The organism is Nocardioides hungaricus, assembly GCF_054782915.1.
The window spans coordinates 1-57671 of sequence record NZ_BAAGRO010000049.1; the positions used below are offsets into that span (position 1 = coordinate 1).

Genomic DNA, 57671 nt, shown 5'->3' on the forward strand with positions numbered 1-57671 from the left:
GGTACTAATAGGCCGAGGGCTTGTCCCACAAACCCTCAACCAAAACAACAACACACCCCGCGTCCACAACAGGTGTTGACCAACAACCTGTTAACCAACACCTGTTGACCAACACCTGTTGACCAACCAAATACCTGGTCGAAGGGGCTTGCGTGAACACCCCGCAAGCCCACCGACCACCAGAGTTACGGCGGCCATAGCGAAAGGGAAACACCCGGACCCATCCCGAACCCGGAAGTTAAGCCTTTCAGCGCCGATGGTACTGCAACCGAGAGGATGTGGGAGAGCAGGACGCCGCCGAACAAACATTCCAGCAGGGTCACCCTCATCGAGGGTGGCCCTGCTGGGCATTTCGGGCCTATTTCCCTCCACAGCACCGCGTTCCGTCACGTCGATCCACAGACGTGGCCGGCGAGCGGGGTGAGTGTCGGACCTCGCGCGGAGTGTTGTGCGTGGAGGTGATGTGCGATGTCCGCACCGAAGACAGATGTGAAGACAGAGGCGACGAACGAGGTCCGCCTGGTCGGCCGGGTGTCCCAGGACCCCGACGAGCGCGTACTGCCGAGCGGTGACACCGTCTGGACGTTCCGGGTGGTGGTGCCGCGCGATCGTGGCTCCGGGAAGTCCCGCCAGACGGTCGACGCCATCGAGTGCGCCGCCTGGTCGAGTCGCGCGCGGAGGTCGGTGAGCGGCTGGTCGGCCGGCGACGTGGTCGAGGTGACCGGGGCACTGCACCGGCGCTTCTTCCGCGCCGGGGGCGCGGTCGCGTCCCGCGTCGAGGTCGAGATCGCCTCCGGCAAGGTCATTCGTCGCGCAGCGACCGGATGAGCACCCCGATGTTCGGCTTGGGCTGGAACGACGTCGCCTTCTCCGGTAGCAGCCGGTCCGCAGCGCAGGTCGCCAGCACCTGTCCGAACTCCGGCGCCGGCATGAGCACGGCGACGCCGTGACGCTTCGCGAGGTCCTGCAGCGCGTCATCGACCGCATGGTGGTACGCCGTGCGGGTCGGCCGGTGCTCGAGCGCCGGCACCAGGACGTCGTGGAGGACCTCCACCGCGACCCGGTCCGGCGGCAGGTCGAGTTGGATCGTGGCCCAGCCGGTGCCGTCGGTGACGACGAGCCGGTCGGGTGCCAGGGCCGCCACCGCCGGCTGCGCGGCGGCCTCGGCCCACCGGGCGCCGCCCCGGTGGGCCGCAGCCCTCATGCCGGCGAGATCGATGCCTCCCAGTACCCGGTGGATCGGTCCGAGGTAGAGGGGGGTGTCCTCCTGGTCGACCAGCATCGCGAGGCCGGCGTCGGTGGCCGGCCGCGGGTCCTCGCGCTGCATCCGGAGGTAGGCGGCGTACCGGTGGTGACCGTCGGCGATGAGCGCGGTCGTGGGCGCCAGTTCGTCGTCGACGAGCCGGATCTCCTCGGGATCGGTGACCGCCCAGAGCCGGTGCTGCTGGTCCCCGCGGTCGATGAATGCACGGAGCGGCGGACGCTCCTGGACGGCGTCGAGGAGGCTGCGCACCGCCGGAGACCCGCGGTGCACCAGCAGGATCGGCGCGGGGTTGACCTGCATCTCGGTCATTCGGACGGCAAGCTCGTCGGCCTGGGCAGGGCGGATCCCCTCGTGCGGCAGCACGGCCACGTCGTCGCGACCCGAGGCCCGCCGACCGATGTCCAGGGCGCCGGCGAGACCGCGGACGGTCATGCCGCCGGTCGTGTACTCGTGCAGGTAGAGCCCGGGCAGGTCGTCGTGGGTGACCTGGCCCTGGCGCTCCCAGCGCAGGAGCCGCTTGGTGACCTCCCGGTAGGGCCGGGTGAACGCGCGGACCGACGACGGCGCGCCGATCCGTCCCGGAGCCAGCGAGAGGCCGCGAAAGGGCAGGAGCCGCAGCGGTCGCGCCACCTGGGGCGGGGGGACCAGGGAGCCGGCTTCCATCGGAGCATCGTAGGGTGCGAGCACGTTCACACCGTCAGGAGGCACGCGTGCTCGGCTCGTCGGATCAGGCCCTGTGCCGCGGGTACGACCTCGCGATGCTGGACCTCGACGGAGTCGTCTACGTGGGCGGCGACGCCGTGCCGGGCGCGCCGGAGCACCTGGCGAAGGCGCGCGCCGCCGGGATGCGGCTGGCGTTCATCACCAACAACGCCTCCCGTCCACCGGACCGGGTCGCCGCACACCTGCGCGAGCTCGGGGTCGAGGCGGAGGCCGCCGACGTGGTGACCTCCGCGCAGGCCGCGGCGCGCCTGGTCGCGGAGCGGTTCGGGGCGGGTGCGCGCGTGGTGTGCCTGGGTGCCGACGGGCTGCGGGACGCGCTGGTGGCGGCCCGGCTGGTCCCGGTCGGCGCGGACGACGAGGCGGCGGCGATCTGCACGGGGTACGGGCCGGACGTGCGCTGGTCGGAGATCATGCGCGCGGCGGTGCGGATCCGCGACGGCCTGCCGTGGGTGGCGAGCAACACCGACGCGACCTTCCCGGCCGAGTTCGGCGTCGCGCCGGGCCACGGCGTCCAGGTGGAGATGCTGCGCCGGTTCACCGGCGTGGACCCGGTCGTGGCCGGCAAGCCGGCGCGGCCGCTGCTGGACGAGACCGTCCGACGAGTCGGTGGTCGGCGTCCGCTCATGGTCGGGGATCGGCTCGACACCGACATCGAGGGCGCGCACCGCGCCGGCCTGGACTCGCTGCTGGTCCTGACCGGGGTGACCGGCCTGGCGGAGCTGGTGGCGGCCCCGGAGGAGCTGCGGCCGACGTACCTCGCGCGCGACCTGGGCGGTCTCACGGAGGAGCACGGCGTGCCCGAGCGCGTGCCCGGCGGGTTCGCGCTAGGCGGCTGGCAGGCGCGCGCGACCGACGGCCGCCTGGACGTGGCCGGGGACGGAGCCCCGGACGACTGGTGGCGGGTCGTGGCCACCTGTGCGTGGGCGCACCTGGACGAGACCGGAGACCCGGTGCACCTGGCGGGCGTGCAGGAGCTCGCGCGATAGCCTCGGACCATGACCGAGGAGCCCGCATTCCCGACCCCGGCGGAGGACCCCGGCGAGCCCGAGACGGTGCCGCCGGAGCCGGAGCGCGTCCGGACGGGGGTGGCCGGCGTCGACGAGGCGATCATCGCCGTCGAAGAGCTGGAGGAGCGTCCGCTCGAGGAGCACGTGGGTGTCTTCGAGACCGTGCACGACCGGCTGCGCCGGGCGCTCGACGCAGGCGACGACCCGGCCTGACGTGCCCCCGCGACGCCTGCGCCTGGACGCCGAGCTGGTCCGCAGGGGACTGGCCCGGTCCCGCGAGCACGCCAGCGAGCTGATCGCGCAGCGGCGAGTGACCGTGTCCGGCGCCGTGGCCACCAAGCCCGCGACCGGCGTCACGACCGACCTGGCGATCGTGGTGGCGGCCGACCCGGACCGCCCGGAATACGTCTCCCGAGGAGGGCACAAGCTGGCCGGCGCGCTGGCGGCGTTCGAGCCGGAGGGGTTCGTGGTCGAGGGGCGGCGCTGCCTGGACGCGGGCGCGTCCACCGGCGGGTTCACCGACGTGCTGCTGCGCCACGGCGCGAGCAGGGTGGTGGCGGTCGACGTGGGGTACGGCCAGCTGGCCTGGAAGCTCCAGTCCGACGAGCGGGTGCTGGTCCGCGACCGGGTGAACGTCCGCGAGCTGACCACGGAGATCACCGGTGGGACTGTCGACGTGGTCGTGGGCGACCTGTCGTTCATCTCGCTCGAGCTGGTGCTGGACGCGCTGATCGGTGTCACCGCGCCGGACGGCGACCTGGCGCTGATGGTCAAGCCGCAGTTCGAGGTCGGCAGGGAGAGGGTGGGCAAGGGCGGCGTGGTCCGCGACCCGGGGCTACGTGCAGAGATGGTGGCCAAGGTGGCCGCCGCAGCGGCGCAGCGCGGCTGGGGCACGCGGATGGTGGCGACCAGCCCGCTGCCGGGGCCGTCCGGGAACGTGGAGTTCTTCCTGTGGTTGCGACGAGGCCCGGCGAGCCTCGACGAGGACGCCATCCGCACCGCGGTGCGCGCCGCCGCGCCACGGGGGGCCGCGGGTGAGAGGGTGGAGCCGTGACGAGCCCCGAGCCGACGGTGCCGACCCGTCGCGTGCTGCTGGTCGCCCACACCGGGCGCGACGACGCACGCGCGGTGGCGCGCGCCTTCGCCAAGGCGCTGACCGCGCACGGGCTGACGGTCCGGCTGCTGCACGGCGACGCGGCCGAGCTCGGGCTCGACGCGGCCGACGGCACCATCGAGGTCGTCGCCGACGATGTCGCAGAGCAGGTCAGCGAGGACTGCGAGCTGGTCGTGGTGGTCGGCGGCGACGGCACCATCCTGCGCGCGGCGGAGCTGACCCGCGGCTCCGGCACCCCGGTGCTCGGGGTGAATCTCGGGCATGTCGGGTTCCTGGCGGAGGCGGAGTACGAGGACCTGGAGTCGACGATCGAGTCGATCGTCGGCCGGCGCTACGCGATCGAGGACCGGCTCACGCTGGACGTGACCGTGCACCGCGACGGCGAGGTCGTCGCCCGCACCTGGGCGCTGAACGAGGCGAGCGTCGAGAAGGCGGCCCGCGAGCGGATGCTCGAGGTGGTCGTCGAGGTCGACGGGCGCCCGCTGTCGCGCTGGGGCTGCGACGGGGTCGTGTGCGCGACGCCGACCGGCTCGACGGCGTACAACTTCAGCGCCGGCGGCCCGATCGTGTGGCCCGGTGTCGAGGCGCTGCTGATGGTGCCGATCAGCGCGCACGCGCTGTTCGCCCGGCCGATGGTGGTGGCGCCGACCTCGGCGCTGGCGGTCGAGGTGCTGGCGCGGACCGACGGGTACGGCGTGCTGTGGGCCGACGGGCGGCGGGCGTTCGACCTCCCGCCCGGTGCGCGGATCGAGGTCCGCCGCGGGGCGACCCCGGTGCGGCTGGTGCGGCTGCACGAGGCGCCGTTCACGGACCGGCTGGTGGCCAAGTTCGGGCTGCCGGTCGAGGGCTGGCGCGGCTCGACCGAGCGCCGCCACAGGGGCGGCGATGCTTGAGGAGATCCGGATCGGCCAGCTCGGCGTGATCGACTCCTCGACGCTGGAGCTCGGTGCCGGGCTGACCGTGATCACCGGTGAGACCGGTGCCGGCAAGACCATGATCGTGACCGCGCTCGGGCTGCTGCTCGGCGGCCGTGCCGACAGCGGTGCCGTCCGCACCGGTGCTAAGACCGCTCGGGTCGAGGGCGTGGTGCGGGTCGGGGACCTGGCCGAGTTCGCGGCCGCGGTCGAGGACGCCGGGGGCGAGGTCGAGGACGACCGGGTCGTGCTGGCCCGCACCGTGTCGGCCGAGGGGCGCTCGCGGGCGTTCGTCGGGGGCGCGTCGGTGCCGGTGTCCTCGCTGGCCGGGGTGGCCGAGCCCCTGGTGGCGGTGCACGGCCAGTCCGATCAGCACCGGCTGCTCCGGGCGCGGGCGCAGCGCGAGGCGCTGGACCGGTTCGGAGGGGAGGCGCTGGCGGGGCTGCTGAGGACGTACGCCGACCGGTACCGCCGTCTCGAGGTGGTCGAGCGCGAGCTGGACGAGGTCGTGGCGACCGCGCGGGAGCGCGCGCAGGAGGCCGACCTGCTGCGATTCGGCATCGACGAGGTGGAGACGGTCGCCCCGGAGCCCGGGGAGGACGCCGCGCTGGCGGCCGAGGAGGCTCGGCTGGGATTCGCCGACACACTGCGCACGGCGGCCGAGCAGGCCCGCGAGGCGCTCTCCAGCGAGCAGGGGGATCCGGACGCCCTCGCGACCACCTCGGCCGCGCGGACGCTGCTCGACGGCGTCCGCGAGCACGACGCCGAGGCGGGGGAGCTGGCCGACCGGCTGGCCGAGATCACCTACCTGCTCTCCGACCTGGCGGCCGACGTGGCGTCGTACGCTGCGCGGATCGACACCGACCCGGCCCGGCTGGCCGCGGTGTCGGAGCGGCGGGCGGCGCTGACCGCGCTGACCCGCAAGTACGGCGAGACGATCGACGAGGTGCTGGCGTGGTCGGAGCGCTCCACGACCCGGCTGCTGGACCTCGACCACACCGACGAGCGGATCGGGGAGCTGCGCGCCGAGCAGGAGGTGCTGACCGCCGAGCGCGAGGTCGCGGCCGCGGCGCTGACGGCCGCGCGGACCGAGACGGCCGGGCGCCTGGGCGAGGAGGTCACCGGCGAGCTCGCGCTGCTCGCGATGCCGTACGCCCGGCTGAGGGTCGAGGTGCGCCCGAAGGGGCGGTTCACCGCGTCGGGGGCCGACGAGGTCGAGCTGATGCTGGCCGCCAACACCGGCTCCGAGCCGCGTCCGCTGGCCAGGGGAGCCTCGGGCGGCGAGCTGTCCCGCGTGATGCTGGCCCTCGAGGTCGCGCTCGCGGGGACCAGCCCGGTGCCGACGTTCGTCTTCGACGAGGTCGACGCGGGCGTCGGCGGTGCCGCCGCGGTCGAGGTCGGCCGGCGGCTCGCCCAGCTGGCGCGCAGCGCCCAGGTACTCGTCGTCACGCATCTGCCGCAGGTGGCGGCGTACGCCGACCGCCACGTCGTCGTCGAGAAGTCCTCCGACGGCACCGTCACGAGCTCTGGCCTCACCGTGCTCGACGACGAGCAGCGCGAGCGGGAGCTGTCCCGGATGATGGCGGGCCTCGCCGAGTCCGACACCGCGATCGCGCACGCCCGCGAGCTGCTCGACGTCGCGCAGGAGGCCCGGGCCGCCCGCTGACGCGCCCGGCGTCTCCCGGTCCGCGCCGTCTCGGTGCGTCGGGATCGGACGGAGCCATCCCGCTGACGTAGGATGGAGTTCCGTGAGTAGTGGGACGCCGACCAAGCACGTGTTCGTGACCGGAGGCGTCGCCTCCTCGCTCGGGAAGGGGCTGACGGCGTCCAGCCTCGGCAGCCTCCTCAAGGCGCGCGGTCTGCGGGTCACGATGCAGAAGCTCGACCCGTACCTCAACGTCGATCCCGGGACGATGAACCCGTTCCAGCACGGCGAGGTGTTCGTCACCGACGACGGCGCCGAGACCGACCTCGACATCGGCCACTACGAGCGGTTCCTCGACACCGACCTGAGCCAGATCGCCAACGTCACGACCGGGCAGGTCTACTCCAGCGTGATCGCCAAGGAGCGCCGCGGCGACTACCTCGGCGACACCGTGCAGGTCATCCCGCACATCACCAACGAGATCAAGGACCGCATCCTCGCGATGGGCGGCACCCGGCCGGACGGGCAGGGCGTCGACGTGGTGATCACCGAGGTCGGCGGCACCGTCGGCGACATCGAGTCCCTGCCGTTCCTCGAGGCGGCCCGGCAGGTGCGCCACGACATCGGCCGCGACAACTGCTTCTTCCTCCACGTCTCGCTGGTGCCCTACATCGGCCCGTCCGGCGAGCTGAAGACCAAGCCCACCCAGCACTCCGTGGCCGCGCTGCGCCAGGTCGGCATCCAGCCCGACGCGGTGGTCTGCCGCGCGGACCGCGAGCTGCCGGAGTCGATCAAGCGCAAGATCTCGCTGATGTGCGACGTCGACCAGGAGGCCGTGGTCACCGCGGCCGACGCGCCGTCGATCTACGACATCCCCAAGGTGCTGCACCGCGAGGGGCTCGACGCCTACGTCGTACGCCGCCTCGACCTGCCCTTCCGCGACGTCGACTGGACCGTCTGGGACGACCTGCTGCGCCGGGTGCACCACCCCAAGGAGGAGGTCACGGTCGCGCTCGTCGGCAAGTACGTCGACCTCCCCGACGCCTACCTCTCGGTCGCCGAGGCGCTGCGCGCCGGCGGCTTCGCCCACGAGGCCAAGGTGCAGCTGCGCTGGGTCGCCTCCGACGAGTGCCAGACGCCGGCCGGCGCCGCCAGGCACCTGCAGGACGTCGACGCGGTCTGCGTCCCGGGCGGCTTCGGCGTCCGCGGCATCGAGGGCAAGCTCGGCGCGCTCACCTACGCGCGCACCCACGGCATCCCGACGCTGGGCCTGTGCCTGGGCCTGCAGTGCATGGTGATCGAGTACTCCCGCACGGTGCTCGGCCTGGAGAAGGCCGGCTCGACCGAGTTCGACCCGGACACGCCCGAGCCGGTCATCGCCACCATGGCCGAGCAGCTGGCGTTCGTCGAGGGCGCCGGCGACCTGGGCGGCACCATGCGCCTGGGCCTCTACCCGGCCGCGCTCAAGGAGGGCTCCATCGCCCGCGCGGCGTACGGCGCCGCGCAGATCGACGAGCGCCACCGGCACCGCTACGAGGTCAACAACGCCTACCGCGAGCCGCTCGAGGCGGCCGGCCTGGTCTTCTCCGGCACCTCGCCGGACGACCGCCTGGTCGAGTTCGTCGAGCTCCCGCGCGACGTCCACCCCTACTACATCGCCACCCAGGCCCACCCCGAGCTGCGCTCGCGGCCGACCCGGCCGCACCCACTGTTCGCGGGCCTGGTCGGCGCGGCGATCGAGCGGCAGAAGGAGCTGCGGTTCCCGATCGACGAGTCCGGGCTGCGCCGCGAGCCCGAGGACGACTGATCCGGGTGCCGGAGCCCGCCGACGTCCCCGCACAGTGGCCGGTGGCAGAGAGCCGCCTGGAGTACGACGGCGGCTGGGTCGTGCGCCTGCGCACCGACGCCGTACGCCGCCCGGGGCATCCCGGGGAGGAGCCGTTCTCCCGGCTCGTGGTCGAGCACCCCGGCGCCGCGATCGTGCTGGCGGTCGACGACGAGGACCGGGTGCTGTGCCTGTGGCAGTACCGGCACGCCGTCGGCCAGCGCCTGGTGCAGCTCCCGGCCGGGCTGCTCGACGTCGAGGGGGAGGAGCCGCTCGCGGTCGCCCGCCGCGAGCTGGGCGAGGAGGGCGGCTACGAGGCCGCCGAGTGGACGCACCTGCTCTCGGCGTACTCCTCCGCGGGCATCCTCGGCGAGACCTCGCACTACTTCCTCGCGCGCGGGCTGACCGAGGTCGGCCGCGGCGACTTCGAGCCCGAGCACGAGGAGGCCGAGATGGAGATCGGCTGGGTGCCGCGCGCCGAGCTCCGCGAGGCCGTGCTGGCCGGGCGGGTCCGCGACGCGCACCTGGCCCTCGCGCTCCTGGCCGCGGAGGCTCGGGAGCGGGCATGAACGGCCTGCAGCGCGCGGTCCGCACCTACCTCGACCACCTCTCGGTCGAGCGCGGGCTCGCGGCGAACACGCTCACGTCGTACCGCCGGGACCTGCGGCGCTACCAGGAGTACCTTGCGGAGGCCGGGATCGAGGATCTCGACGCGATCAGCGAGGCGACGGTGTCGGCGTTCCTGGTGCGGCTGCGCGAGGGCGACGCGGAGCACCCGGCGCTGAGCTCGACCTCGGCGGCGCGCACGGTCGTGGCGGTGCGGGGGTTCCACAGGTTCGCGGTGGCCGACGGGCTCGCGACGGTCGACCCTGCCAGCGGCGTGAAGCCGCCGGCGCCGGCCAAGCGGCTGCCCAAGGCGCTGCCGCTCGCCGACGTGGAGGCGATCCTCGAGGCCGCCGGCGCGCCCGGCACCACGCTCGCGCTGCGCGACCGGGCGCTGCTGGAGGTGCTCTACGGCACCGGCGCCCGGATCTCCGAGGCGGTCGGCCTCGACGTCGACGACCTCGACCTGGTCGACGGCACGGTGCTGCTGCGCGGCAAGGGCGGCAAGGAGCGGATCGTGCCGGTCGGGTCCTACGCCCGCGACGCGGTCGACGCCTACCTGGTGCGGGGGCGGCCGGAGCTGGTGGCGGTCTCGACGGGCTCGACCAATGGCGGCGCGCTCTTCCTCAACGCCCGCGGCGGCCGCCTCTCGCGGCAGTCGGCGTGGGCCGTGCTGGTGCGCGCGGCGGAGCGGGCCGGCGTGACCCGGGACGTCTCGCCGCACACCCTGCGGCACTCGTTCGCCACCCACCTGCTCGACGGCGGCGCCGACGTGCGCGTCGTCCAGGAGCTGCTCGGCCACGCCTCGGTCACGACGACGCAGGTCTACACGCTGGTCACCGTCGACAACCTGCGCGAGGTGTTCGCCACCGCGCACCCCCGGGCTCGGGACTGAGGCCCGTGACCGACCTCCTCGACGAGATCACCGCGGCGGCGTCCGCCCGCGGCCTGGAGTTGTACGCGCACCAGGAGGAGGCGATCCTCGCCCTGCTGGCGGGCGAGAACGTCGTCCTCGCGACGCCGACGGGCTCCGGCAAGTCGCTGGTGGCCGAGGCCGCACACCGGGCCGCGCTCGCCGAGGACCGGGTGTCGTTCTACACGGCGCCGATCAAGGCCCTGGTGAGCGAGAAGTTCTTCGCGCTGGTCGCGGAGTTCGGCGCCGCCGACGTCGGCATGCTCACCGGCGACGCGTCGGTCAACCCGGACGCGCCGATCATCTGCTGCACCGCCGAGGTGCTCGCCAACATCGCACTGCGCGAGGGCGCCGCGGCGGACGTCGGGCTCGTGGTGATGGACGAGTTCCACTTCTACGCCGAGCCCGACCGGGGCTGGGCCTGGCAGGTGCCGCTGCTGGAGCTCACCGAGGCGCAGTTCCTGCTGATGTCGGCCACGCTGGGCGACGTCACCGACCTGGCCGCCGACATCACCCGGCGCAACGGTCGCGAGACGACGATCGTGGCGGACGCCGTACGCCCCGTGCCGTTGACGTTCTCGTGGGCGACGACGCCGCTGGCGGACACGCTCGAGGAGCTGGTGACGACCGGTCAGGGGCCGGTCTACGTCGTGCACTTCACGCAGAAGGACGCCGTCGAGCACGCGACCAACCTGCTCAAGGCGGGGTGGGTGCCCAAGCCCGACCTCGGCGAGCGCCTGGACCATGTCCGGTTCGGCGCGGGCTTCGGCAAGACGCTCAACAAGCTGCTGCGGCGCGGGATCGGCGTGCACCACGCCGGGATGCTGCCGCGCTACCGGCGGCTCGTGGAGCAGCTCGCGCAGGCCGGTCTGCTCGGCGTCATCTGCGGCACCGACACCCTCGGCGTCGGCATCAACGTGCCGATCCGGACCGTGCTGTTCACGGGGCTGGCCAAGTTCGACGGCAGCCGGCAGCGGATCCTGCGGTCGCGGGAGTTCCTCCAGATCGCCGGGCGCGCGGGCCGGGCCGGCTTCGACACCGCCGGGTACGTCGTGGTGCAGGCGCCCGAGCACGTCATCGAGAACGAGCGACTCAAGGCGAAGGCCGCCGCACGGCAGGCCGCGGGCCGCAAGAACAGCAAGGCGCAGCTGAGGAAGCCGCCCGAGGGCACGGTCGTCTGGAGCGAGCAGACCTTCGACAAGCTGGTCTCCGGCGAGCCCGAGCCGCTGGTGTCGCGGATGAGGGTCGACAACGCCATGCTGATCAACGTCCTGGCGCGCGAGGAGGACGCCTTCCCGGTGCTGCGGCGGCTGCTGACCGACAACCACGAGGATCCGCGCCAGCAGCGGCGGCTGGCCCGCCGGGCACTGCGTCTCGCCCGATCGCTCCTGCACTCCGGCGTACTCACCCGGCTGGCGGAGCCCGACTCCTTCGGGCGGCGGTACGTGCTGACGGTCGACCTGCCGGTGGACTTCGCGCTCAACCAGCCGCTCGCGCACTTCGCGCTGGCCGCGCTCGACGTGCTCGACCCGGAGGTCGAGGAGCACACCCTCGACGTCGTCTCGGTGATCGAGGCGGTGCTGGAGGGGCCGCGGCAGGTGCTGATGCAGCAGCAGTACGTCGCCCGCGGCGAGGCGGTCGCGGAGATGAAGGCCGACGGGGTCGAGTACGACGAGCGGATGGCGCTGCTGGAGGAGGTGACCTGGCCGCGTCCCCTGGCCGAGCTGCTGGAGGCGGCGTACGAGATCTATCGCCAGACCCACCCATGGCTTGCCGAGGACGCTCTCCAGCCGAAGTCGATCGTGCGCGAGATGTTCGAGCAGGGGATGAGCTTCACCGACTTCGTGTCGCGCTACCAGCTCGCGCGGTCGGAGGGGCTGGTGCTGCGCTACCTGACCGACGCCTACCGCACGCTGCGCCAGACCGTGCCCGAGCAGCACCGCACGCCGGAGCTGGAGGACCTGGTCGAGTGGCTGGGGGAGACCGTGCGGCAGACCGACTCCTCGCTCCTCGACGAGTGGGAGGCGCTGGCCGACCCGTCGCACGTCCGCCCGGACGCTCTGCGCAACTTCGGGGGTCACCACGAGCCGCCGCCGTCCCCGCGCCCGATCTCGAGGCAGTCGCGGGCGTTCGCGGTGATGATCCGCAACGCGATGTGGCGCCGGGTCGAGCTGGTCGCCCGCGACGACCTGGACGGCCTGATGGCGCTCGAGCGCGCGGCCGCGGACCGCACCGACCCGCCGGCGGAGGTGCCGATGACCCGGTCGGCGTGGGACCAGGCGATCGAGGAGTACTACGCCGAGCACGACCGGGTGCTGCTCGACGCCGACGCCCGCGGCCCTGCTCTCCTGGCCGTGGTCGAGTCGGGCCGGACCTGCCGGGTCAGCCAGACGATCCACGACCCCGAGGGCCACCACGACTGGGTGATCGAGGCCGAGGTCGACCTGGACGCCTCCGACGAGGCCGGCGAGCTGGTGCTGCGGACGACTGCGATGCGCTGTCTGGGCGGCTGATTCGCCGTCGAGACACCCGAACTGGCCCTCAGAACGGCGGTTTGAGGGCCAGTTCTGGTGTCTCGACGGTCTCGGCGGCAGCCGAGGACACAGTCAGCTCATGAGACAGAAGGCGTTGGGGCAGGAGTCCAGCCAGGGGAGGCCGCCGGCGAGGGAGGAGATCTGCTTGGCTCCGGTGGCGTCGTCGACCCAGAGCAGCGCCCAGACCGGCTTGCTGCGCTGCGCCTTCGCGGTGGAGGTGATCAGCGAGGGCCGCCAGGAGCCGGCGGTGTCGGCGGCGGGGCCGATCTCGGTGATGGTCATGCGCGGGACGCGCTTGGCGACGGCGGCGTACCCGGCCATCGAGGGCCGCTGGCTGCGGTGGCTGCCGGTCGAGGGCCAGTAGCTGTCGATGCCGGCGAGGTCCACGGCACGCGGCAGCAGCTTCTCCGGGGCGACGATGCCGCGGCGGGTGGCGGCGGCGAAGGAGTAGGCCCACACGACGTTGTCGACGCCGGCGGCCCAGGCGCGCCCCTGCATCCGGCGCCACAGCGCCTTGAACGTGGCGGGGGACGGGCGGCCCCACCAGAACCAGTCGCCGTTGACCTCGTGGAACGGGCGGAAGACCACGGCCACGCCGGCGGCCTGGAGCTCGGCGAGTACGGCGAGCTGCGCGTCGTAGTCCGCCCAGAAGGTCTCGGCCTCGGGGGTGTCGCGGAGCAGCGCGCCGACGTCGCGCCAGCTGCGGTCGTCGTACGGACCGCCGGTGCGCGGGTTGGGCGCGTGCCACGACGCGGTGAGCACGGCGCCGTCCTGCGCCAGCGCGATGAGGTCGGCGATCGCCCGGTCGTAGAAGGGGAACTCGTAGGTCCTGGTCTTGCCGAGCTCCCACAGGTCGAACCCGACCACGCCGACCCGCCGGCCGCCGAGCGCGGTCAGCGGGGCGAGGTACTGCTCGTTGGACATGTTGAGCTGCTGGCCGACGCCCATCAGGCCGGCCGAGCGCCACCGGTCCAGCCGGGCGGCCAGGCAGCGGGCGGCGGTGGTGGCCGCCGGGTCGACGAGCGCGACCCGCGGGGTGCAGGCCCCGGTGGTGTACACGCGGAGCGTGACCGGCGCGGACGCGATCTCGCCGCGGCCGTTCCAGGCCCCGGCGACCACCCGCAGCACCTGCGGGCCCGGCGCCGTCGTGTCGAGCGGTACGACGGCGCGGCCGGTCGTGCCGCCCGCGGCATCGGCGACCGGGGCCCATGAGCCGTCGCCGGCGCGGCGCTCGACGGTGAGCGGTCGGCCCGGCTGCGCGGTCGAGAGCTGGGCGACCAGCGCCGCCGGCTCGCCGACGGTGACGACCGGGGGAGCGAGGCGGGTGCTGAGCGTCGTACCGCCCTTCCGCGCGTCCGGCTCCGGGCGCGCCAGAGCAGGGGTCGCCACGGCCGAGATCAAGCCCCCCGTGAGCAACCCCGCCAGCAAGACCGTCACGGCCCCCCGTGGTCGCACGCCACCAGTCTAGGGTCGAGGGCATGACCGATGTCGCGACTTCCCACAATCCGCAGGCCAGCCGCTACGAGGCGCACCTCGACGGCGAGCTCGCCGGGTTCGCGGAGTACGAGCTCACCGACGCCCTCGTGGTCTTCACCCACACCGAGGTCGACGAGCGGTTCGAGGGGCGGGGCGTCGGGTCGGCGCTCGCCCGGTTCGCCCTCGACGACGTCCGCGCCGCCGGCACCCGCAAGGTGCTGCCGCTGTGCCCGTTCGTGAAGGGCTGGATCGGCAGGCACCCCGACTACGTCGACCTCGTGTACGGCGCCCCGGCCAGCACCGCCAGGGACTGACAGCTCCTCCACAGGCCAGCTCCTCCACAGGCCAGCTCCTCCACAGGACTGTGCACAGGAACGCGTTTCCTGTGTACCCCGAGGCTGCCCGACTGCACAGTCCATCAACAGATTCCCCTGGGGGGCTGGGGGTTTCCGGCTTCGGCTTGTTCGGTGTCGGAGGGCGGTCCTAGAGTCGCCGCAGTCGGCAACAAGTCGTCGTGTCGACATAGGGACAGCGACATAGGGTTAGGGAGCATCGGATGAGCGCAGGCGGCACCTTCGGAGGACCACCGGTCACCGGCAGCGCCGCCGGCGAGATGCCGCCGCTGGTGCGCCCGCCCGCCCCTGAAGCAACCCCTGAAACCCCTGAGGCAATCGGAGAGGACCACGTGGCTGACGCCCTGCCGTTCGAGCGGCCCGCGAGCAAGGCGGAGCTCGGCCCCACCGGCCGGCCGATGCCGGACCTGCCGGAGCCGAGGCCGCTGACCACCCACGGCAACGCGCGCGTGATCTCGATGTGCAACCAGAAGGGCGGGGTCGGCAAGACCACGACCACGATCAACCTGGGGGCGTCGCTGGCGGAGTACGGCCGCAAAGTGCTGCTCGTCGACTTCGACCCCCAGGGCTCGCTGTCGGTCGGCCTCGGGCTGAACCCGCACGAGATGGAGCTGACCGTCTACAACCTGCTGATGCAGCGCGACGTGGACCTCCACGAGGTGGTCGTGCCCAGCGGCGTGCCGGGCATGGACCTGCTCCCGTCCAACATCGACCTCTCCGCCGCCGAGGTGCAGCTGGTCCACGAGGTGGCCCGCGAGCAGACGCTGCAGCGGGTGCTCGGCCCCGCGATCGCGGAGTACGACGTCATCCTCATCGACTGCCAGCCCTCTCTCGGCCTGCTCACCGTCAACGCGCTCACCGCGTCCGACGGCGTGATCGTGCCGCTGGAGTGCGAGTACTTCGCGCTGCGCGGCGTGGCGCTGCTCAAGACCACCATCGACAAGGTGCGCGAGCGGCTCAACCCGCGCCTGGAGATCGACGGCGTCCTCGGCACCATGTACGACGGCCGCACGCTGCACAGCCGCGAGGTGATGGAGCGGCTCGTGCAGGCGTGGGGCGACCAGGTCTTCCACACGGTCATCCGCCGCACCGTGAAGTTCTCCGACTCGACCGTCGCAGGCGAGCCGATCACGACGTACGCCTCGTCGTCGCCCGGCGCGGACGCCTACCGGCAGCTGGCCAAGGAGGTGCTGGCTCGTTGTCTCGACGGGTGAGCCTTCCGACCGCCGACGACCTGTTCCGCCCGACCGCCCCGACCGCCGAGCCCGAGCAGGCGCCCGCGGAGGAGGAGCAGCCGAGCGGGCGGAAGAGGCCGAGCGGCCGGGTCCGGCACGACGAGAAGATGACGGTCTACGTCACCTCCGACGAGCTGCTCGACCTCGAGCACGCGCGGCTGGTGCTGCGCCGCTCGCACGGCCTGGCCGTGGACCGCGGCCGGCTGGTGCGCGAGGCGATCGCGATGGTGCTGGCCGACTTCGACGCCCATGGCGACGACAGCGCCCTGGTGCGACGATTGACCGAGGAATGACGGCTCAGCAGGCAGCCCCGGACACCGGGCCCCACGCCGGGCCCGACACGGCGCCCGCCTTCGAGGTCCGGCTCGACAACTTCGAGGGCCCCTTCGACCTGCTGCTGAGCCTGATCGCCAAGCACAAGCTGGACATCACCGAGGTCTCCCTCTCAAAGGTCACCGACGAGTTCATCGAGCACGTCAGGGCCGGCGGGTCCACCTGGGAGCTCGAGCAGACGACGTCGTTCCTGCTCGTCGCCTCGACCCTGCTCGACCTCAAGGCCGCCCGGCTGCTGCCGCAGGGCGACGTCGAGGACGAGGAGGACCTCGCCCTGCTGGAGGCGCGCGACCTGCTGTTCGCGCGGCTGCTGCAGTTCAAGGCGTTCAAGCAGGTCGCCGCGGTGCTCGAGCAGCGCCTCGCGTCCGAGGCGCGCCGGCACCCGCGGGCGGTCGGTCTGGAGGACCGGTTCGCCGGCCTGCTGCCGGAGGTGCTGATCGGCATCGGCCTGGAGCAGTTCGCCCAGCTCGCGGCCAGGGCGATGGAGCCCAAGCCGATCCTCGAGCTCTCGCTGCAGCACATCCACGCCGCCAAGGTGAGCGTGCGCGAGCAGGCCGCCCTGGTGGTCGACCGGCTGCGGCGGCAGGGCACGATGACCTTCCGCGCCCTGTGCGGCGACTCCCCGGACCGGCTCACCACGGTCGCCCGGTTCCTGTCGCTGCTGGAGCTGTTCCGCGAGGGTGCGGTGGCCTTCGACCAGGTGACGCCGCTGGGCGAGCTGACCATCCGGTGGACCGGCGGCGACGACGCGGACGTCGACGACCTGATCACCGACGAGTTCGACGGGGCACCGCCGGAGGCGGAGCCCGCCGCAGAGGAGGGGACCGATGACCGAGACGACTGACGAGACGCTCGCCGTACCCGTGGCGGAGCTGCGCCCCTCGCTGGAGGCGCTGCTCATGGTCGCCGACCAGCCGCTGGACGAGATGACGCTGGCGACGGCGACCGGCTACCCGACCGAGGAGGTCGTGCTCGCGCTCCGGGGCCTGGCCGTGGAGTACGCCGAGCAGGGCCGCGGCTTCGACCTGCGCAACGTCGGCGGCGGCTGGCGCTACTACACCCGCGACGAGTACGCCGCCGTCGTGGAGGGCTACGTCCTCGACGGCCAGCAGGCGCGGCTGACCCAGGCGGCGCTGGAGACCCTCGCGGTGGTCGCCTACAAGCAGCCGGTGTCCCGCGCCCGGGTCTCGGCGATCCGCGGTGTCAACGTCGACGGCGTGATGCGCACGCTGCTGACCCGCGGCCTGGTCGAGGACGCCGGCCAGGACCACGAGACCGGCGCCAACCTCTACCGCACGACCGGCTACTTCCTGGAGCGCATCGGGGTGCAGTCGATCGACGAGCTGCCCGAGCTGGCGCCGTACCTCCCCGACATGGACGACCTCGAGGACGAGCTCGCCGAGATGGTGGCCACGCCGCCGGTCGCCTCGGAGTCGGCGCCCGAGGAGCCGCACTCACCGCACTCGGGCGACGGCACCGAGCCCGACGGCGGGACCGAGCCGACGTGAGCGGCGATGTCGGGATCGAGACCGACGACGAGGGCCTGATCCGGCTGCAGAGGCTGCTAGCCCAGTCCGGCGTGGCGTCCCGGCGCCGGTGCGAGGAGCTGATGCTCGACGGGCTGGTCGAGGTCGACGGCGAGGTCGTCACCCGGCTCGGCACCAAGGTCGACCCGCGCACCGCGGTGGTCCGGGTCGACGGCAAGCGACTGCCGCCGGTCTCGGAGCAGGTCTACCTGGCCCTCAACAAGCCGCGCGGCGTCGTCTCCACGATGTCCGACCCGGAGGGTCGGCGGAGCCTCGGCGACCTGGTCGCGGACCGGCCCGAGCGGCTCTTCCACGTCGGCCGCCTCGACACCGACACCTCGGGGCTCATCCTGCTCACCAACGACGGCGACTTCGCCCAGCGGATGGCGCACCCGTCGTACGAGGTGGACAAGACCTATGTCGCCGAGGTGGCGGGCGAGGTCTACCGGCGGACCGTCAAGCAGCTGCTGGAGGGCGTCACTCTGGAGGACGGCCCGGTGACCGTGCGGAGGGTGCGCATCGTCGAGGCGTCGGCGGCGAAGTCGATCGTCGAGCTGGTCATCCACGAGGGCCGCAACCGGATCGTCCGCCGGCTGCTCGACCACGTCGGCCACCCGGTGCGCCGGCTCACTCGCACCGCGATCGGCCCCGTCGCCCTGGGCCGGCTCAAGCCCGGCGAGATGCGCGACCTCACCCTCGCCGAGCTCGGCTCGCTGCTGGACAGCGCGCAGCTGTGACGTGGTGGGCGTCCGCCGGCCGGCGGGGTGGCGGTGCAGGGATCCCCGGTCAGCCGGTGAAACCTGACGTTGTCGGCCGTTGCAACCCCTGACAACGTCAGGGATCCCCGGTCAGCCGGGGATCCCAACGGCCCCTCCGGCCCTGAGACGCCGCCCGGAGCCCGGCATGAGCCTCGCTAGCCTGTCCGCGTGGCAGTCAGGGCAGTGCGAGGAGCGACCCAGCTCGACGAGGACGTGCGGGACCACATGCTGGAGCGGGTGGCCGAGATGGTCGCCGACGTCATGGCGTCCAACGGGCTGGAGGTCGACGACTTCATCTCGGTGATCTTCACCGCGACGTCGGACCTGCACGCGGAGTTCCCGGCGTACGCCGCCCGGCGGCTCGGGTTCGACGACGTGCCGCTGATCTGCGCCCGCGAGCTCGAGATCGAGGGCTCGATGCCGCGGGTCGTCCGGATGATGGCGCACGTCGAGACCGACCTGCCGCGCGCCGACATCACCCACGTCTACCTGCACGGCGCCGCCGCCCTGCGCCGCGACCTCACCCGGGTTCGGGCGGTGCCGGATGACGCCTGACGCCGAGCCGATCCTGGCCGGCCCCGTCGAGGTCGTCGGCACCGGCCTGCTCGGCACGTCGATCGGGCTGGCCTGCCGCCGCGCCGGGATCGAGGTGCTGCTCAGCGACACCTCGCCCGAGCATGTGCGCACGGCGTCCGCCCTCGGCGCCGGCCGCCCGCGCGCGGAGGGCGACCGGCCGCAGCTGGTCGTCGTCGCCGTGCCCCCGGACCACCTCGGCGCCGAGATCGTCCGCGCGCTGGAGGAGACCGACGCCTTCGTCACCGACGTCGGCAGCGTGAAGACCGGCCCCCTGGCCGCCGTGACCGGCCGGCTCGGCACGCCGCGGTACGTCGGCGGCCACCCGATGGCGGGCAGCGAGCGGTCCGGGCCGCTGGCGGCGAACGCGGCGCTGTTCGACGGCCGCCCCTGGGCGATCGCGCCGCACGACGGCTCCGACCCGGCCGGCGTGGCGCTCGTCGAGGCGCTGGTGGCCGTCTGCGGCGGCGTCCCCGTGCTCCTCTCGCCGGAGGAGCACGACCGCGCGGTCGCCCGCACCTCCCACGTGCCCCACCTGCTCGCCTCCCTCGTCGCGGCCCGGCTCGTCGAGGCGCCGGCGGGCCACCTTGCCCTCACCGGGCAGGGCGTCCGCGACGTGACCCGGGTGGCCGCCGGCGACCCGGCGCTCTACGGCCAGATCGTCACCGCGAACGCCGAGGCGGTGCTCGGCCTGCTCGGCGAGGTCCGCGGCCAGCTCGACGTGCTCATCGACGCCGTGGGCAACGCCGACCGCGGGGGGCTCGAGGCGGTGCTGCGCGCGGGCGTGGCCGGCACGCAGGCGATCCCGGGCAAGCACGGCGGCCCGTCGCGGCCGACGTCCTCGGTGTTCGTGTCGGTGCCCGACGAGCCGGGCGTGCTGGCGCGGCTGTTCCAGACCGCCGGCGAGGCGGGCGTGAACATCGAGGATGTGCGCATCGACCACGACCTCGGCCGCCAGGTCGGCCTCGTGGAGCTCGTCGTCGAGGAGTCCCGTGCGGACCACCTCGACGCCTCGCTCGAATCCCGGGGATGGGTGACCCACCGGTAGGCTGACCCCCCGTGAGCAGCCCCCTCGTCGTCGCCGTCGACGGCACGTCCGGCTCCGGCAAGTCCAGCACCTCCCGGGGTGTCGCGGAGCGGCTCGGGCTGCGCTACCTCGACACCGGCGCGATGTTCCGCGCGATGACCTGGTGGCTGCTGCGGCAGGGCGTCGACGTGCACGACCCGGACGCCGTGGCCGCGCGCTGCGGCGAGCCCGAGATCGTCTCCGGCACCGACCCGTTCGCGCCCACGATCACCGTCGACGGCACGGACGTCGCCGTCGCGATCCGCCAGGACGACGTGACCGCCGCCGTCTCGCCGGTGAGCGCGGTCCCCGAGGTCCGCACCCGGCTGCTCGAGCTCCAGCGCGCGGTGATCGCCCGGGAGGCGGCAGCCGGCGGGATCGTCGTCGAGGGTCGCGACATCGGCTCGGTCGTCGTACCCGACGCCCCGGTGAAGGTCTACCTCAGCGCCGACTCCATGGCCCGCGCCGCGCGCCGGGCCGCCGAGCAGGGCGGGGGAGACGTCGCCGCCACCCAGGAGTCGCTGCTCGCCCGCGATCGGATCGACTCCGGCCGGGCCACCGCGCCGCTGACGATGGCCGATGACGCCGTCCACATCGACACCACCGGGCACACGCTCGAGGAGGTCATCGGCTTGGTCGTCGCGCTGGTCGAGGCCGCCGAGGCCCGGACGTGAGGCGCTCGGTCGTCCACCTCGATCCGCCGCGCAGCGACCGGGTCAGCGCGGCGCCGCGCTACCTGCTGTGCTCGCCGCTGCGGCCGCTCGCGCGGTTCGTCATCCGGCGCCGCTACACCGTGCGGGTCACCGACCCCGGCCACGTGCCCGCCTCGGGCCCGATCATCTACGCGTCCAACCACGTCGGGGTCGTCGACGGCCCGCTGCTGGCGATCTTCGCGCCGCGGCCGGCGCACGCGCTCACCAAGGTCGAGATGTTCACGGGGCTCCTGGGCTGGTTCCTGTGGCGCTCGGGCCAGATCCCGCTGGACCGCTTCCACACCGACCCGCGCGCGGTGAAGACCTGCCTGCGCGCGCTGCGCGATGGCCGCGCGATCGGCATCTACCCCGAGGGCAGCCGCGGGCCGGGCGACCTGGAGCGGTTCCACCGCGGCGCGGCCTACCTCGCGCTGGTCTCCGGCGCCCCGGTCATCCCGGTCACCATGCTCGGGTCCCGCGAGCCCGGCGGCGCCAGCGGGTCGCTGCCGAGGAGGGGGGCGGCCATCGACATGGTGTTCGGTGCGGCGTACCGGATCGAGCCGGTGCCGTGGCCGAGGACGCGGGAACAAGTCGAGAAGGCCTCGCTGTTGCTCCGGGAGCACATGTTGGTCCAGCTGGACCGGGCGCGCGCGTCGACCGGGAGAGACCTCCCGGGTCCGCTGCCGCCGACCGACGTAGATCCGGACCCCGCCACCGGGGTCACCGACCGAGGAGCACCATGACCGAGCTCGAGCCCGAGGCGCTCGGCCCCCTCCCTATCCTCGCCGTCGTCGGACGGCCCAACGTCGGCAAGTCCACGCTCGTGAACCGCATCCTCGGCCGCCGCGAGGCGGTCGTCGAGGACGTCCCGGGCGTGACCCGCGACCGCGTCTCGTACGACGCCGACTGGGCCGGCCGGGCCTTCACGGTCGTCGACACCGGCGGCTGGGACCCCGACGCCCGCGGCCTGGCCGAGCGGATCGCCGCCCAGGCCGAGATCGCGGTCGGGCTCGCCGACGCGGTGCTGTTCGTGGTCGACGCGACCGTGGGCATCACCGACGCCGACGAGGCGGTCGTGCGGATCCTGCGCAGGTCAGCCAAGCCGGTCGTGCTGGCGGCCAACAAGGTCGACGACCAGCGCGCGGAGGCCGAGACCTACGGCCTGTGGAACCTCGGCCTCGGCGAGCCGTTCCCCGTCTCCGCCCTGCACGGTCGGGGCTCGGGCGACCTGCTCGACGCCGTACTGGCCGCGCTGCCCGAGCCCCCGCCCGAGCGGGAGGCCGAGGTCGGCGGCCCGCGCCGGATCGCGATCGTCGGCAAGCCGAACGTCGGCAAGTCCTCGCTGCTCAACAAGCTGGCCGGTGAGGACCGCGTGGTCGTGGACGACGTCGCCGGTACGACGGTCGACCCGGTCGACGAGCTGATCGAGCTCGGCGGCCGGGCCTGGCGGTTCATCGACACCGCGGGCATCCGCAAGCGGGTGCGGGAGGCGTCCGGGCACGAGTACTACGCCTCGCTGCGCACCTCGACCGCGATCGACCGGGCCGAGGTGGCCGTGCTGGTCGTCGACGCGGAGCAGTCGATCTCCGAGCAGGACGTGCGGATCATCCAGACCGTCCGCGACGCCGGCCGCGCGCTGGTGATCGCGTTCAACAAGTGGGACCTCGTCGACGAGGAGCGCCGCTACTACCTCGAGCGCGAGATCGAGCGCGAGCTGGTGCAGGTGCAGTGGGCGCCGCGGATCAACATCACCGCACGCACCGGCTGGCACGTCGACCGGCTGGTGCCGGCGCTCGACCGGGCGATCGAGGGCTGGGAGACCCGGGTCCCGACCGGCGCCCTCAACGGCTTCCTCGGCCGATTGGTCGCCGAGCACCCGCACCCGGTGCGGGGCGGCAAGCAGCCGAAGGTCCTCTTCGGCACCCAGGCGACCACCGCTCCGCCGACGTTCATCCTGTTCACCAGCGGCAGGCTGGACGCGTCGTACGAGCGCTTCATCGAGCGCCGGCTGCGCGAGGAGTTCGGGTTCGCCGGCACGCCGATCGTGCTGCAGCAGCGGCCGCGGGAGAAGCGCAGGCGGTGACATCCGGGTTGCGATCGGGCGACGCGAGTCCCCCCTCGTCCTGGCCGCGACCGCGCTCGTGAACCGCTGGGTCGTGTGCCTGAGCACGCGCCATGGCGCGTGCTCAGGCACACGACCCGATTCCAGCGGGAGCGCCCGGCTGCGGTAGTGTTCACGCGGCCCCGACAAGGGGCCGTTCGGGCTGTGGCGCAGCTTGGTAGCGCACTTGACTGGGGGTCAAGGGGTCGCAGGTTCAAATCCTGTCAGCCCGACCGATCGAACCGCCCGGGACGCGTTGCGTGCGACCGGGCGGGTCGTCGTACCTGACAGATGTCGTGTTCCCTCGGTCGACCCCGACAGTTGCGGCGGGTGCGTCGGCAAACGAGATGTTGCGGCCGAGCTAGTGTGCGCGGCATGGAGACGCGCGTCGCCCTGGTCACCGGCAGCACCTCGGGGATCGGCGAGGCGATCGCGCGGAGGCTCGCGAGCGACGGCTGGCATGTGGTGGTCCACTCCGGAGCCAGCGCCGAGGCGGGGGAGCGGCTGGCCGCCGAGCTCGGCGGCTCCTACGTCCAGGCGGATCTCGCCGACGCGGACGCCGCCGGGGCGACGGTCGCCGCGGCCCTCGCAGAGATCGGGCGGCTCGACGTGCTGGTCAACAACGCCGGGATCAGCCGGCCGATCCCGCACGGCGACCTCGCGGCCGCGACCCCCCAGGTCTGGCGCGACATCCTCGAGGTGAACCTGATCGGCCCGTGGGCGCTGACGACCGCCGCGGCGCCGTACCTGCGCGCGAGCCGTGGTTGCGTGGTCAACGTGACCAGCCATGCGGGCGTGCGGCCCAAGGGCGCGTCGGTGCCGTACGCCGCCAGCAAGGCCGCCCTCAACCACGTCACCCGGCTGCTGGCCGTCGCGCTCGGCCCCGAGGTGCGGGTGAACGCGGTCGCGCCGGGGCTGGTCGACACGCCGATGACCGCCGACTGGACCGAGGCGCAGGAGCTGTGGCGCGAGCGGGCGCCGATGCGGCGGGCCGCGACCCCCGACGACGTCGCCGGACTGGTGGCGGACCTGGTCGCGAGCGACTACCTCACCGGCGAGGTGGTCCTCCTGGACGGCGGCCTCAACCTGCTCTGACATCTTCTGTGACGACTTTCACGGAGGGCGCTGACAGGGGCGCTCCCCGAGGGCTACCTTGCTCCGAGAACACGTTCTATTTATCGAGCACTTCCGAGCCCAGGAGCATCCATGAAGACTCGCGCCGCCATCTTGTGGGAGCCGCACACCGAGTGGAGTGTGGAGGACATCGAGCTCGACCCGCCGCGGAAGGGCGAGCTGCTGGTCAAGCTGGCGGCGTCCGGCCTGTGCCACTCCGACGAGCACATGGTCACCGGCGACATGGTGCTCGACCCGGAGCTCGCCGAGGCGTTCGGCCTCAAGCAGTTCCCGGTCGTCGGCGGCCACGAGGGCGCGGGCGTGGTGCAGGAGGTCGGCCCCGACACGGTCGGCTTCGAGGTCGGCGATCACGTGGTCTTCAGCTTCATCCCGTCCTGCGGCCGGTGCCCTTCCTGCTCGACCGGCCACCAGCACCTGTGCGACCTCGGCGCGTTCCTGCTCTCGGGCATGCAGCTCAGCGACTTCTCCTACCGCCACCACGCCAAGGACGGCCGCGACCTCGGCATCATGGTCGGGCTCGGCACGTTCTCGCCGTACACGGTCGTCAACGTCGACTCCGCGGTGAAGATCCGCAAGGACGTCCCGCTCGAGCGCGCCGCCCTCGTCGGCTGCGGCGTCACCACCGGGTGGGGCTCGGCGACGTACGCCGCCGGCGTGCAGTCCGGCGAGACCGTGGCCGTCGTCGGGGTCGGCGGCATCGGCATGAGCGCCGTGCAGGGCGCGGCGATGGCCGGCGCCCGGCACGTCGTCGCGATCGACCCGGTCGACTGGAAGCGCGAGAAGGCGCTCACCCTCGGCGCGACCCACGCCGCGCCGTCGATGGCGGACGCGCAGCCGCTGATCGGCGAGATCACCGCGGGCGCGATGGCGGACAAGGCGATCCTCGCGGTCGGCCTCGCCACCGGTGACCTGATCGCACCGATGATGAGCCTGGTCAAGAAGGCCGGCCGCGGCGTCGTCACCGCCGTCGCGAACATGATGGCCAGCGACGTGCAGCTCAACCTCTTCGAGATGGCGATGATGCGCAAGGAGCTCGTCGGCTGCATCTTCGGCAACGCCAACCCGCGCTACGACATCCCCCGCCTGCTCGACCTCTACATGGACGGCCGGCTCAAGCTCGACGAGATGGTGACCGCGACGTACACCCTCGACGACGTCAACCAGGGCTACCAGGACATGCGCGACGGCAAGAACATCCGGGGCGTCATCGTCTACGACTGACCCGCTGGGGAGGCTCAGGCGACGTCGGCGTCCATGGCGGCGACGTACTCGCGCTTGATCTCGCGCCAGGCCTCGTCGGTCATCGTGCGCCGCCAGTACGGCGAGCAGGACATGTCGGCGCGGGCGAGGCCCCGGTCGGCGAGCAGGTGCCGGCGGATCGCGCGGATCTCGTCCGCCTCGCCGTGCACGAACGCGTGCACCCGACCGGCGGGGAACTCCAGGTCCGCGACCGCGGTCGCGAGGAGGTCGGCGTCTCCGGGGCCGCCGGAGCGGTGCAGCCAGACCAGGTCGAGCTCGCCGGGGCAGGGGAGCGGCACCTCGTGCTCGGGGCCGTCGCAGAGCAGCCGGACGACCGCGCGGGATCCGGCCGGAACCGCCTCGAGCGACGCGGCGATGGCGGGTAGCGCCGACTCGTCCCCGACGAGCAGGTGCCAGTCGGCGTCGGGATCGGGCCGGTAGCCGCTGCCCGGGCCCTCGAGGACCAGCCCGTCGCCGGGCCGCGCGGCCGCAGCCCATGGTCCGCCGACGCCGTGGTCGCCGTGCACGACGAAGTCGAGGGCGAGGAGGCCGTCTCGCCAGCTGCGCACCGTGTAGCGCCGCCGCGCCGGCCACAGCTCGCGGTCGTGCTCCTCGCGCACGTCCGCGGGCACGAAGGCGCCGGCGTACGGCGCCCCGGCCGGCGGGATCGCGACGTTGACGTAGGCGTCGGTGTCCGCCGGGACGTCGAAGCCGTCGAGCCCGGGTCCGCCGAGGACCACTCGGATCAGCGCGGGCGTGAGCCACTCGGTCGACTCGACCCGTCCGTACCATGCCGTCATGGAAGTAAGGCTACCCTTACCCCGGTGACCCCGGGAGTGCTCGTCCGCCGCACCCTGCTGCGCCAGCGCCGCCGGCTGGCCGGCGCGGTGGCGCTGCTCCTCGTCTGGCAGCTCTGCGAGGCCGCGGTGCCGGTCCTGATCGGCATCGTGATCGACCGTGCCGTGGCGACCGGCGATGGAGCGCAGATGCTGCTGTGGGGCGCCGTGCTGTGCGTGCACTTCGCGGTGCTGAGCACCGGCTACCGGCTCGGCTCCCGGGTCGCGTTCCGGGCGCTCCAGGAGGAGAGCCACGCGCTGCGCACCGAGGTGTCCGCGGCCGTGCTCTCGCCCCGCGGAGCCCGGACCGGCCGGCTGCCCGGCGACGTGCTCTCGATCGCGACCGGCGACGCGGAGGCGGTCGCGACCGTGCTGTGGCAGCTCGCCCTGACCGTCGTGGGGCTGGTGGGGCTGGTCGCGACCGCCGTCGTGCTCGCGGTGATCGACCCGGTCGTCGCGGTCGTGGTGCTGGTCGGGGTCCCGGTCGTGCTCGTCGCCACCCGGGTGCTCGCGCCCCGGCTCGCCCACCGCGCGCACGCCCGCCAGGAGGCGGTCGGCCGGGCGACCGGGCTGGCCACCGACCTGATGCGCGGGCTGCGGCCGCTCAAGGGCATCGGCGCCGAGCGGGTGGCGCACCGGCGCTATCGGGCGGAGAGCCGCGACGCGATGCGCGCCAGCGTCGCGGCGGCCCGGTGGGAGGGGCTCCTCTACGGCACCACCGACGGGCTCAGCCTGGCCTTCCTCGCCGCCGTCGCGCTCCTGGCCGGCCAGCGCGCGCTCTCCGGCGAGCTCTCCATCGGCGAGCTGGTCGCGGTCGTCGGCCTCGCCCAGTTCGTGGCCGAGCCGATGGGGATGGTCGCCTACCTCGTCGCCGCGCTGGCCCGGTCCCGCGCGTCGGCCCGGCGGATCGTCGAGGTGCTCGCGGCCCCGCCGCTGGTGCACGTCGGCGACCGGTCCGCGGTGGCCCCGGGCGGGCTGGCGCTCGCGGCCGTGCGCCACGGCTCCCTGCACGACGTCACGCTGGACGTCCGACCGGGCCAGCTCGTCGCCGTCGTCGCGGAGGACCCCGCCGACGCGGCGGCGCTCGTGGATCTCCTGCGCGGCGAGGAGCGGCCGGAGTCGGGCGAGGTGCTGCTGGGCGGCGTACCTCTCACGGAGCTGCGGATCGAGGAGTCGCGCCGCCTGCTGGTGCTCGCCGAGCACCACGTGGACCTCTTCGAGGGCACGCTGCGCTCGAACGTCGACCCCGCCGAGCTGCTGAGCGACGACCGGGTCGCCGCGGTCCTCGCGGCCGCGGCGGCCGACGACCTGCCGGACGAGCCGGTGACCGTGGACGGCGGCACGCTCTCGGGCGGCCAGCGACAGCGCCTCGGCCTGGCCCGGGCGCTCGCGGCCGACCCGCCGGTGCTCGTGCTGCACGACCCGACGACGGCGGTCGACGCGGTGACCGAGCAGCGGATCGCGGCCGGCTCCGGCGGCGTACGCCGCCCGGACGGCGCCACCCTGGTCATCACGAGCAGCCCGGCCCTGCTGGCCGGCGCCGACCGGATCGTCCACCTTGCCGGGGGGCGCGTGGTCGCGACCGGGCGGCACGACGAGCTCGCCGCGGGCGAGGCCTACCGGACGGCGGTGCTGCGATGACGCTGCTCCCCGTCTCGACGCCGCGCGCGGCCGCGGGGCTCGCCTGGCGGCTGGTGCGCGAGCACCCCTGGCCGCTGCTGCTGTGCGCGGCCATGTTCGTGGTCGCCGGGCTGGCCGGGCTGGTCGGCCCGTGGCAGCTCGGCCGGATCGTCGACGTCGTCGACCGCGGCGGCGAGGGCGGCGAGATCGTCGCGGCCGGGCTCTGGATCCTCGGTGCCGCCGTGGTCGGCGGCCTCGCGACCGCGCTGTCGATCTCGCTGATGGCGCGCACCGCCGAGCCGGCGCTGGCCGAGCTGCGGGAGACCGTCGTCGACCGGGCGCTGGACCTCGAGGCCCGCGAGCTCGAGGCGGCCGGCTCGGGCGACCTGCTCTCGCGGGTCGGCGACGACGTGCGGCTGGTCACGGACTCGTTCACCGAGGTCGTGCCGATCCTGGTGAACTCCGTCGTCGCCGTGGTGTTCACCGCCGGCGGCCTGTTCGCGATCGACTGGCGGCTCGGGCTCGCCGGGCTCGGCGCGGTGCCGTCCTACGTGCTCGGCCTGCGCTGGTACCTCCCGCGCTCCGGCCCCTACTACCGCGCCGAGCGCGAGGCGAACGGCGCCCGCGCGGAGGCGCTGCTCACCGGCGTCCACGCCAGTCGGACGCTGCGCGCCCACGGCATCGCCGACCGGCACCAGGAGCTGACGACGGCCGCCTCGTGGCGATCCGCGCAGATCTCGATCGACGTCTACCGGCTGCTGACGCGCTTCTACGCCCGCAACAACCGGGCCGAGCTGGTCGGCCTGCTGCTGATCCTGGGCACCGGCTGGGTGCTCGCGCGCGGCGGCGGCGTCACGGTCGGCGCGGTCACGGCGGCGGCACTGCTCTTCCACCGGCTCTTCAACCCGATCGGCGCACTGATCGGCCTCTTCGACCAGGCGCAGTCGGTCGGCGCCTCGCTGGTCCGGCTCGCCGGACTGGCGCTGCTGCCGCCGCCCGCACCCGTCGCCGACCCGGCCGCGCCCGCCGACGGGCACCTCGTGGTGCGCGGGCTCCACCACGAGTACGTCGCCGGACGGCCCGCCGTGGACGAGGTCTCGATCGACGTGCCGGCCGGGCACCGGGTCGCGGTCGTCGGCGCCTCGGGTGCCGGCAAGACCACGCTGGGCGCGGCCGTCGCCGGGCGGCTGGTGCCGACCCGCGGCGACGTCTCGCTGGGCGGCGTACCGCTGGGGCGGGTGGACGCCGACGGCCGGCCTCCGGTGGCGATCGTGAGCCAGGAGGTGCACGTCTTCGCGGGCACGGTCCGCGACAACCTCACCCTGGCCGCGGCCGACGCCACCGACGAGCGGCTCGCCGAGGCGCTGCGGGAGGTGGGCGCGTGGGCGGCGGTCCGGGCACTGCCCGACGGCCTCGACACCGCGGTCGGCGACGGGGCGGTGGCGCTGAGTCCGGCGCTCGCCCAGCAGCTCGCACTCGCGCGGGTGCTGCTCGCGGATCCGGTGGCCGTCGTGCTCGACGAGGCGACCGCCGAGGCCGGCTCGGCCGGCGCGCGCGACCTCGAGCGGGCGGCCCTCGCCGCAACGGCGGGCCGCACCTCCCTGACGATCGCGCACCGGCTCACCCAGGCGGTCACCGCCGACGAGGTCGTGGTGATGGACGCGGGCCGCGTCGTCGAGCGCGGCACCCACGACGAGCTCGTGGCCGCTGGCGGGAGCTACGCCACGCTCTGGGCGGCGTGGTCGGGCGGGCGGCCGACCTAGGCCGCAGGACGTCATCCGGACGGTGCGTCCCCTGCCACCACTCGGATGACGTCCTGCGATATCGGCGGCGTCGTACGGTGCAGCCATGGCGGGCTGCGAGATCGTGCCGGGCGAGCGGCCCGGCACGTTCGTGCTGCGGCTGGACGGCATGAGCCAGTCGCACGTCGACCTGCGCCACCCCGCACACCTCGAGTTCGAGTACGTGCGCCGGATCGCCGACGTCCTGGACGCCTGCGCGCCCGGCGGCGCCCCCGTCCGGGTCGTGCACGTCGGCGGCGCGGCGATGACGCTGCCGCGGTACGTCGCCGCCACCCGGCCGCGCTCGGCCCAGATCGTCCTCGAGCCCGCCATCGAGGTGACCGAGCGGGTCCGCGAGGAGCTCCCGCTGCCGCCCCGCAGCGGCATCAAGGTGCGTCCGGTCGACGGCCGCCGCGGAGTCGCCGAGCTGCGCGACGGGTACGCCGAGGTGGTGGTCGTCGACGCCTTCGCGGACGGCCGGGTGCCCGGTGAGCTCGTCACCGACGGGTTCTTCGGGGACCTCGCCCGTGTCCTCGACCCCGCCGGGCTGCTGGTGCTGAACGTGGCCGACCGGGCGCCGTTCGGCTGGACCCGCCGGGTCGTCGCCGGCCTGCGCTCGGTGTACCCGGAGCTGATGCTCACCGCGGAGCCCGCCACGCTGCGGGCCCGCCGGCTCGGCAACCTGGTGCTGGTGGCCTCGCACGGCCCGGTCCCGCTCGCGGCGCTCCGGATCAGGTCGGCGAGCTCGGCGGCGCCGTACCGCGTGCTCGACGCGGGCGGCGTCTCCGACTCGTTCGGCGGCGGCACGCCGTTCACGGCCGCAGACCACGAGCCCTCGCCGGCGCCGGGATAGCGGAGCATTCATCCATCCGACGCTATCCGTCCATAAATTCTGGACGGTCGATTCATCCCTGCTCGATGGGCTGGCGCCCGCTCCCACACCTCCGATTCCGTCGGTGCGCCAGTCGCGCTCCCGGGCCACGGCTGAGGTCACGGCGTGGGCGACGTCCGGCCGGCTCCCCGAAGGAATCTCATGCGCGCGCACCACTCCACCCTGCCCGTCCTCGCCCGGCTCGTCGCGGCGGTGGTCCTCCTGCCGCTCCTGGCCCTCCTGCCGGGCGGCCCGGCCGCGACCGCCGCGACGGCGAACGGCCTCACCCTGTCCGTGGACGACGGCCAGACGCTGAGCGGCACCGTGAACCTCACGGCGACGGACACCGAGTCCGCCGAGCCGGTGGCGCTGAGCATCGACGGCGAGCCCGTCGCAGGCACCGTCGAAACCCCGCCCGTCGACCTGGTCTTCCAGGCGCACGGCTGGGAGGCGAACACCTACAACACCTGGGTCGTCAACGGCGAGACGAGGATCGTGCCGCTGACGCGCTACTGGGACTGGGCCGCGGGGTCGTGGCGGATCCCCGCGGGCGCACTCCGGCCGGGCGTCAACACGGTCGAGCTGCTGACCGGGAGCACGCAGCAGGCGCTCGACCCGAGGCCGAACGAGAACGACGACTTCCGGGTGCGCAACGTCAAGCTCAGGTTCGCAGACGGCGGCACGCTCACCGACCCCGCCCTGGGCGAGAACGTCTCGGTGAACATGGGGGACAACGGCACCCCGCCGAAGCTCCGGCAGACCTGGACGATCGAGGTCCCGGAATCGCGCCTGCGGCCGGTGACCACCAGCTACTCGTGGAACGCCGACGCGGCCGAGCCCGGGACGCACGTGGTCACGGCGACCTCGGCCGACGGGACGCGGACGGTGAGCGCGACCGTGACCACCGGCTCGGTGGCGCCCGAGCCCGAGCGGATCGTCCTGACGCCGCCGGCGGACGCCTCGACGGGGCAGTCGTTCACCTGGCGCACCGGATCGTCGACCACCGACGGCGCGGTGAGCGTCCGGGAGGCCGGCAGCGACGGGGCGTGGCGGGTCGTCGACGCCACCACGAACGAGGCGCTGACCAGCGACGGTGTCTCGACCCGCACCCACTCGGCCACGGTGACCGGCCTGCGGCCGGGCACGACCTACGAGTACTTCGTCGGCAACGACGACGCCACCAGCGACGCCTACCGCTTCACCACCGCCGGCAACGCGGGCGACCCCTTCACGTTCCTCTACTTCGGCGACGGGCAGAACGAGCTGACCGACAAGTGGGCGCCGACGGTCCAGAAGGCGTACGAGACCTTCCCCGAGGCGGTGGGGTCGGTGAACGCCGGCGACCTCGTCGACGCCTCGCGCAACGAGTCGGAGTGGACCGAGCTGTTCGGCGCGCTGGGTGAGCGAGCGCCGACGAAGAACCTGCTCGCGGCGCCCGGCAACCACGAGTACGTCGGCGACACCCGGCTGGGGAAGTGGAAGTCGAACTTCGAGTACCCCGGCAACGGCCCCACCTACGACGGGCCGGCACCGGACGCCACCGGACTGACCGACGCCCAGCGGCAGGAGGCGGCGTACCGCACCCGGATGGCGAAGGCCATGCAGGAGACCGTCTACTACACCGACTACCAGGGCGTCCGGTTCATCACGCTCAACGCGACCACGAACGAGGCGACCGACCTCTTCACCCCGGCGAACCTGCCGTCCTGCTCCGTGGACTGTCCCGACCCCAAGCAGCTGTGGGTCGACATGCAGGCCGAGTGGCTCGACCGGGTGCTGGCGGACAACCCGAACAAGTGGACGGTCGCGACCTTCCACCAGCCGGTGTTCTCGACCGCCGTGGACCGGGACGAGCAGCGGCTGCGCAGTGCATGGCTGCCGGTGTTCGAGAGCCGGAACATCGACCTGGTGCTGATGGCGCACGACCACACCTATGCGCGCGGGTTCGTCAACAGCGACGCCACCTCGACCCCGGGCATGACCCGCGGTCCGGTGTACGCGGTGTCGGTGTCCGGCCCGAAGTACTACGAGCGGCAGCCGGCCGACGACAACGTGTGGACCCGCAACGGTGCGACCCAGGTCGTCTCCGCCGGCGGCACCTCGACGTTCCAGGGCATCACCGTGGACGGCAACACGCTGCGCTACCGCTCGGTCGTGGCCGCGAAGTGGGACGACACCTCCTCGACCGACGTACCGGTGGGCGGCACCCTGGACTCCTTCACGATCACCAAGTACCCGAGCGGCGCCAAGCGGGTGACCGAGGACGGCGTCCAGCCGCCCGCCGAGGACCCGGGCGCCGGTCCCGAGGAGCCGCAGGACACCGGCCTGGACTTCAACATCCCCAACGGCGCCAGGGTCTCCGGCATCACCAGGCTGATCGCCACCGACGCCCGGTCACAGGAGGGCCCCTCGATCAGCGTCGACGACGTCCCGCAGGAGGTCACCTCCGGCGCCGGCGGCGCCGTCGACCTGCAGTTCGACGCACACGGCTGGGAGGGCAGCACCAGGAACACCTTCTACATCAACGGCGAGGACTACTCGATCCGGCCGATGACCCGCTACTACCAGGACGGCAACGGGGTCTACCCGACGGGCACCTGGCGGATACCGGCGGGCGCGCTGCGCCCGGGTGCCAACACGATCCAGCTGCGCATCGGCAGCGCCAGCCAGGTGCTCGACCCGGCGGACAACGCGAACGACGACTTCCGCATCAAGAACGTGCGGCTGCGGTTCCCCGACGGCGCAACGCTCAGCGACCCGGCCTACCCCGCCAGCCAGCTGATCAACATGGGCGACTCGAACCCGTCGGCGGCCCGGACCTGGACCTGGACGATCAACATCCCGACCGACCGGCTGCTCGCGCAGTCGACGACGTCGTGGGACACCACGAAGGACACCTCCGGCCTGCACCGGGTCACCGCGACCTCCGCGGACGGCACCCGGTCCCGCTCGCTGACGGTGCGCGTGGACAACGAGGAGCCGGTCTCGCTGAACCTCGCCGACGGTGCCGTCGTCAACGGGCGCCGGACGATCACCTCGACCGGCGACGTCGAGCCGGTGGTCACAGTCGACGGCGAGCAGATCCCGGTGGAGCTGCGCCGGCGCGTGGTCGATCCGGTCTTCAAGTTCGAGGGCGACGGCTTCCAGCCGGACGCGGCGATGGACAGCATCTGGATCAACGGCGAGCTGTTCCGGGTCCTCGGCGTGCCCGAGGCCGCACACGGCTGGAAGACGGTGTCGGTCCCCATCCCGTGGGAGAAGCTGCGGCCGGGAACCAACACGATCCGGATCCGGGCCGGCGGCAACCTTTCGCCGACCGGAGACGACGCCGACAGCTTCAAGACCCGCAACTCGCGTCTCGAGCTGGCCGGCGACCGCGTGCTGCGCGACCCGCAGTACTCCCAGACCCAGGAGCTCGGCTACGGGCCGGGACGGAAGTTCTGGGACTTCACCATCACCGTCCCGGACCGGTTCGAGACGGTCTACCAGGCCGACTGGGACACCTCGGCGTACGACGACGGCGAGTACGCCGTCACTGTCGCGCGCCCGGACGGACGCAGCGAGCAGACGGCCACGGTCGAGGTCGACAACACCGGCCCCGAGATCACGATCGGGGCTCCGGCCGACGGCCGTGACTACGCCACTGGCGAGTTCGTCGTGGACGCCTCGGCCTCCGACGTCAACGACGTGGCGGAGCTGGCCCTGACGATCGACGGCGAGCCCGTCGAGAACGGGCAGACCGTCACGGCGGACGACCTGCCCGACGGGGACCACACCCTGGTGGCCCGCGCGACGGACACGCTCGGCAACGAGTCGGTCCGGCGCGTCTCCTTCCGCACGGTCGGCAACCTGCCGAAGGTGCCTGCGAACCCGCTTCCGGGTGACGGGTCGTCGGGCCGCTCCCCGGAGTCGACCGACCTGAGCGTGGACGTGGCGGACCCGACCGGCGACGCGCTGACGGCCGACTTCAAGTGGGCCTACCGGGGCGACTTCGCGGTCGGCGCCAACACCGCGACCGTGGGACAGTCGACCACGGCCGTTCCCACGAGCGCGGACGGCGCGCCGGCCACCGCCGCCGACCGGCGCGCCCTGGCGGCGGCCGACGGAGAGACCCTCCGCACCGACGGCGCCGCGGCGTACCCGTTCCAGACGTTCGAGATCGCCGTGCCCGAGGATCTCGGCACCCAGAGCTACGCGGTCACGTGGTCGGGCTCGGTCCCGGACACGCAGCGAGCGGCGCTCTCGGTGTGGAACAACCGCACCGAGAGCTGGGATCTCGTGGACGAGGGCATCGGCGCCGACCTGGAGCTGAGGGGCAGGGCGTCGTACGCCGACACCGTCGCCGGGGGCACCGCGACCCTGATGATCCAGGACATCCAGGCGACCGTCATCGCCGAGAACGACGACCCCTCGGTGTGGGCCTGGATCAGCGACACGCAGTTCTACTCCCAGAACGACCCGTCGGTCTACCGCAAGCAGATGCAGTGGGTCCTCGACAACCGCGAGTCCGAGGGCATCGGCTATGCCCTCCACACCGGTGACATCCAGAACACCAAGACGGAGGGCGAGTGGCAGGCCGCCAGCTCGGCCCAGCAGATGTGGGACGACGCCGGCCTGCCCTACGGCATGGCGCCGGGCAACCACGACATCGACGCGGACGGCACCTACACGACGTACCAGAAGTACTTCGGTGCGGAGCGGTTCGCGGACAAGCCGTGGTACCGCGAGAGCCAGAACGACAACGTCCAGCACGCCGACGTCCTGTCCTCGCCGGGCGCCGACTACCTCGTGCTGTTCCTGAACTGGCAGCTGAGCCAGGACGAGATCGACTGGGCGAACCGGATCATCCGGAAGTACCCGGACTACAACGTCGTCCTCGCCACGCACCAGTACTTCGGGAACGACGGGGCGTACGTCAAGCCCGCACCGACGATCTGGGACCAGATCGTGGCTCCGAACCCCAATGTCGACGTCGTGCTCTCCGGGCACATCGGGATCTGGAGCAACATCAAGCGGGTCGACCAGGGCCGCTCGGTGATCGAGGTGATGGCCGACTACCAGAGCGCCCCGAACAACGGCGACGGCTGGATGCGGACGGTCACCTTCGACGCGGCGAACCAGACGTTCGACAACCGGACGCTGTCGGTCACGCGCGCCGGGACCTCCTGGAAGGACGACGCCATGGAGAACTTCACGATGCCGATCGAGCTGACAGCCCCGGAGCGCTGGGTGGCGACGGACTACGTCGGCATCGTCGCCAAGTCCGACCAGGTGATCGCCTCGCGGGAGTCGGTCGCCTCTGGGTCGACGGTCACGGTCCCGACGGGTCCGCTCGACGCGGACTCGCGCTACAGCTGGTATGTCGACGTAACCGACGCCGACGGGTTCAGCCGGACCTCGCCGGTGTGGACGTTCACCACGGGCACCGCTCCGGGTGGCCCGGGTGGCCCGGGTGGCCCGGGCACGCCTCCGGACCGGACCGCGCCGGTCCTGACCGTCCCCGGTGACGCCGAGATCGGCGTCGGTGACGCCTTCGACCCGATGCGGGGCGTGACGGCGGTCGACGAGGTCGACGGCGACCTGCGGACGAAGGTGCAGATCGAGGGCCGCGTGGACACGGCGACGCCCGGGACCTACGTGCTGACCTACACCGTCGCCGACGCGGCCGGCAACAGCAGCACCCGCCAGCGCACGGTCCGGGTGACCGGCCGGCTCCAGCCGGGCCGGCCGGTGATCACGGGCCGGACCCGGGTGGGCGACACCCTGACGGTGTCGCCGGGCTCCTGGACCCCCGCGCCGCAGCTGTCCTACCAGTGGTACGCCGGCGGCCATGCCGTCGACGGCGCGACCGGCACCAGCCTGATCCTCACGCCGACGCTGCTCGGGTCGCGGGTGACCGTGCGGGTCACCGGACGACGCGAGGGGTACGACCCGGCCTCGGTCGACGCGGCGGCCTCCGGGCGGGTCGTGCGCGGCCGGTTCGACACGGCCCGGCCCGAGCTCGTCGGCCGGGTACGAGTCGGTGCCACGCTGCGGGTGGTGACCGGCGACTGGTCGCCGCAGCCGGCGTTCGCCTATCGGTGGTTCGCCGGCGGGAAGGTGCTGCGCGGTGCGACCGGTGAACGGTTGCGGCTCACCCGCAAGCTGCTCGGGCTCCGGGTCAGGGTCGTCGTGATCGGCACCCGCGACGGCTACGCCACCCAGACGCGCACCACCGCGCCGACCGGCAAGGTCGTCCGCCGGACCGGCCGGCGCTGAGGGACCACCGGGGCCGCGACCGCACCACGATCGCGGCCCCGGTGGCCCGTCGTCAGGAGTACGCCGTGCCCCGGGCGTCCCGGGTCCACAGCACGCCATCGCCCGGGGTGGAACCCTCGGCGGCGAGCGTCCGCTTGAGCACCTTGTTCGTGGCCGTCCGAGGGAGCGTGGCGACGACCCGGACGTAGCGCGGCCGAGCCTTGGGCGAGAGGTCGGGCTGCTCGTCCAGGAAGGCCGCGAGCTCGGCCGGGGAGAGCGGGCCGGTCACCACGAGCGCCGCCATCACCTGGTCGCCCACCGACTCGTCCGGCACGGCGTACACCGCGGCCTCGGACACGGACGGGTGGCGCAGCAGGATCCGCTCGACCGGCGCGGCCGCGAGGTTCTCGCCGTCGACGCGCAGCCAGTCGGCGGTGCGGCCGGCGAAGTACACGAAGCCGTCGGCGTCGCGGTAGGCGAGGTCGCCGGACCAGTACATGCCGCCGCGCATCCGCTCGGCCTCGGCGTCGGGGTCGCGGTAGTAGCCCGCGAACGCGCCCGCTCCGGAGGTGTTCACGAGCTCGCCGGTCGCCTCGTCGGCGTTGAGCAGCGCACCGGAGGAGGAGAAGACCGCGTCCGGCGTCTCGGCCATCGTCTCGGCGTCGAGCACCTTGACTCCGTCGACCGGTCGGCCCAGCGAGCCGGGCGGCATCTCGGGCACCCGCTGCACGATCACCGCGTTCTCGGTCGAGGAGTAGGAGTCGACGACCGTGCAGCCGAAGCGCTCGGCGAAGCCGGCGATGTCGCGGTCGTTGGCCTCGTTGCCGAACACCACCCGCAGCGGGTTGTCCGCGTCGTCGGGCCGCTCGGGCGTCGCCATCACGTAGGCGAGCGGCTTGCCGACGTAGTTCGCGTACGTCGCGCCGTACCGCCGCACGTCCGGCAGGAAGCCGGAGGCCGAGAACCGCGGCGCCAGCGCCATCGCCGCGCCGGCCGCGAGGGCCGGACCCCAGCCGGCCATGATCGCGTTGGAGTGGAACATCGGCATCGACACGTAGGCGACGTCCGCCGCCGACAGGCCGAACCGCTCCGCGAGGAGCTGTCCGGGGTGGGCGACCTTCGCGTGCGTCACGTTGACCGCCTTCGGCTCGCCGGACGTGCCCGAGGTGAAGATCAGCATCATCAGGTCGTCCGGTCCGACCGCCACGTCGGGTACGCCGGCGGCGCCGTGCTCCGCCACGAGCTCCGCCCAGTCGGGGGAGTCGAGCCGGATCACCGGCACCTCGACGTCCTCGAGCAGTTCGCAGTACGCCGAGTCCGTGACCACGACCCGCACGTCCGCCCGGGCGACGTCGGCGGCCAGCGCGGCACCGCGGCGGGTCGGGTTGAGCCCGACCACGACCTGGCCGCCGAGAGCCGCCCCGCCGATCAGGAACGCGAACTCGGGCACGTTCTCCAGCAGCACGCCGATGTGCGGCGGCAGTCGGTCGTCGAGGAGCGTGTCGAGCACGGCCGACCGCACGCACGACTCCCGGACCACCTCGCGCCAGCTCCACGCGTCGTCCCCGGCCAGCAGGCCGGGGTGGTCGTCCTCCGCCCGCGCGAGCAGCTGCTCGCGCACGGTCGGCATGGTCACGCCGGCTCGGCGGCCAGCGCCCGTCCGACCGTCAGCGCCTGCTCGGTCGCGCCGCCGTGCAGGAACTCGAACCGCTTGGCGCCGGTGAAGTACCGGTGCGCCTCGCCGTCGAGGTCGATGCCCACGCCGCCGTGGACATGGACGGTCGTGTGCGCGAGCCGGTGGCCGGCGTCCGCGGCCCACAGCTTCGCGATCGCGACCTCGGTGTCGGCGGGCCGGCCCTGGTCGAGGCGCCACGCGGCCTGCCAGAGCGTGAGCCGCTGGCCGAGCACGTCGATGTAGCCGTCGGCGAGCCGCTGCGAGACCGCCTGGAAGGTGCCGATCGGCCGGCCGAACTGCTCGCGCGTCTTCGCATACGACGCCGTCAGCCGCAGCGCACCCTCGGTGATGCCGAGCTGCTCGGCGGCGCCGCCGAGCACCATCAGCTGCCGCAGCCGGTGGTCGACGGAGCCGTCGGCCGCGCCGAGCAGCCGGTCGGCGGGCAGTACGGCGCCGTCGAGATCGAGCCGCGCGACCGCGTCGCCGTCGGAGAACGTCTGCGCCACCACGGTCACTCCGGCGTCGCCGGGCTCGACCACGAACACGCCGACGCCCGACGGAGTCTCGGCGGGGACGAGGAGGACGTCGGCGTACGGGCCGGCCGGGACGACGGCCTTGCTGCCGGTGAGGCGGTAGCCGTCGCCGTCCAGGGTCGCGGTCGTGGTCGGCCGGGTCGGCGCCCACGAGCGCTCCTCGGCGATCGCGGCCGTGACGACCGTGGCGCCGGTCGCCGCGCCGGCCAGCCAGCGCTGCCTCTGCTCGGCGGTGCCAACCTCGGCGACCAGTCGAGACGCCGGGCCGTGCGCGGCCAGCGGCACGGGGGCGACGGTGCGGCCGACCTCGACGATGACCCGGCAGAGCTCGACCAGGCCGAGGCCGGCGCCGTCGTACTCCTCGGGCAGCGCGAGCCCGAGCAGCCCCGCCTCGCCGAGCGCGGCCCACAGGTCGCGGTCGAACCGATCGCCGCCGTCCTCGACCCTCTTCTGCCGCTCGCTGGTCGCGCGGTCCGCGAGGATGCTCGCCGCGAGCTCCGCGGCCTCGTCCTGCTCCTGGGTGAACCGGAAGTCCATGTCAGCTCCTCTTCACGAACGCCTGGCTGCGGGGAGGCCGAGACCGACGTACCCGATGATGTCGCGCTGGATCTCGTTGGTGCCGCCGCCGAAGGTCATCACCAGGGCGGCGCGGTGGAACCGCTCGAGCCGGCCCTGGAGCACCGCGCCGTCGGACCCGCCGGTGACGCCGGCGTTCGGGCCGACGATCTCCATCAGCGAGCGGTAGACCTCGGTGGCGAGCTCGGAGCCGTAGATCTTGGTGGCCGAGGCCTCGGCGGGGGAGAGGTCCACGCCGGCGTCGGCGTCGGCGGCGAGCTTCCAGTTGATCAGCCGCAGCGCCTCCGCGCGGGCATGGGCGCGGCCGAGCGCGACCTGCACCCACTCGGTGTCGATCACCCGCTGGCCGTCCGGGTTCTTGGTCTCCTGCGCCCAGCGGCGCACCAGCTCGATCGAGTGCGTCAGCGGCGCGGCCGAGGTGAGGGCGACCCGCTCGTGGTTGAGCTGGTTGGTCATCAGCGCCCAGCCGCCGTTGAGCTCGCCGACCAGGTTGGCCGCCGGCACCCGCACGTCCTCGTAGTACGTCGCGCTCGTGCTCACGCCGGCCACCGTGTGCACCGGGGTGTAGGAGAAGCCGTCGGAGTCGGCCGGCACCAGGATCATCGACAGGCCCTTGTGGCGGGGCAGATCGGGGTCGGTGCGGCAGGCCATCCAGATCCAGTCGGCGTACTGGATGAGCGAGGTCCACATCTTCTGCCCGTTGATCACCCACTCGTCGCCCTCGCGGACTGCCCGGGTCCTCAGTGACGCCAGGTCGGTGCCCGAGCCGGGCTCGGAGTAGCCGATCGAGAAGTGCAGCTCGCCGCGGAGGATCCGGGGGAGGAAGTACGCCCTCTGCTCGTCGCTGCCGTAGCGCATGATCGTCGGCCCGACGGTGTTGAGCGTCAGGTAGGGGATCGGTACGCCGGCCACCGCGGCCGCGTCGGTGAAGATCAGCTGGTCGACCATCGACCGGGCCTGGCCGCCGTACTCCTCCGGCCAGCCGATGCCCAGCCACCCGTCGGTGCCGAGCCGCCTGATCACGTCCTGGTAGACGTCGGTGTCGCCGAACTCGCCGGTCGCGGCGGAGAGGCCGGCCTTGACCTCGGGGGTGACCAGGGCGGCGAAGTACTCGCGCAGCTCCTCGCGCAGCCGTTCCTGGTCTGGTGTCAGGGCGATGTGCATGGGCAGGCTGCTTTCTCGAACGGCTTCGTGTGCTGGAATCCCGGCGTCGAAAACTATAACCTGTTCTAAGTTTGGTCCACAGGTCCCCGATCTGGAGGCGGAGATGAGCGACACTCGCACCCTCGACCACGGCACCCCGCCGGAGCGGTTCGCGCGCGGTTGGTACTGCCTCGGCCTCGCCGACACCTTCCGCGACGGGAGGCCGCACGGGATCGAGGCGTTCGGCGGCAAGCTCGTGGTCTGGGCGGACACCGCGGGCGAGATCCAGGTGCTGGACGGGTACTGCCGGCACATGGGCGGCGACCTGACCCAGGGCGAGGTCAAGGGCGACCAGGTGGCCTGCCCGTTCCACGACTGGCGGTGGGGCGGCGACGGGAAGTGCAAGCAGATCCCCTACGCCCGGCGGGTGCCGCTGCGGGCGCGGACCCAGCGCTACCCGACGGCGATCCGCAACGGCCAGCTGCTCATCTGGCACGACGTCGAGGGCTCCGCGCCCGACACGGACATCCTGCCGCCGGAGCTGCCCGGCCTGGTCGACGGCCTCTACACCGACTGGTCGTGGGAGGTCGTCCCGATCACCGACTCCCACTGCCGCGAGCTGATCGACAACGTCGTGGACATGGCGCACTTCTACTACGTGCACTTCTCGTTCCCGACCAGCTTCCGCAACGTCTTCGAGGGCACCCAGGCGACCCAGTTCATGGAGTCGAAGGGCCGCCCGGACAAGTCCGGCGGGTACGGCAGCGCGGAGCTGTTCCTCAAGTCCGAGGCCACCTACTACGGTCCGGCGTACATGATCAACTGGCTCGACGTGGACTACAAGGGCTTCGAGACCGAGGTCATCCTGATCAACTGCCACATCCCGACCGGCCCGGAGTCCTTCACGCTCCAGTACGGCATCACGGTCAAGAAGCCCGAGGGCCTCGACGACGCCACCGCGCAGTACATCTCGAAGAAGTACGCGCAGATGTTCGGGGAGGGCTTCCTCCAGGACGTGCACATCTGGAAGAACAAGGTGCCGGTGCAGAACCCGCTGCTGTGCGAGGAGGACGGGCCGGTCTACCAGCTGCGCCGCTGGTACGAGCAGTTCTACGTCGACCAGGCCGACATCGCCCCCGAGATGGTGGACCGCTTCGAGTTCGAGGTCGACACCACCAGGGCCAACGAGTACTGGCAGGAGGAGGTCGCCGAGAACCTCCGCAAGAGGGCGGACGAGGAGTCCGCCGAGGAGTCTGCCGAGACGCCGCAGATGATGTCGGGCACCTGACGCCATGGCCTCCTTCGTCCCCACGAGCGCCGACACGCTCGAGGACCAGCGCCTCTACACCTCCGCCCGGCTGGTCGAGGTCGCGTGCCTCGACTGCCTGGCCAAGGTCGGTGTGAAGAAGAACAGCGAGCACCACACCTCGATCCAGTGGACGGGGGAGGCGCGGGCGCAGTGTCCGGAGCTGTCCCGGCGGGCGGGCGGGCGCGAGTCCCACCCCGCGTGTCCGCGGATGGTGGCGAGCATCGAGGCCGCCGTACGAGAAGGTCAGATCCCCATCGGCGCCGAGGACGGTTACTGAGCAGATGAGGGCAGATGTCTGACGAGTCCTTCGAGGTGAAGGTCGTGGACGTGGTCGAGGAGACCGCGGACGCGCACTCCATCTCCTTCGAGGTCCCCGCCGGCGCGGGGGAGCGGTTCGCGTACAAGCCCGGCCAGTTCCTGACCCTGGCGGTCCCGAGCGACCGGACCGGCGTGGCCGCGCGCTGCTACTCGCTGTCCAGCAGCCCGGTCGGCGGCGGCCCGCTCACCATCACGGTGAAGCGCACCGACGGCGGCTACGCGTCGAACTGGGTGTGCGACCACCTCCGCGACGGCGACTCGATCCGGGTGCTGCCGCCCAGCGGCATCTTCACGCCCGCGTCGCTGAGCGCCGACCTGCTGCTGTTCGCCGGCGGCAGCGGCATCACGCCGATCGTCTCGATCACCCGCACGGCTCTGCAGCAGGGCACCGGGAGGATCGTGCTCCTCTACGCGAACCGCGACGAGCGGTCGGTGATCTTCGCCGAGGAGCTGACCCGGCTCGCCGCCGAGAACCCCGACCGGCTGGTCGTCGTGCACTGGCTGGAGTCCGTGCAGGGGCTGCCCAGCCAGGACCAGGTCCGCGCGTTCGCGTCGAGCTTCACGTCGTACGACGCCTTCGTCTGCGGCCCGGCGCCGTTCATGAAGCTGACGATCGCCGCGCTCAAGGAGCTGGAGTTCCCGCGCGAGCGCCGGCACCAGGAGAAGTTCGTCTCGCTCGGCGGCAACCCGTTCGGGGACCTGCACGACCAGGAGGTCGCCGAGCACGAGATCGAGGACGCCGAGCGCGACCTCGACGAGGTGCTCCCAGACACGGACGCGCCGCAGGGGCCGGTCCGGCTCGAGGTCGAGCTCGACGGCCAGCAGCACGCCTTCGACGACTGGGCGCCCGGCACCAAGCTGCTCGACCACCTCGAGTCGAAGGGCGTCAAGGCGCCGTACTCCTGCCGGGAGGGGGAGTGTTCGGCGTGCGCCGTCCGCCTGCTCGAGGGCGAGGTGGAGATGCTCCACAACGACGTGCTCGACGACGAGGACATCGCCGACGGCATCCGACTGGGCTGCCAGTCGGTGCCGGTGACCGACACCGTCAGAGTCACGTACCACTGACAGCCCTTCTCAAACCGGCGGTCCAGACCGCTGCATGTCGTTGCACTCTCATGCGTAACTGCAGGGTTCGCCGGGAAGTTTGACGCTCAACCATGAATGTCCATCACGCAACAGCCCCGAACCGCGACCAGTGATCGCCGCTCCCTCCTGATCGCCGCCGACCGGACTCGGGACCGGAATGAGGGATGAGCCATGCTTCTCGGACTGTGCTTGATCATCGTGACCCTCCTGGGGTGGAGCCTCGCCGCCGTCGCCACGAAGCCCGCCGGGCGGGCGTCGCGACAGCGGGACCTCGAGCGGAGGTTTCGTCAGCTCCACCGCACCCCGGACCGGGTGAACCTCCTCGACGTCGAGAACCTGATGCTCTCGGAGTCGATCCCGCTCACCACCGTGCGCCGCGTGCTCGACCGTGCGGTCGCCCGCCGAATCAGCGCCCGCACCATGTGGCGCTGGGCCGAGGCGTACGGCGCCTCCCGGCTCGTGACCGTCCTCGACGCCGGCCTCGCCCACGACACCCTGCTGGAGCACCTCGACGCCGGCACCCACCCCGACTGGACCGCGCTCGACGTCTTCGCCGGCCTCGCCGCCGACATGCTGCCCGCCGGCATGCCGATCGACGAGCTGGTCGACCTCGACGCCGTACCGGGACTCGAGGACCTGACCTACCCCAGCGACCTCGCCGGCTGGTCGACGCTCTCGCCCGACCCGCTCGAGCTGCGGCAGTTCGACCACCTGCCGCCGATCTCCGGCCCCGGCCTCACCCCGTTCCGTCCGATCGCGTCCTTCGGCGGCGACGACGACTGGCCCGAGGCCGCCTGACCGGCCTCGCGAGTCGGGTGATCCGCCCCCTGGCCCCTGGGGTGGGTCGCCGTGGTGTCGGTGTGCGGATTGGTCACCAACCGCATGTTCGGGGCCGGAAATGTTGCGGTTGGTGACCAATCCGCATGCCTGACATGGGTCGGCGGTACGTCAGCCGTCGTTTCGCGGGCTGACTCGGTGGCTGGCCCGTCGCGGGCGCAGCATCGACGCCGATTGGTCACCAACCGCATGTTCAGGGCCCGAAATGCTGCGGTTGGTGACCAATCCGCATGCCTGACTCAGCCCTGGGCGTCCAGTCTCCGCCCGAGGCGCACGCCCCAGGCGACGATCGGGACGAGGACGACGAGGAACCCCGTGCCAGCGATCGCGGCACCGACCAGCGCGGCCCGCAGACTCCCCTCAGCACGGGGGAGTCCACCCTCGACGTCGCCGTAGGCGAACCAGCCGCCCGACTCCTGGTGCGGGAAGAACGCGAAGAACACGGCCGCGCCGACCGCCAGCAGCGCGACGCCGGCGCCGAAGAGCCCGAGGAGCAGCCGTCGCGGGCTCACCAGCCGCGCGCCCGCCACTCGGGGAGCGAGGCCCGCTCGGCGCCGAGGGTCGAGTCGTTCCCGTGGCCGGGGTAGAACCAGGTGTCGTCGGGGAGCCGCTGGAAGACCTTGGCCTCGACCTCGTCGATGAGCTGGGCGAAGGCCGCCTCGTCGCCGAAGGTGTTGCCGACGCCGCCGGGGAAGAGCGAGTCGCCGGTGAACAGGTGCGGGTGGCCGCCCTCGGAGGCGGTGTCGTCGTACAGCAGCGCGATCGAGCCCGGGGTGTGGCCGGCGAGCGCGATCACCGACAGCGAGCAGGAGCCGACGGCGATCGTGTCGCCCTGGGCCACCTCCCGGTCCACGGGTACGCCGGTTTGCTCGGTGATCGCCGCGGCGTCGGGTGCGCCCGCGACGACCGACGCTCCGGTCGCCGCCACGACGGGGGCGAGCGCGCGGTGGTGGTCCCAGTGCTGATGGGTGGTGACCACCGTCGTCAGCCCGGCCGAGCCGATCAGCGGCAGCAGCACGGCGGCCGAGTCGGCCGCGTCGATCAGCACCTGCTCGCCGGTCTCGCGGCAGGTCAGCAGGTAGCAGTTGTTCGACATCTGCGGGTCGACGGCCACCTTGGTGATCGTCAGTCGGGACAGCTCTCGCACGTCCGCGTTGCCGCCGGGCGTGACCTCGCCGGTGTACGTCATCGCCATGCTCCGATCTGCGGCAGCTCGCCGCGCTCGCTCGTCACTCCGTCACCGGCCACGCGGCCGGGTCCCGACGCGGCCGGTCACGACCGGGCCGCCCTCGCCGTACGCCCGCACCTCGGCCGGGGGGTCGCTTCGGAGAGGTCCAGGGCGTCGGCCATGACCCCCATCCTGCCGGACACGTGCTCGAAACCCGGCTGTCGGTGGCGCGTGAGATCGTGGGGAACACCGGCGCGTCCGGGTTCGTTGTGACTGGCCTGCACCGGTTAGGATGGCGAACACCTGTTCGAAAGCTCGCGGGGAACGAGGGAACACTCAGTGGCGGACCAGCTCATCATCCGGGGTGCCCGGGAGCACAACCTCAAGGACGTCTCGCTCGACCTGCCCCGCGACGCGCTCATCGTGTTCACCGGATTGTCGGGCTCCGGCAAGTCCTCGCTGGCCTTCGACACGATCTTCGCGGAGGGCCAGCGGCGTTACGTCGAGTCGCTGTCGGCGTACGCCCGCCAGTTCCTCGGCCAGATGGACAAGCCCGACGTCGACTTCATCGAGGGCCTCTCGCCGGCGGTCTCGATCGACCAGAAGTCCACGTCGAAGAACCCGCGCTCGACGGTCGGCACGATCACCGAGGTCTACGACTACCTCCGCCTGCTCTACGCGCGCGCGGGCCGCCCGCACTGCCCGGTCTGCCACGCGCCGATCGAGCGGCAGACGCCGCAGCAGATCGTCGACCGCGTTCTCGCGCTCGAGGAGGGCCGCCGGTTCCAGGTGCTGGCTCCGGTGATCCGCGGCCGCAAGGGCGAGTACGTCGAGCTGTTCAGGCAGCTGCAGACCCAGGGCTTCTCCCGCGCCCGGGTGAACGGCGACACGCACGCCCTGGACTCTCTGTCGACCGATGGGCCCAAGCTGGACAAGCAGAAGAAGCACACGATCGAGGTCGTGGTCGACCGGCTCGCGGTCAAGGAGTCGGCGAAGCGCCGGCTCACCGACTCGGTCGAGACCGCGCTCCAGCTCGCGGGTGGCCTGGTGCTCTTCGACTTCGTCGACACTCCGCCCTCGCAGGGGGGTGCGAAGGACCCGGGCCGGGAGCTGAGGTTCAGCGAGAAGATGGCGTGCCCCAACGAGCACCCGATCGACACCGACGAGCTCGAGCCGCGCTCGTTCTCGTTCAACTCACCCTTCGGCGCGTGCCCGCAGTGCCACGGCCTCGGCACCCGGATGGAGGTCGACCCCGACCTCGTCGTACCCGACCCGACGGCGACGCTGGGGGAGGGCGCGGTCCAGCCGTGGAGCCAGGCCCACGTCGCCGACTACTTCCTGCGGCTGATGGGCGCGCTCGGCGACGAGCTCGGCTTCGACCTGAACACGCCGTGGGAGGACCTCTCCGCCACGGCGCAGCGGTCGATCCTCGACGGCCACCCGACCAAGGTCCACGTGGTCACCCGCAACCGGTACGGCCGGCAGCGCGCCTACTACGCCGAGTTCGAGGGCGTCCGCGGCTACATCGAGCGGCGCCACCGCGAGGCGGAGTCCGACGTCAGCCGCGAGCGCTACGCGGGCTTCATGCGCGAGGTCCCGTGTCCGGCGTGCCGCGGCAGCCGGCTCAAGCCGGTGTCGATGTCGGTGACCCTGGGCGCGTCCATCGAGGACGGCGGCAAGAGCATCGCCGAGGTGTGCGCGCTGCCGATCAACGAGACCGCCGACTACCTGCGCGGCCTCGAGCTCTCCGCCCGCGAGCGGCAGATCGCCGAGCGGGTGCTCAAGGAGATCCAGGAGCGGCTCAACTTCCTGCTCGACGTCGGCCTCGACTACCTCTCGCTCGACCGGCCCTCGGGTTCGCTGTCCGGCGGCGAGGCGCAGCGGATCCGGCTCGCCACCCAGATCGGCGCCGGCCTGGTCGGCGTCCTCTACGTGCTCGACGAGCCGTCCATCGGCCTGCACCAGCGCGACAACCACCGGCTGATCGAGACCCTGGTCCGGCTCAAGGACCTCGGCAACACCCTCATCGTCGTCGAGCACGACGAGGACACCATCCGGGTGGCCGACTGGGTCGTCGACATCGGCCCGGGCGCCGGCGAGCACGGCGGCCAGGTCGTCCACAGCGGCCAGGTCGCCGACCTGCTCACCCACCCCGACTCGATGACCGGCCAGTACCTCTCCGGCCGCCGCGAGATCCCGGTCCCCGAGATCCGCCGCCCGCGCACCAGGGGCCGCGAGCTCAAGGTGCACGGCGCGCGCGAGCACAACCTCCAGAACGTCGACGTGGCGTTCCCGCTCGGCATGTTCGTCGCCGTCACCGGCGTCTCGGGCTCGGGCAAGTCGACGCTGGTCAACGACATCCTCTACACCTCGCTCGCCAAGCAGATCTACAACGCCCGGGCGGTGCCCGGGCGGCACCAGCGGATCACCGGCCTCGAGCACGTCGACAAGGTGATCCACGTCGACCAGTCGCCGATCGGCCGGACGCCGCGGTCCAACCCGGCGACGTACACCGGTGTCTTCGACCACGTCCGCAAGCTGTTCGCGTCGACGCCCGAGGCGAAGATGCGCGGCTACCAGCAGGGCCGGTTCTCCTTCAACGTCAAGGGCGGGCGCTGCGAGGCGTGCGCCGGCGACGGCACGATCAAGATCGAGATGAACTTCCTGCCCGACGTCTACGTCCCGTGCGAGGTCTGCCACGGCGCCCGCTACAACCGCGAGACGCTCGAGGTGCACTACAAGGGCAAGACCATCGCGGAGGTCCTCGACATGCCGATCGAGGAGGCCGCCGACTTCTTCGCCGCGGTGCCCGCGATCGCCCGGCACATGAAGACCCTGGTCGAGGTCGGCCTCGGCTACGTGCGGCTCGGCCAGCCGGCCACGACGCTCTCGGGCGGCGAGGCGCAGCGCGTCAAGCTCTCCTCGGAGCTGCAGAAGCGCTCGACCGGGCGCACGGTCTACGTGCTCGACGAGCCGACCACCGGCCTGCACTTCGAGGACATCCGCAAGCTGCTGCTCGTGCTCGGCCGCCTCGTCGATCAGGGCAACACCGTGCTGGTGATCGAGCACAACCTCGACGTGATCAAGACCGCGGACTGGCTGGTCGACATGGGTCCCGAGGGCGGCTCGCGCGGCGGCACCGTCGTCGCCGAGGGCACGCCGGAGGCCGTCGCGGCCGACCCGGCCAGCTACACCGGCCAGTTCCTGGCGCCGCTGCTCGAGGGCCGGGCCGCGAAGCAGCCGGCCCGCAAGGCCACCGCGCGGAAGGCGCCGGCGACGAAGGCCGCGAGGAAGAGCACGGCTCGGGGGGCGGCGAGGAAGGCGGGCTGAACCTCGGCGCGCTCCGGTGCGTTAGTAGGGTGAAGTTTCAACGACCGCCTGCCGAGAGGACGACGACCGTGAGCATGGGGATTTCGCGCCGCAGGACGCTGACCGGGGCCGCCGCGGTGGGGGTGGGCGCGCCGCTCCTCGCCGCCTGTGGCGGTGGCGACGACGGACCGGCCGCGGCGCCCGAGGTCGCCAGCGGCGAGACGCTCGGCCCGCCGTCGGACGTCCCGGTCGGCGGCGGCAGGATCTACGGCGACCAGAAGATCGTGGTGACCCAGCCGACCGAGGGCGACTTCCGGGGCTTCTCGGCGGTCTGCACCCACTCGCAGTGCGTGGTCGCGACCGTCGACGGCGGCACGATCAACTGCACCTGCCACGGCAGCAAGTTCTCGATCCAGGACGGCTCGGTCGCCAACGGACCGGCCACCTCCCCGCTCCCGGCCGTCGAGGTGACCGTGACCGCCGATCGGATCACGACCGCCTGAGACGGGCGGGCCGCGGGCGACGGGACGTCGGTGGCGGACCGTAGGGTTGAGGCGTGCCATCGCCCGCGTCGTACCGGCCCGAGCCGGGGTCGATCCCGACCCAGCCGGGGGTGTACCGGTTCCGCGACCCGAAGGGTCGCGTGATCTACGTCGGCAAGGCGAAGAGCCTGCGCGCCCGGCTGTCGTCGTACTTCCAGGACGTCGGCAACCTGCACGCCCGCACCGCCACGATGGTGACCACCGCGGCGAGCGTCGAGTGGACGGTGGTGAAGACCGAGGTCGAGGCGCTCCAGCTGGAGTACTCCTGGATCAAGGAGTTCGACCCGCGGTTCAACGTGAAGTACCGCGACGACAAGTCCTACCCGTGGCTGGCGGTGACCGTCGGCGAGGAGTTCCCGCGGGTGATGGTCGGTCGCGGCGCCAAGCGGAGGGGCACCCGCTACTTCGGCCCCTACAGCCACGCCTGGGCGATCCGCGAGACCGTCGACCTGCTGCTGCGGGTCTTCCCGATGCGCTCGTGCAGCAACGGCGTCTTCAAGCGGTCCAGCCAGATCGGCCGGCCCTGCCTGCTCGGCTACATCGACAAGTGCGCGGCCCCCTGTGTCGGCCATGTCTCCGCGGCGGAGCACCGCGCGATCGTCGACGACTTCTGCGACTTCATGGCCGGGCACACGACCGCGTTCGTGCGGCGCATCGAGAAGGAGATGTACGCCGCCTCCGACGCGCTCGACTTCGAGAAGGCCGCCCGGCTGCGCGACGACCTCGGCGCGCTCGACAAGGCGCTCGAGAAGCAGGCGGTCGTGCTCGGCGACGGCACCGACGCCGACGTGATCGCGCTCGCCGAGGACCCGCTCGAGGTGGCGGTGCAGATCTTCTACGTGCGCGGCGGCCGGATCCGCGGCCAGCGCGGCTGGGTGGCCGATCGGGTCGACGAGGGCGACACCGCCGAGCTCGTCGACGACTTCATCCTCCAGCTCTACGCCGGCGCCGGATCCGACGAGATCCCGCGGGAGATCCTCGTGCCGGCGCTGCCGCCCGACCATGCGACGTACGAGCAGCTCCTCGGCGACCTGCGCGGGTCGCGGGTCGCGATCCGGGTGCCGCAGCGCGGCGACAAGAGGACGCTCCAGGAGACCGTCGCGCAGAACGCCGCGCAGGCGCTCGCGCTCCACAAGACCAGGCGCGCCAGCGACCTGACCACCCGCAACCGGGCGCTGGAGGAGATCCAGGGGGCGCTCGAGCTCGACGAGGTGCCGCTGCGGATCGAGTGCTACGACGTCTCCAACCTCCAGGGCACCGAGGTGGTCGCGTCGATGGTCGTCTTCGAGGACGGGCTGGCCCGCAAGGGCGAGTACCGCCGGTTCGTGATCCGCGGCGTCGACGGCCAGAACGACGTCGCCTCCATGCACGAGGTGATCACCCGCCGGTTCAAGCGGCTGCTCGACGAGCAGGGCTCGAGCGAGTCGGTCGTGACCGAGAGCGGCCCGATGCTCGTGGACCCCGAGACCGGCCGGCCGCGGAAGTTCGCCTACGCGCCGGGCCTGGTCGTCGTCGACGGCGGGCCGCCGCAGGTCGCGGCCGCCGAGCGCGCGCTGGCCGAGCTCGGCATCGTCGACATCCCCGTGTGCGGCCTGGCCAAGCGCCTCGAGGAGGTGTGGCTGCCGAACCAGGAGGACCCGGTGATCCTGCCGCGGTCCAGCGAGGGGCTCTACCTCCTCCAGCGGATCCGCGACGAGGCGCACCGCTTCGCGATCACCCACCACCGCTCCCGGCGCTCCAAGTCGATGGTCGAGAGCGTGCTCGACGACGTACCCGGCCTCGGAGAGGTACGCCGCACGACGCTGCTCAAGCACTTCGGCTCCCTCAAGAGGCTGCGCGAGGCCTCCGTCGACGACATCGCACTGGTGCCGGGCATCGGACCGCGCACGGCCGAGGCGATCAAGGATGCGGTGGCGCAGGCGAGCGGCAAGACTGGCGTCAGCGTGAACACGGCCACCGGCGAGATCGAGGAGTCCTGATGGCAGCGGAGGATCACCACGGCGAGCTGGTGGGCGAGCTGGTCGTGGTCACCGGGATGACCGGCGCCGGCCGCAGCACGGCGGCCAAGGAGCTCGAGGACCTCGGCTACTACGTCGTCGACAACATGCCGCCGTCGCTGCTGCGCGACGTCGTGCGCCTGGTCGACGAGAGCCGCGGCGTCGAGCAGCCGATCGCGGTCGTCGTCGACGTGCGGTCCGGCTCGTTCTTCCAGTCCCTGCAGGCCAACCTCGCCCTGGGCGCCACCGGCCGCCGCGCGACGCTGGTCTTCCTCGAGGCCACCGACGACGTGCTGGTACGCCGCCAGGAGGCCGCCCGCCGGCCGCACCCGCTGCAGGGCTCGGGCCGGCTGCTCGACGGCCTCCAGCGCGAGCGGGTCGTGCTCGCCGACCTGCGCAGCGACGCCGACCTGGTCATCGACACGACCGCGCTGAACGTGCACCAGCTGACCGACCGGATCGCGGAGGCGTTCGGCACGCCGGACACCACGCGGCTGCGCGTCACCGTGGCGAGCTTCGGCTTCAAGTACGGCATCCCGGTGGACGCCGACTTCGTCGCCGACATGCGGTTCCTGCCCAACCCGTTCTGGATCCCCGAGCTGCGCCCCCGCACCGGCAGGGACGCCGACGTCGCGGACTACGTGCTCGGACAGCCGGGCGCGGGGGAGTTCCTGGACGGCTACGTGCCGGTGCTGGAGGGCGTCGCCGACGGCTACCTGCGCGAGGGCAAGCGGTTCATGACGATCGCGATCGGCTGCACCGGCGGCAAGCACCGCAGCGTCGCGATGACCGAGGAGATCGTCCGCCGGCTCCAGGCCTCCGGCTACGAGGCGCGCGCCAGCCACCGGGACCTCGGTCGCGAGTGATGGCTCCCGACCGTGCCCACCTGAGGGCCCAGGCGGTCGTCGCGTTCGGAGGCGGCCACGGCCTCGCGGCGACCCTCCAGGCGCTCCGGCTGCTCGTCGACGACCTCGTGGTCGACGAGCTCACCGCCGTGGTGACCGTCGCCGACAACGGCGGCTCGTCGGGCCGGCTGCGGACCGAGTTCGGCGTGCTGCCGCCCGGCGACCTGCGGATGGCGCTGGCTGCCCTCTGCGGCGAGCAGGAGTGGGGCGACACCTGGGCGCGGGTGCTCCAGCACCGGTTCGCCGGGCAGGGTGAGATGCGCGGCCACGTCATCGGCAACCTGCTCATCGTCGGGCTGTGGGAGCAGCTCGGCGACCCGGTGGCCGCGCTGGACTGGGTCGGCCGGCTGCTCGGTACGTCGGGGCGGGTGCTGCCGATGGCGCTCACCCCGCTCGACATCACCGCCGAGGTCCGCGGCCTCGACCCCGACGACGCCGATCTCCTCCGGACCGTGCGCGGCCAGGTGCAGGTCGCGACCACCGGCGGCGTGATCGCGTCGATCGCGCTCGACCCGCCCGACCCGACGCCCTGCCCCGAGGCGATCCACGCGGTCGGCGCGGCGGACTGGCTCGTGGTCGGCCCGGGGTCGTGGTTCACCTCGGTGATCCCGCACCTGATGGTCCCCGCCCTGCGCGAGTCGATGGTCCGCAGCAGCGGCCGCGTGATCGTGACGCTCAACCTCGACGAGCAGGCGGGGGAGACCCCGGGCTTCGAGGCGGCCGACCACCTCGCCGTACTCGCCGAGCATGCGCCGGACCTCCGCGTGGACACCGTGCTCGCCGACGAGCGGCACGGGCACGACGTCGACCTCCAGCATCTCGTGGCGGCGACCGGCGCGAAGCTGGTCGTCGCCGACGTCGCGCGCGAGGACGGGACGGCTCGCCACGACCCGGCGAAGCTGGCCGCGGCGTACTCCTCGATCATGGGCGGGCGTTGACGGGCGTGAAAGGATCGCGGACATGGCGATGACGGCGCAGGTGAAGGCCGAGCTGGCCAGCACCCAGATCACCAAGACGTGCTGCCGGAAGGCCGAGGTGGCCTCGATGCTGAGGTTCGCCGGGGGCCTGCACATCGTGAGCGGCCGGATCGTGGTCGAGGCCGAGTTCGACACCGGCGCGGCCGCCCGCCGGCTGCGCACCAACATCGCGGAGGTCTACGGCCACCGGTCCGACGTGGTGATGGTGCAGGGCAACGGGATCCGCAAGGGCAGCCGCTACATCGTCCGGGTCGTCAAGGACGGCGAGGCGCTGGCCCGCCAGACCGGGCTGCTCGACCAGCGCGGCCGGCCGGTGCGCGGCCTGCCGCCGGCGGTCGTCTCCGGGGGCGGCTGCGACGCCGTGGCGGCGTGGCGCGGCGCGTTCCTCGCGCACGGCTCGCTCACCGAGCCGGGCCGCTCCTCGGCGCTGGAGGTCACCTGCCCCGGCCCGGAGGCCGCGCTCGCCCTCGTCGGCGTCGCGCGCCGGCTCGGGATCCAGGCCAAGGCGCGCGAGGTGCGCGGCGTCGACCGGATCGTGATCCGCGACGGCGACGCGATCGGCCAGCTGCTCACCCGCCTCGGCGCCCACGAGTCGCTGATGGCGTGGGAGGAGCGCCGGATGCGCCGCGAGGTGCGCGCGACCGCCAACCGGCTGGCCAACTTCGACGACGCCAACCTGCGCCGGTCGGCCCGCGCGGCCGTCGCCGCCGGCGCCCGGGTGGGTCGCGCGATGGAGATCCTCGGCGACGACGTACCCGACCACCTGAGGATGGCCGGCGAGCTGCGCCTCGAGCACAAGCAGGCCTCGCTGGAGGAGCTCGGCCAGCTGCACGACCCGGTCCTCACCAAGGACGCGATCGCCGGCCGGATCCGCCGACTGCTGGCGATGGCCGACAGGCGCGCCGAGGAGCTCGGCGTCCCCGACACCGAGGCCTCCCTGACGCCGGAGATGCTCGCCGAGGATGTCTGAGCAGGGACGCGAGGCCGGGCCGACAGGTCCAGGCGATAGGGTCGGAACGACCCCCTTGCACCCCTGATCGAGAGCAGGAGCACGCAGTGACCGTTCGAGTAGGCATCAACGGGTTCGGCCGGATCGGCCGCAACTTCTTCCGCGCCGTCCGCGCCTCGGGCCAGGACATCGAGATCGTCGCCGTCAACGACCTGACGGACAACAAGTCGCTGGCGCCGCTGCTCAAGTTCGACTCGATCCTGGGCCGCCTCGACGCGGACGTCACCCACACCGAGGACGAGATCCGCGTGGGCGACCAGGTCGTGAAGACCTTCGCCGAGCGCGACCCGGCCAACCTCAAGTGGGCCGACCTCGGCGTCGACGTCGTCGTCGAGTCGACCGGCTTCTTCACCGACGGCACGTTGGCCCGCGCCCACGTCGACAACGGCGGCGCGAAGAAGGTCATCATCTCCGCGCCGGCGTCCAACGAGGACGTCACCGTGGTCATGGGCGTCAACCACACGTCGTACGATCCGGCCGCGCACACCGTGATCTCGAACGCCTCCTGCACGACCAACTGCCTCGCGCCGATGGCGAAGGCGCTGCACGAGGGCCTGGGCATCACCAAGGGCCTGATGACCACGATCCACGCCTACACCGCCGACCAGAACCTCCAGGACAACATCCACAAGGACCCGCGCCGCGCCCGCGCCGCCGCCCTCAACATGGTCCCGACCTCGACCGGTGCCGCCAAGGCGATCGGCCTGGTGCTGCCCGAGCTCAAGGGCAAGCTGGACGGCTACGCCATGCGCGTCCCGGTCCCGACCGGCTCGGCGACCGATCTCTCCTTCGAGGCGTCGCGCGAGACGTCGGTCGAGGAGGTCAACGAGATCGTGAGGGCGGCCGCCGACGGCCGCTACCTGCGCTACTCCACCGACCCGCTGGTCTCCACCGACATCGTCACCGACCCGGCTTCCTGCATCTTCGACGCGCCGCTGACCAAGGTGATCGGCAACCAGGTCAAGGTGCTCGGCTGGTACGACAACGAGTGGGGCTACTCCAACCGCCTCGCCGACCTGATCTCGTACGTCGGCGAGACGCTCTGACCGTGGGCTCCTACTCGTCGCTGGGCGACGTGGCCGGCAAGCGGGTCCTCGTCCGATCCGACCTGAACGTGCCCCTGGATGGCACCCGCATCACCGACGACGGGCGCATCCGCGCCAGCGTCCCGACGATCAAGTCGCTGGCGGATGCCGGCGCCCGGGTGGTCGTGGTCGCGCACCTCGGCCGGCCGAAGGGGGAGCGGGACGACCGCTACTCGCTGCGGCCGGTCGCAGCGCGGCTCGGCGAGCTGCTCGGTGCCGAGGTCGCCTTCGCGGCCGACACCATCGGCGTCGAGGCGCGGCAGACCGTCGGCGCGCTCGAGGACGGGCAGGTCGCCGTACTCGAGAACGTGCGGTTCAACGCCGGCGAGACCAGCAAGGACGACGTCGAGCGGGGCGCGTTCGCGGACCTGCTGGCGGAGCTGGCCGACGCGTTCGTGTCCGACGGATTCGGGGTGGTGCACCGCAGGCAGGCGTCGGTCTACGACGTGGCGCAGCGGCTGCCGCACGCGATGGGCCAGCTGGTGTCGACCGAGATCGGCGTGCTGCGCCGGCTCACCGAGAGCCCGGAGCGGCCGTACGCCGTGGTGCTCGGCGGGTCGAAGGTCTCCGACAAGCTCGGCGTGATCGACAACCTGCTCGGCAAGGCCGACCGGCTGCTGATCGGGGGCGGCATGGTGTTCACGTTCCTCAGGGCCCAGGGCCACGAGGTCGGCAGGAGCCTGCTCGAGGAGGACCAGGTCGACACCTGCCGGGCCTACCTCGAGCGGGCGGAGCAGTCCGGCGTCGAGCTCCTGCTGCCGACCGACATCGTGGTCGACACCGAGTTCCCCTCCGGCGACCGCGAGCCGGAGCCGCGCGTGGTCGCCGCCTCCGAGATCCCCGGGGACGCCCTCGGCCTCGACATCGGGCCCGACTCGGCCGCTGCCTTCGCCGCGGCGCTCGTGGACGCGAAGACGGTGTTCTGGAACGGGCCGATGGGCGTCTTCGAGACCCCGGCCTTCGCCTCCGGCACCCGCGCGGTCGCCGGTGCGCTGGCCCGGGTCGACGGACTCTCGGTCGTCGGCGGCGGCGACTCCGCGGCCGCCGTACGCGCCCTCGGCTTCGACGAGGCCGCGTTCGGCCACATCTCCACCGGCGGCGGCGCCAGCCTCGAGTACCTCGAGGGCAGGGAGCTCCCCGGCATCGAGGTCCTGGAGGACTGAACCCATGGCGAAGGCCCGCACCCCGCTGATGGCGGGGAACTGGAAGATGAACCTGAACCACCAGGAGGCGGTGGTGCTGGTCCAGAAGCTCGCCTGGACGCTCGCGGACAAGAGGCACGACTACGGGCGGGTCGAGGTCGTGGTCGTGCCGCCGTTCACCGACCTGCGCTCGGTGCAGACCCTCGTCGACGGCGACCGCCTGCTGGTGAGGTACGGCGCGCAGGACGTCTCGCAGCACGAGTCCGGTGCCTACACGGGCGAGATCTCCGCAGGCATGCTCGCCAAGCTCGGCTGCTCCTACGTCGTCGTGGGCCACAGCGAGCGCCGGGAGTACCACGCGGAGACCGACGAGCTGGTCGCGGCGAAGGCCCGGGCCGCGCTCGCGGCCGGCATCACGCCGATCGTGTGCGTGGGCGAGGGCCTCGAGGTCCGCCGGGCCGGCGAGCACGTCCCGCACTGCATCTCGCAGGCGGTCGGCTCGCTCGCCGGGTTCACCTCCGAGCAGGTCGCCGGCCTGGTCATCGCCTACGAGCCGGTCTGGGCCATCGGGACCGGCGAGGTCGCCACCCCCGAGGACGCCCAGGAGGTCTGCCAGGCCATCCGCGCCCAGGTGCGTGAGGCACACGGCGACGCGGCGGCCGACGGCGTACGCGTCCTCTACGGCGGCTCGGTGAAGGCCGCCAACGTCGGCGGCATCATGGCGCAGGCCGACGTGGACGGCTGCCTGGTCGGCGGGGCGAGTCTCCAGGCCGACGAGTTCGGCGGCATCTGCCGGTTCTACGACATGCCGATCATCTGAACTCCGGCCCTCTGACGTAGGCTTCCGACCGTGGAACTGCTCTTCACCATCGTGCTCATGATCTCCAGCGGCCTCATGATCCTCCTCGTGCTCCTGCACAAGGGTCGTGGCGGCGGCCTCTCGGACATGTTCGGCGGTGGCGTCTCCAGCTCGCTCGGCGGCTCGTCGGTCGCGGAGCGCAACCTGGACCGCCTGACGGTCGGCATCGGCGTCATCTGGTTTGCCTGCGTGCTGGCCCTCGGCCTGCTGCTGGCGTACTGACACTTCGAGAAAGGTAAACACTTCCGTGGCTGGTGGAGGAAACGCTATTCGCGGGAGCCGGGTGGGGGCCGGCCCGATGGGCGAGGCGGAGCGTGGCGAGGCCGCGCCGCGCCAGACCGTGACCTACTTCTGCGCGAACGAGCACCGCTCGGTGGTGACCTTCTCGACCGAGGCCCAGGTGCCCGGCTCGTGGGACTGCCCCAAGTGCGGCCTCCCCGCCAGCCTCGACTCCGAGAACCCGCCCCCGGCCCCGAAGATCGAGCCCTACAAGACCCACCTGGCCTACGTGAAGGAGCGCCGCTCCGACCAGGAGGCCGCCGACATCCTCGACGAGGCCCTCGCGCTGCTCCGCTCCCGCCGCAAGTCCGGCGACATCGTCTTCTAGCGCGACTCGGCGCATCTTGCCCGCGTGGGAGGTGCGAGTCGGCGCGTCTTGCCCGCGTTCACGCCGTCCGCAGGCCGCCGCGCCGGGCTCGCGCCTCCTGCGCTGCCTCGCGGATGATCCGGTCGCACGCACGGGTCCGCCCGAAGACGTCGTCGCACTCCAGCGCTCGCATCAGCCAGCCTGCGGCCGTGAGGTCGTCTCGGCGCAGACGGTCGTGTCGG

Annotated in this window: 51 protein-coding genes, 1 tRNA gene and 1 rRNA gene (1 of these 53 running past the window's edge); 44 read left to right on the plus strand and 9 right to left on the minus strand. The window is 72.7% G+C overall.

The window, feature by feature from the left end; all coding sequences use genetic code 11:
• Positions 1-186: 186 nt before the first annotated feature.
• Together rrf and ACYVKX_RS18410 are read left to right on the plus strand one after the other, a co-directional pair.
• Positions 187-303: ribosomal RNA gene (gene rrf, locus ACYVKX_RS18405) — 5S ribosomal RNA — on the plus strand.
• Between the two features lie 165 nt (positions 304-468).
• The gene (locus ACYVKX_RS18410) at positions 469-828 is read left to right on the plus strand and encodes a single-stranded DNA-binding protein (RefSeq protein ID WP_460835132.1); all 360 of its coding nucleotides are present in this window, start codon (positions 469-471) and stop codon (positions 826-828) included.
• Here ACYVKX_RS18410 and ACYVKX_RS18415 read toward each other — a convergent pair.
• On the minus strand, positions 803-1927 hold the full coding sequence (locus ACYVKX_RS18415) for a DUF1015 family protein (protein WP_460835133.1): 1125 nt from the start codon (positions 1925-1927) through the stop codon (positions 803-805). The genes ACYVKX_RS18410 and ACYVKX_RS18415 overlap by 26 nt on opposite strands.
• Before the next feature lie 47 nt (positions 1928-1974).
• On the opposite strand from ACYVKX_RS18415, the gene ACYVKX_RS18420 reads away from it, so the two are divergent.
• The 9 genes from ACYVKX_RS18420 to ACYVKX_RS18460 all read left to right on the plus strand — a co-directional run bounded on the left by ACYVKX_RS18420 (position 1975) and on the right by ACYVKX_RS18460 (position 12521).
• A complete protein-coding gene (locus ACYVKX_RS18420) occupies positions 1975-2973 on the plus strand; it encodes an HAD-IIA family hydrolase (RefSeq protein WP_460835134.1) in 999 nt (332 codons plus the stop codon).
• Between the two features lie 9 nt (positions 2974-2982).
• Positions 2983-3207, plus strand: a complete 225-nt coding sequence (locus tag ACYVKX_RS18425) for a hypothetical protein (RefSeq protein ID WP_460835135.1) — start codon at positions 2983-2985, stop codon at positions 3205-3207.
• Position 3208: 1 nt separating this feature from the next.
• Positions 3209-4048, plus strand: coding sequence for a TlyA family RNA methyltransferase (locus ACYVKX_RS18430; RefSeq protein ID WP_460835136.1), 840 nt, complete (start codon positions 3209-3211; stop codon positions 4046-4048).
• Positions 4045-5001 (plus strand): NAD kinase, encoded by a 957-nt coding sequence (locus tag ACYVKX_RS18435; RefSeq protein ID WP_460835137.1) that lies wholly within the window; start codon positions 4045-4047, stop codon positions 4999-5001. Before ACYVKX_RS18430 ends, ACYVKX_RS18435 begins: the two co-directional genes overlap by 4 nt.
• Positions 4994-6688 carry a DNA repair protein RecN gene (recN, locus tag ACYVKX_RS18440; protein ID WP_460835138.1) on the plus strand — a complete coding sequence of 565 codons (1695 nt, stop codon included), beginning with the start codon at positions 4994-4996 and terminating at the stop codon, positions 6686-6688. The genes ACYVKX_RS18435 and recN overlap by 8 nt, the downstream gene beginning before the upstream one ends.
• Before the next feature lie 82 nt (positions 6689-6770).
• The gene (locus ACYVKX_RS18445; RefSeq protein WP_460835139.1) at positions 6771-8474 is read left to right on the plus strand and encodes a CTP synthase; all 1704 of its coding nucleotides are present in this window, start codon (positions 6771-6773) and stop codon (positions 8472-8474) included.
• 5 nt (positions 8475-8479) lie between these two features.
• Positions 8480-9061: an NUDIX domain-containing protein gene (locus ACYVKX_RS18450; RefSeq protein ID WP_460835140.1), complete on the plus strand. Its 582-nt coding sequence runs from the start codon at positions 8480-8482 to the stop codon at positions 9059-9061.
• Positions 9058-9990, plus strand: a complete 933-nt coding sequence (gene xerD / locus ACYVKX_RS18455) for a site-specific tyrosine recombinase XerD (protein WP_460835141.1) — start codon at positions 9058-9060, stop codon at positions 9988-9990. The genes ACYVKX_RS18450 and xerD overlap by 4 nt, the downstream gene beginning before the upstream one ends.
• Positions 9991-9995: 5 nt before the next feature.
• Entirely contained in the window at positions 9996-12521 is a 2526-nt protein-coding gene (locus ACYVKX_RS18460) for a DEAD/DEAH box helicase (protein ID WP_460835142.1), read from the plus strand.
• 93 nt (positions 12522-12614) lie between these two features.
• Here ACYVKX_RS18460 and ACYVKX_RS18465 read toward each other — a convergent pair whose 3' ends face one another.
• Complete coding sequence (locus ACYVKX_RS18465) at positions 12615-13931, minus strand: glycosyl hydrolase (RefSeq protein WP_460835143.1); 1317 nt, start codon at positions 13929-13931, stop codon at positions 12615-12617.
• An 89-nt stretch (positions 13932-14020) separates the two neighbouring features.
• Here ACYVKX_RS18465 and ACYVKX_RS18470 point away from each other — a divergent pair, with 89 nt between their 5' ends.
• From ACYVKX_RS18470 to ACYVKX_RS18535, 14 genes are all read left to right on the plus strand, one after another.
• Positions 14021-14332, plus strand: a complete 312-nt coding sequence (locus ACYVKX_RS18470) for a GNAT family N-acetyltransferase (protein WP_460835144.1) — start codon at positions 14021-14023, stop codon at positions 14330-14332.
• Positions 14333-14703: 371 nt separating this feature from the next.
• Positions 14704-15585, plus strand: coding sequence for a ParA family protein (locus tag ACYVKX_RS18475; RefSeq protein WP_460835145.1), 882 nt, complete (start codon positions 14704-14706; stop codon positions 15583-15585).
• Complete coding sequence (locus tag ACYVKX_RS18480) at positions 15570-15899, plus strand: hypothetical protein (RefSeq protein WP_460835146.1); 330 nt, start codon at positions 15570-15572, stop codon at positions 15897-15899. Before ACYVKX_RS18475 ends, ACYVKX_RS18480 begins: the two co-directional genes overlap by 16 nt.
• The gene (locus ACYVKX_RS18485; protein ID WP_460835147.1) at positions 15896-16783 is read left to right on the plus strand and encodes a segregation and condensation protein A; all 888 of its coding nucleotides are present in this window, start codon (positions 15896-15898) and stop codon (positions 16781-16783) included. Before ACYVKX_RS18480 ends, ACYVKX_RS18485 begins: the two co-directional genes overlap by 4 nt.
• Positions 16767-17447 (plus strand): SMC-Scp complex subunit ScpB, encoded by a 681-nt coding sequence (gene scpB, locus ACYVKX_RS18490; RefSeq protein ID WP_460835148.1) that lies wholly within the window; start codon positions 16767-16769, stop codon positions 17445-17447. The genes ACYVKX_RS18485 and scpB overlap by 17 nt, the downstream gene beginning before the upstream one ends.
• On the plus strand, positions 17444-18202 hold the full coding sequence (locus ACYVKX_RS18495; protein ID WP_460835149.1) for a pseudouridine synthase: 759 nt from the start codon (positions 17444-17446) through the stop codon (positions 18200-18202). Before scpB ends, ACYVKX_RS18495 begins: the two co-directional genes overlap by 4 nt.
• 189 nt (positions 18203-18391) lie before the next feature.
• Positions 18392-18778: a chorismate mutase gene (gene aroH / locus ACYVKX_RS18500; protein ID WP_460835150.1), complete on the plus strand. Its 387-nt coding sequence runs from the start codon at positions 18392-18394 to the stop codon at positions 18776-18778.
• Complete coding sequence (locus ACYVKX_RS18505) at positions 18768-19844, plus strand: prephenate dehydrogenase (RefSeq protein WP_460835151.1); 1077 nt, start codon at positions 18768-18770, stop codon at positions 19842-19844. The genes aroH and ACYVKX_RS18505 overlap by 11 nt, the downstream gene beginning before the upstream one ends.
• A gap of 11 nt (positions 19845-19855) precedes the next feature.
• Positions 19856-20536, plus strand: coding sequence for a (d)CMP kinase (cmk, locus tag ACYVKX_RS18510; RefSeq protein WP_460835152.1), 681 nt, complete (start codon positions 19856-19858; stop codon positions 20534-20536).
• Positions 20533-21297, plus strand: a complete 765-nt coding sequence (locus ACYVKX_RS18515; RefSeq protein ID WP_460835153.1) for a lysophospholipid acyltransferase family protein — start codon at positions 20533-20535, stop codon at positions 21295-21297. The genes cmk and ACYVKX_RS18515 overlap by 4 nt, the downstream gene beginning before the upstream one ends.
• The gene (gene der / locus ACYVKX_RS18520) at positions 21294-22637 is read left to right on the plus strand and encodes a ribosome biogenesis GTPase Der (RefSeq protein WP_460835154.1); all 1344 of its coding nucleotides are present in this window, start codon (positions 21294-21296) and stop codon (positions 22635-22637) included. Before ACYVKX_RS18515 ends, der begins: the two co-directional genes overlap by 4 nt.
• A 177-nt stretch (positions 22638-22814) precedes the next feature.
• A tRNA-Pro gene (locus ACYVKX_RS18525) sits at positions 22815-22888 on the plus strand.
• A gap of 142 nt (positions 22889-23030) precedes the next feature.
• Positions 23031-23750: an SDR family NAD(P)-dependent oxidoreductase gene (locus ACYVKX_RS18530; protein ID WP_460835155.1), complete on the plus strand. Its 720-nt coding sequence runs from the start codon at positions 23031-23033 to the stop codon at positions 23748-23750.
• A 111-nt stretch (positions 23751-23861) separates the two neighbouring features.
• Positions 23862-25010 (plus strand): NDMA-dependent alcohol dehydrogenase, encoded by a 1149-nt coding sequence (locus ACYVKX_RS18535; RefSeq protein ID WP_460835156.1) that lies wholly within the window; start codon positions 23862-23864, stop codon positions 25008-25010.
• A gap of 14 nt (positions 25011-25024) precedes the next feature.
• Here ACYVKX_RS18535 and ACYVKX_RS18540 read toward each other — a convergent pair whose 3' ends face one another.
• The gene (locus ACYVKX_RS18540; RefSeq protein WP_460835157.1) at positions 25025-25828 is read right to left on the minus strand and encodes a siderophore-interacting protein; all 804 of its coding nucleotides are present in this window, start codon (positions 25826-25828) and stop codon (positions 25025-25027) included.
• A gap of 24 nt (positions 25829-25852) precedes the next feature.
• Here ACYVKX_RS18540 and ACYVKX_RS18545 point away from each other — a divergent pair, with 24 nt between their 5' ends.
• The 4 genes from ACYVKX_RS18545 (at position 25853) to ACYVKX_RS18560 (ending at position 36394) form a co-directional block, all read left to right on the plus strand.
• Positions 25853-27505 (plus strand): ABC transporter transmembrane domain-containing protein, encoded by a 1653-nt coding sequence (locus ACYVKX_RS18545; RefSeq protein WP_460835158.1) that lies wholly within the window; start codon positions 25853-25855, stop codon positions 27503-27505.
• Positions 27502-29247, plus strand: coding sequence for an ABC transporter ATP-binding protein (locus ACYVKX_RS18550; protein ID WP_460835159.1), 1746 nt, complete (start codon positions 27502-27504; stop codon positions 29245-29247). The genes ACYVKX_RS18545 and ACYVKX_RS18550 overlap by 4 nt, the downstream gene beginning before the upstream one ends.
• Positions 29248-29332: 85 nt before the next feature.
• Positions 29333-30118, plus strand: a complete 786-nt coding sequence (locus ACYVKX_RS18555) for a spermidine synthase (RefSeq protein ID WP_460835160.1) — start codon at positions 29333-29335, stop codon at positions 30116-30118.
• 180 nt (positions 30119-30298) lie between these two features.
• Positions 30299-36394 (plus strand): metallophosphoesterase, encoded by a 6096-nt coding sequence (locus ACYVKX_RS18560; RefSeq protein WP_460835161.1) that lies wholly within the window; start codon positions 30299-30301, stop codon positions 36392-36394.
• A 52-nt stretch (positions 36395-36446) separates the two neighbouring features.
• Here ACYVKX_RS18560 and ACYVKX_RS18565 read toward each other — a convergent pair whose 3' ends face one another.
• Genes ACYVKX_RS18565 through ACYVKX_RS18575 form a run of 3 tightly spaced genes read right to left on the minus strand, consistent with a single transcriptional unit; the run spans position 36447 to position 40321 of the window.
• The gene (locus ACYVKX_RS18565) at positions 36447-38003 is read right to left on the minus strand and encodes an AMP-binding protein (RefSeq protein WP_460835252.1); all 1557 of its coding nucleotides are present in this window, start codon (positions 38001-38003) and stop codon (positions 36447-36449) included.
• A gap of 2 nt (positions 38004-38005) precedes the next feature.
• Entirely contained in the window at positions 38006-39118 is a 1113-nt protein-coding gene (locus ACYVKX_RS18570; protein ID WP_460835162.1) for an acyl-CoA dehydrogenase family protein, read from the minus strand.
• 12 nt (positions 39119-39130) lie between these two features.
• Complete coding sequence (locus ACYVKX_RS18575) at positions 39131-40321, minus strand: acyl-CoA dehydrogenase family protein (RefSeq protein ID WP_460835163.1); 1191 nt, start codon at positions 40319-40321, stop codon at positions 39131-39133.
• 103 nt (positions 40322-40424) lie between these two features.
• On the opposite strand from ACYVKX_RS18575, the gene ACYVKX_RS18580 reads away from it, so the two are divergent.
• The 4 genes from ACYVKX_RS18580 (at position 40425) to ACYVKX_RS18595 (ending at position 43811) form a co-directional block, all read left to right on the plus strand.
• Positions 40425-41588 (plus strand): Rieske 2Fe-2S domain-containing protein, encoded by a 1164-nt coding sequence (locus tag ACYVKX_RS18580; protein ID WP_460835164.1) that lies wholly within the window; start codon positions 40425-40427, stop codon positions 41586-41588.
• Positions 41589-41592: 4 nt separating this feature from the next.
• On the plus strand, positions 41593-41886 hold the full coding sequence (locus ACYVKX_RS18585; RefSeq protein WP_460835165.1) for a hypothetical protein: 294 nt from the start codon (positions 41593-41595) through the stop codon (positions 41884-41886).
• A 14-nt stretch (positions 41887-41900) separates the two neighbouring features.
• A complete protein-coding gene (locus ACYVKX_RS18590; protein ID WP_460835166.1) occupies positions 41901-42992 on the plus strand; it encodes a 2Fe-2S iron-sulfur cluster-binding protein in 1092 nt (363 codons plus the stop codon).
• Positions 42993-43184: 192 nt separating this feature from the next.
• On the plus strand, positions 43185-43811 hold the full coding sequence (locus ACYVKX_RS18595; protein WP_460835167.1) for a hypothetical protein: 627 nt from the start codon (positions 43185-43187) through the stop codon (positions 43809-43811).
• 278 nt (positions 43812-44089) lie between these two features.
• Here the strand turns inward: ACYVKX_RS18595 and ACYVKX_RS18600 are convergent, their stop codons facing one another.
• Together ACYVKX_RS18600 and ACYVKX_RS18605 are read right to left on the minus strand one after the other, a co-directional pair.
• Positions 44090-44362 carry a hypothetical protein gene (locus tag ACYVKX_RS18600; RefSeq protein ID WP_460835168.1) on the minus strand — a complete coding sequence of 91 codons (273 nt, stop codon included), beginning with the start codon at positions 44360-44362 and terminating at the stop codon, positions 44090-44092.
• Entirely contained in the window at positions 44359-45039 is a 681-nt protein-coding gene (locus ACYVKX_RS18605) for an MBL fold metallo-hydrolase (protein ID WP_460835169.1), read from the minus strand. Before ACYVKX_RS18605 ends, ACYVKX_RS18600 begins: the two co-directional genes overlap by 4 nt.
• A gap of 318 nt (positions 45040-45357) precedes the next feature.
• Here ACYVKX_RS18605 and uvrA point away from each other — a divergent pair, with 318 nt between their 5' ends.
• The 11 genes from uvrA to ACYVKX_RS18660 all read left to right on the plus strand — a co-directional run bounded on the left by uvrA (position 45358) and on the right by ACYVKX_RS18660 (position 57450).
• On the plus strand, positions 45358-48348 hold the full coding sequence (gene uvrA / locus ACYVKX_RS18610) for an excinuclease ABC subunit UvrA (protein ID WP_460835170.1): 2991 nt from the start codon (positions 45358-45360) through the stop codon (positions 48346-48348).
• Between the two features lie 74 nt (positions 48349-48422).
• Positions 48423-48830, plus strand: coding sequence for a Rieske (2Fe-2S) protein (locus ACYVKX_RS18615; RefSeq protein WP_460835253.1), 408 nt, complete (start codon positions 48423-48425; stop codon positions 48828-48830).
• Between the two features lie 53 nt (positions 48831-48883).
• Positions 48884-50848: an excinuclease ABC subunit UvrC gene (uvrC, locus tag ACYVKX_RS18620; protein WP_460835171.1), complete on the plus strand. Its 1965-nt coding sequence runs from the start codon at positions 48884-48886 to the stop codon at positions 50846-50848.
• Positions 50848-51732, plus strand: coding sequence for an RNase adapter RapZ (gene rapZ / locus ACYVKX_RS18625; RefSeq protein ID WP_460835172.1), 885 nt, complete (start codon positions 50848-50850; stop codon positions 51730-51732). The genes uvrC and rapZ overlap by 1 nt, the downstream gene beginning before the upstream one ends.
• Entirely contained in the window at positions 51732-52709 is a 978-nt protein-coding gene (locus ACYVKX_RS18630) for a gluconeogenesis factor YvcK family protein (RefSeq protein ID WP_460835173.1), read from the plus strand. The genes rapZ and ACYVKX_RS18630 overlap by 1 nt, the downstream gene beginning before the upstream one ends.
• A gap of 22 nt (positions 52710-52731) precedes the next feature.
• The gene (gene whiA, locus ACYVKX_RS18635) at positions 52732-53718 is read left to right on the plus strand and encodes a DNA-binding protein WhiA (RefSeq protein ID WP_460835174.1); all 987 of its coding nucleotides are present in this window, start codon (positions 52732-52734) and stop codon (positions 53716-53718) included.
• An 86-nt stretch (positions 53719-53804) separates the two neighbouring features.
• Positions 53805-54803, plus strand: a complete 999-nt coding sequence (gene gap, locus ACYVKX_RS18640) for a type I glyceraldehyde-3-phosphate dehydrogenase (protein WP_460835175.1) — start codon at positions 53805-53807, stop codon at positions 54801-54803.
• Between the two features lie 2 nt (positions 54804-54805).
• Positions 54806-56005, plus strand: a complete 1200-nt coding sequence (locus ACYVKX_RS18645; RefSeq protein ID WP_460835176.1) for a phosphoglycerate kinase — start codon at positions 54806-54808, stop codon at positions 56003-56005.
• 4 nt (positions 56006-56009) lie between these two features.
• A complete protein-coding gene (gene tpiA / locus ACYVKX_RS18650) occupies positions 56010-56804 on the plus strand; it encodes a triose-phosphate isomerase (protein WP_460835177.1) in 795 nt (264 codons plus the stop codon).
• A gap of 30 nt (positions 56805-56834) precedes the next feature.
• The gene (gene secG / locus ACYVKX_RS18655; protein WP_460835178.1) at positions 56835-57065 is read left to right on the plus strand and encodes a preprotein translocase subunit SecG; all 231 of its coding nucleotides are present in this window, start codon (positions 56835-56837) and stop codon (positions 57063-57065) included.
• 25 nt (positions 57066-57090) lie between these two features.
• Positions 57091-57450, plus strand: a complete 360-nt coding sequence (locus tag ACYVKX_RS18660; protein WP_460835179.1) for an RNA polymerase-binding protein RbpA — start codon at positions 57091-57093, stop codon at positions 57448-57450.
• Positions 57451-57508: 58 nt separating this feature from the next.
• On the opposite strand, the gene ACYVKX_RS18665 is transcribed toward ACYVKX_RS18660, so the two are convergent.
• On the minus strand, positions 57509-57671 hold the 3' end of the coding sequence (locus ACYVKX_RS18665) for a type IV toxin-antitoxin system AbiEi family antitoxin domain-containing protein (RefSeq protein ID WP_460835180.1). 803 nt of this gene lie beyond the right edge of the window; only the last 163 of its 966 coding nucleotides appear in the window; its start codon lies beyond the right edge, outside the window — the gene reads right to left on this strand; it ends in the stop codon at positions 57509-57511.

Excerpts from the sequence above, each read along its gene's own strand:
- ACYVKX_RS18410 (WP_460835132.1), top strand. The coding sequence starts at position 469 with ATGTCCGCACCGAAGACAGATGTGAAGACAGAGGCGACGAACGAGGTC.
- ACYVKX_RS18415 (WP_460835133.1), bottom strand. The coding sequence starts at position 1,927 with ATGGAAGCCGGCTCCCTGGTCCCCCCGCCCCAGGTGGCGCGACCGCTG.
- ACYVKX_RS18425 (WP_460835135.1), top strand. The coding sequence starts at position 2,983 with ATGACCGAGGAGCCCGCATTCCCGACCCCGGCGGAGGACCCCGGCGAG.
- recN (WP_460835138.1), top strand. The coding sequence starts at position 4,994 with ATGCTTGAGGAGATCCGGATCGGCCAGCTCGGCGTGATCGACTCCTCG.
- xerD (WP_460835141.1), top strand. The coding sequence starts at position 9,058 with ATGAACGGCCTGCAGCGCGCGGTCCGCACCTACCTCGACCACCTCTCG.
- ACYVKX_RS18470 (WP_460835144.1), top strand. The coding sequence starts at position 14,021 with ATGACCGATGTCGCGACTTCCCACAATCCGCAGGCCAGCCGCTACGAG.
- ACYVKX_RS18485 (WP_460835147.1), top strand. The coding sequence starts at position 15,896 with ATGACGGCTCAGCAGGCAGCCCCGGACACCGGGCCCCACGCCGGGCCC.
- scpB (WP_460835148.1), top strand. The coding sequence starts at position 16,767 with ATGACCGAGACGACTGACGAGACGCTCGCCGTACCCGTGGCGGAGCTG.
- ACYVKX_RS18505 (WP_460835151.1), top strand. The coding sequence starts at position 18,768 with ATGACGCCTGACGCCGAGCCGATCCTGGCCGGCCCCGTCGAGGTCGTC.
- der (WP_460835154.1), top strand. The coding sequence starts at position 21,294 with ATGACCGAGCTCGAGCCCGAGGCGCTCGGCCCCCTCCCTATCCTCGCC.
- ACYVKX_RS18530 (WP_460835155.1), top strand. The coding sequence starts at position 23,031 with ATGGAGACGCGCGTCGCCCTGGTCACCGGCAGCACCTCGGGGATCGGC.
- ACYVKX_RS18535 (WP_460835156.1), top strand. The coding sequence starts at position 23,862 with ATGAAGACTCGCGCCGCCATCTTGTGGGAGCCGCACACCGAGTGGAGT.
- ACYVKX_RS18540 (WP_460835157.1), bottom strand. The coding sequence starts at position 25,828 with ATGACGGCATGGTACGGACGGGTCGAGTCGACCGAGTGGCTCACGCCC.
- ACYVKX_RS18550 (WP_460835159.1), top strand. The coding sequence starts at position 27,502 with ATGACGCTGCTCCCCGTCTCGACGCCGCGCGCGGCCGCGGGGCTCGCC.
- ACYVKX_RS18555 (WP_460835160.1), top strand. The coding sequence starts at position 29,333 with ATGGCGGGCTGCGAGATCGTGCCGGGCGAGCGGCCCGGCACGTTCGTG.
- ACYVKX_RS18560 (WP_460835161.1), top strand. The coding sequence starts at position 30,299 with ATGCGCGCGCACCACTCCACCCTGCCCGTCCTCGCCCGGCTCGTCGCG.
- ACYVKX_RS18565 (WP_460835252.1), bottom strand. The coding sequence starts at position 38,003 with ATGCCGACCGTGCGCGAGCAGCTGCTCGCGCGGGCGGAGGACGACCAC.
- ACYVKX_RS18570 (WP_460835162.1), bottom strand. The coding sequence starts at position 39,118 with ATGGACTTCCGGTTCACCCAGGAGCAGGACGAGGCCGCGGAGCTCGCG.
- ACYVKX_RS18575 (WP_460835163.1), bottom strand. The coding sequence starts at position 40,321 with ATGCACATCGCCCTGACACCAGACCAGGAACGGCTGCGCGAGGAGCTG.
- ACYVKX_RS18580 (WP_460835164.1), top strand. The coding sequence starts at position 40,425 with ATGAGCGACACTCGCACCCTCGACCACGGCACCCCGCCGGAGCGGTTC.
- ACYVKX_RS18585 (WP_460835165.1), top strand. The coding sequence starts at position 41,593 with ATGGCCTCCTTCGTCCCCACGAGCGCCGACACGCTCGAGGACCAGCGC.
- ACYVKX_RS18590 (WP_460835166.1), top strand. The coding sequence starts at position 41,901 with ATGTCTGACGAGTCCTTCGAGGTGAAGGTCGTGGACGTGGTCGAGGAG.
- ACYVKX_RS18595 (WP_460835167.1), top strand. The coding sequence starts at position 43,185 with ATGCTTCTCGGACTGTGCTTGATCATCGTGACCCTCCTGGGGTGGAGC.
- ACYVKX_RS18605 (WP_460835169.1), bottom strand. The coding sequence starts at position 45,039 with ATGACGTACACCGGCGAGGTCACGCCCGGCGGCAACGCGGACGTGCGA.
- ACYVKX_RS18615 (WP_460835253.1), top strand. The coding sequence starts at position 48,423 with ATGGGGATTTCGCGCCGCAGGACGCTGACCGGGGCCGCCGCGGTGGGG.
- rapZ (WP_460835172.1), top strand. The coding sequence starts at position 50,848 with ATGGCAGCGGAGGATCACCACGGCGAGCTGGTGGGCGAGCTGGTCGTG.
- ACYVKX_RS18630 (WP_460835173.1), top strand. The coding sequence starts at position 51,732 with ATGGCTCCCGACCGTGCCCACCTGAGGGCCCAGGCGGTCGTCGCGTTC.
- whiA (WP_460835174.1), top strand. The coding sequence starts at position 52,732 with ATGGCGATGACGGCGCAGGTGAAGGCCGAGCTGGCCAGCACCCAGATC.
- tpiA (WP_460835177.1), top strand. The coding sequence starts at position 56,010 with ATGGCGAAGGCCCGCACCCCGCTGATGGCGGGGAACTGGAAGATGAAC.